Consider the following 54231-nt stretch of genomic DNA (forward strand, 5'->3'; position numbering starts at 1 on the left):
GGCCGAGGTCGGTGCCGCGGTGGCCGCGATGGCCGCCGCCGCCGAGCGGGAGTGACCGCCGCGTAGAGGACAAGCGTCGGATCAGCATGGCCGAATTCATCGTTCCGCCGCCGGTCTACGTCTTGGGGCAGGAGCTCATCCCGTCACCTCCAAACCTTGATATCGAACGCATGTTCGAGTAAGGTGGGGGTATGGATCTCGACGAGATGCTCACCGCGCCCTCGGACGTGGTCGCGTGGCAGCTCGCCGACACCGAACTCCTGCGGCTGATTCCCGAACTATCGCTGCGGATGCGGCAGCTCGAGGCGCTGCGGGTGCGGCTGATGCACCAGGTCGATCAACGGTGCGTGGCCGAACAGGTCGGGGCCTCCTCGCCAGGCAACTGGCTCGCCGGGGCGGCCACCATGACGCCCGGCCAGGCGAATCGGATCGTCCGGCTCGGGCGGGAGCTGGCCAAGCGCCAGGAGGTGGCCGCCGCGTTCGACGCCGGCGACACCGATTACGACCAGATCCGCGTGATCGTCGAACTCCTCGCCAAGGTGCCCGACGGCGAATCTCCGGCCGACCCGAAGGCTGCCGCAGCTGAGGATGGGAGAGCCGAGGACTGCACCGGCGTCGCCTCAACTGTGGGCGATGGTGACCCCGACTCTGACGCGGCTGGCGACGGCGCTGGCCACGATGAGCGCGCCGGTGATCAGCCCGGCGTCGACTCGATCATCTTCGGTCCTCACGACACCCGTACCCAAGCCTGCGCCCGCTACCTGCTCTACGCCGCCCGCACCGAAGACTCCACGACCCTCGCCCGCCGCGCCAAGGCACTCGAACTGATCCTCAACGGCGACAAGAAGAACCCCGACTCCGAAAACCCCGAACTCAACGAATTCCACGCCTCACCCGGACTCGGCGGCCGCGTCCGTCTCAAAGGACACCTCGATGCCGCCTCCGGCGAAGCGCTCCTCACCGCCTTGTCTGCGCTGTCCAAGCCACGCCCCGGGGCCGACAACCGCGACGGACAAACCGGCAGAGACCAACGCACCCCCGCCCAGCGCCGCGCCGACGCCCTCACCCACATCGTCGGCTCATACCTGAACTCCGGACAGGCACCCACCGAAGGCGGCGAACGACCCCACATCAACGTCTTCGTCGACGCCGACGACCTCGCCGCCACCACCGACAACCACCACCAACACAACCGGGGCCGACGGCGTGGACCCGCTTGGATGCCGTGGCTCGGACCCATCACCCTCGACCTCGCCGCCCAAATCGCCTGCGACGCCGACATCACCCCCATCACCATGGACACCGACGGCAACCCCCTCGACGTCGGACGCACCACCCGCCTGATCCCCCGCAAACTCCGCCGCGCCCTGAACTCTCGTGACTGCGGCTGCGCCTTCCCCGGCTGCGGACGACCCGCCGCCTGGACCGAAGGCCACCACATTCAGCACTGGTCCAACGGCGGGCCAACCAACCTGTCAAACCTGGTACTGCTCTGCCGCTTCCACCACACCACCATCCACCGCGGCGACTGGACAGTCCACATCAGCAAAGACGACGGCCACCCCTGGTTCACCCCACCCACCTGGATCGACCCAAGGCGACAACCCATGCCGGCACACAACCGGCGCAACCAACTCCCCTTCGCCGCCTGAAGCGAAACCCACCGGGCACCGCCCGACACCACCCAGAAATGGGAGGCGTCGGAGCGGTGCCCGCCGCTCGTTCGGGGGTGTACCTATGTTCTCGTCAAGCTCCCGGGCTCTGGTCCGGTGAGCGACGGTCAGGGGCGCCTGCGGGCGCGCAGGACCGCGTCGTGGATGGTGACCTCCCTGCCGTCGGGATCCGTCGCCGTGCGCGCCCTGGCCTCGGCCGCCACGATGTCCCACTCGTCGGGGTCGAGCGCGCCCGCGAGCTCCTCCGCGGTGAAGAACAGCTCCGGCACCGGTGGTCGCGGCACGGTGGTCTGCAGGTCGGACGGATGATGCCCGACGATGAGCAGGTTCCCGCCCGGCGCGACGGCCGCCGCCAGCCGGGCGTACAGGACACCGCGCTGCGGCTCCGGCAGGTGCATGAAGTGCGCGGTGACGAGGTCGAAGCGACCCTCGACCGGCTCGGCGGTCAGGTCGGCGTGCACCCAGTTCAGCCGGCGCACCACGTCCGCGCCGAGGGCCTCGGCGCGCGCGGCCGCCCGCTGCAGCGCCGTGGTCGAGAAGTCCACCGCTGTCACCCGCCAGCCGCGTTCGGCCAGCCAATGCGCGTCGGCTCCTTCGCCCGCGCCGACGTCGAGCGCGGTACCCGGCGTCAGTTCGGCGGCCTCGGTCACGAGGTGGGGGTTCGGGCTACCGCTCCAGACCCCTGACCTCGAGCGGTAGCGCTCCTCCCATGCCCGTTCGTCGTCCACGCTGATCGGGCCACCTGGCGCCGGATCCTCCGACTGCCGGTGGGCGGTCACCGCGAGCCGGGTGTCCTCCGCGATGAGATCGGCGTTGATGGCCGCGCCCGCGTTCAGCCCCGCGGCGGCCGCCACGATCACCTGGGCCTTGAGGTCGGAGACGTTGCCCGCCGCCCACACCCCTTGGACCGCGGTGGCGCCCATCGGGTCGGCGGCGATGTAGCTGCCGATCACGTGCCCGGCCATCTCCTGCTCGGTGGGTTCGAGGCCGAGCTCACGCAGGAACCCGGCGCGGGCCTCGAAGCGCGGGGCGACCACGATCGCGTCACGCGGCACGCGCTCGCCGGTGCCCAAGCGGACCCCTGTGAACCGGTCGTCGTCGACCTCGAGGCCTGCGACCTCGCCGCGGACGACCACGATGCCGCGGGCGTCGAACTGCTCGAGCTCCTCGGGACTCGGCTCGGCCGCGGTGTGCAGGAACACGGTGATGTCCGCGCTCCACTGCCGCCACATCAGCGCCTGGTGCGCGGCCATCGGGCCGGTCGCCAGGATCCCGATCGCCCGGTCGCGGACCTCCCAGCCGTGGCAGTACGGGCAGTGCAGCACCTCGCGACCCCAGCGCTCGGCGACGCCCGGCACGTCCGGCAGTTCGTCCACCAGGCCCGTGGCCACCAGCAGCCTGCGGGCCGACACGGCAACGCCGTCGGCGAGTTCCACGCGGAAGCCCTCGCCGCCGGTGGCCCTGGCCGAGGTCACGGTGCCGCTCACGAACTCGGCGCCGTATCCCCGTGCCTCGGCCCGGCCAGCCGTCAGCAGCTCGGCGGGCGGGGTGCCCTCGCGGGTCAGGTAGTTGTGCGCGTGCGCCGCGGGGGCGTTGCGCGGCTCGCCCGCATCGATCACCAGAACCGAGCGCCGGGCGCGGGTCAGCGCCACCGCCCCGCTGAGTCCGGCCGCACCGCCGCCGACGATCACCACGTCGTACTTCTGCTCCACCGTCGTCTCCTCCGTTCGTTCGCCTCGTCGTTGCACTGTCCGTGCCGCGGATTGATTCGCGCAAGCTGTGTTGCGAAAGTGGCAAAATGGGCGCATGTCCGACGACCCACACGCGCTCGACGACGTCCTCGGCGCGGTAGGGCCGCGACTGCGGGCGATCCGCAGGCAGCGCGGCGCGACGCTGGCACAGCTCGCCGAGAGCACCGGGATCTCGGTGAGCACCCTCTCGCGACTCGAATCCGGGCAGCGCAGGCCGACTCTGGAACTGCTGCTCCCGCTGGCCCGCGCACACCAGTTGCCCCTCGACGAGCTCGTCGACGCGCCCGCGACCGGCGACCCGCGGATCCACCCCCGCCCGATCAGCCGCAACGGCGTCACCATCATCCCGCTGACCCGCAGGCCGGGCGGGATCCAGGCCTTCAAGCACGTCTTCCCGCCCGGCACTCCGTCGGTGGAGCCCCGGCTGTTGACGCACGAGGGCTACGAGTGGCTCTACGTCCTGTCCGGTCGGGTGCGGATGGTGCTCGGCGAGCACGACGTGATCCTGATGCCGGGCGAGGTGGCGGAGTTCGACACCCGCGTCCCGCACTGGTTCGGCAACCCCGGCCCCGAGCCCGCGGAGATCCTGAGCCTGTTCGGGCCGCAGGGCGAGCGGGCGCACGTGCGCACCCGGCGATGACCCTGCCGCGGCGCTAGGCTCGTCCGCTGTGACCCCCACGGCGAAGACGCGAACCACGATCCTGATCACCGGCGCCAGTTCCGGGCTCGGCGCGGAGATGGCGCGTCAGTTCGCCGCCAAGGGGCGCGATCTCGCGCTGTGTGCCCGCCGCATCGATCGGCTCGAGGACCTGCGCGGGGAACTGCTCGCCGCGCACCCGTCGATCAGGGTCGCGGTTCGGACCCTCGACGTCAACGATCACCGCGCGGTGTCCCGCGTGTTCGGCGAGCTCGACGACGAACTGGGCGGGCTCGACCGGATCGTCGTCAACGCTGGGCTCGGTAAGGGTGCGCCGATCGGCACAGGAAAGCCCGAGGCGAATCTGGAGACCGCGCAGACCAACTTCGTCGGTGCGCTCGCGCAGGCGGAGGCCGCGATGGAGTTGTTCCGCGCTCGTGGCGCGGGCCATCTGGTGCTGGTGTCCTCGATGAGCGCGGTGCGCGGACTACCGAAGGCGCAGACCGCCTACTCGGCGAGCAAGGCGGCGGTGTCCGCGATCGGGGAGGGGCTCGCCGCGGAACTCTCGCGCAGTCCGATCTGCGTCACCACCATCCTGCCCGGCTACATCCGGACCCCGATCAACGAAAAGGTGGCCAAGACGCCGCTGATGGCCGACACCGTCGCAGGGGTGCGGTCGATGGTGAAGGCGATCGAACGGGAGCCGAGGAGGGCCGTCGTGCCCGGCTGGCCGTGGCGACCGATCGATCTTGCGCTCCGTCTGCTGCCGACCGGGCTGACGGGGCGCTTCCTCTAGCCGTGCGGCCTGTCGGCTACTGCAGATAACCCTCGACCTGGCCTGCGGGGCTGACCGGTACCTCGTCCGGCGGCAGGCCCGCGTCGATGCGGGCCCGGCGCTGGCGCAACAGGTCCCAGCACTGGTCGAGGGTCTCCTCGATGGCGGCCAGCTGTGTCTGTTCCTGCTCGGGATCGAGGTCGCCCGCCTCGGTCTTCGCGCGCAGTTGGTGCTCGGCGTCGACGAGTCGGCGGATGCTCGCGAGGATGTCCTGTTCGCTCATCAGTGAACTCCACTCCTAGGGGACTGCGGGTTCCGCGATCCACCATAGGCCGGTTCGGGTTCCGGCGTTCGGCGTCCGAAGGCCAGCAGCGCCGCGAATGTCACCAACCAGGCGCTCCACAACAGGTACCCGGCGAAGTTCGCCAGTGCGGCTCCCGGCAGGTCCAGCGGCGCGAACATGCCTGCGGCGATCAGGGTGGCGGCGCCGAATCCCAATGCGGTGAACCAGGTTCCGGCCAGTGACCGGTGAAGTGCCGTCGCGACCATGGCGGTCCACGCCGCGGTGAGTGCGTAGCCGATGGTCTCGCCAACGACGACGCCGAGCACGGTGTTCACAGTCGTGAACACGTGCGTGGCGCCGGCATCCGTTTCCGCCCGCGCGGCGAGGAAGGGCACCAACAGCGGCCAGCGGGCGAGCCCGGTCAGTTGGACCGCCGAGGCGGCGATCCCGACCGGGATGCTTGCGCGGAGCAGCGCCGAGTCGCCGAGCCGTCCCACCCGCAGCGCGATCGGCGTCAGGAGCGCGGCTCCCGCGCAGAGCAGGGCGAACCACGCGACGATCTCGGCTTGGTCGGCCCTGAATTCGGCCAGGGTCTGCCCCGCAGGCCGGGTGAGGACGTCGGGATAGTCGAAGGCCGCACCCAGCCCGGCGAACGCGACGTTGAGAACCAGGGCTCCGGCGACGAGGAGGCCTGCGGTCAGGTGGCGGCTGTGGCGATCGGATGTGCGCATCATCGACTCACTCCCTCTGGCTGGACACCGTACAGTTAGCTGTACGGGGTACAGTCAACGCCGTGTCGGAGCGGGAGTCAACGGGTCGGCGGGAGCGCCCGGCCAGGCGCGCGTTCACCCGGGAGCAGGTGGTGGACACGGCGCTGGAGATCCTGGACGAGGGCGGCGGCGATGCGCTGTCGATCCGGTCGGTCGCCGGCAGGCTCGGGGTGAATCCGAACGCCGTCTACACCTACGTCGCGAGCCGCGCGGACCTCGAGCGCGAGGTCGCCGAGCGGGTGCTCGGTCAGGCCGATGCGAGCCTGCTCGCGGGGCCGACCGCGGACTGGCGGAACCGGATCGTGGCCTTCGGCACCGCGCTGCGCCTGCGGCTGCTCGAGCATCCTGCGGTGGCGCGGCTGCTGATGACCGCACCGATGAACGGCCCGGCCGCCCTCGAGGTGGGGGAGCGGCTGCTCGAGGCCCTCGCCGACGGCGGTCTCGACCCCGAGGAGGCGGCCCGCGCCACCTACCTGGTGATCGTGCACGTCGTCGGGTCGGTCGCGCTGGAGGTGGCCGAGACGGACGGCCGACCGCCGCTCGCGGCGGAGGCGGACCGGGTCGCGCAGCGCCGCACCGGTTTCGACGCAGTCGATGCCGAGCGGTGGCCGCGGACCGCGGCCACCGCCGGGGTGATGGCGGACTGGATCTCCGCCGAGCAGTTCGAGTGGGGGCTACGTCGACTGCTGGGGTGAGTTGGCCAGTGCCTGGCGGCGCAGGCGGAGCCGCCCGAGGACGGACGTCTCGGTTCCCCGGCCTGCCGCACCGGCGATGAGCGCGAGCTCGGCCTGGTCGGTGATCTTCTCGCGGATGCGGCCCCGCTCGGCGCCCCTGCTGCGTTCGGCTTCGTCGATCAGTTTCCATCCCGCGCGGTCGATCACCGCCGACTGTCGCTCCCGCACCAGTCGGTTCAGCGCGGTCGCGGTCGACCGGGGCTCGCGCAGCCGACCCGAGTTGAAATCGTCGACGAGCCGGGTCACGGTCTCCTGCGCGCAGGACTTGTTCGTGCCGATGAACCCGCTCGGCCCGCGCTTGATCCAGCCGGTGGCGTACGCGCCCGTGAGCACGGAGCCGCCCGGTCCGTCGAGCACCCGCCCGCCGGCATTGGGGATCACCCCGGCCGAATGATCGAACGGCACCCCCGCGATCGGCACCCCTCGGTACCCGATCGAGGTGAGGACGAGGCCTGCCTCCAGTCGTTCCGTCTCGCCGGTCGACTCGACCCGCACCCCGCCGTCCTCCCCGACGGTCAGCACGTTGCGGGCGAGCTCGACGCCGGTGACCCGGTCGTCGCCGCTGATCGCGGTGGGGGACAACAGGTAACGCAGCGAGATCCGGCGCCGCTCCCGGCCCGGCTCGCCCTCGCGTCCGGTGGACCGGAGCAGCGTCAGCTTCTGATCCACCGCGTGCGAGAGTTCGCCGTCACGGGCGAGGCGCTCGCTCGTGGGGTCGAGCACCATCTCGTCGGGGCGGACCACCACGTCGATGTCGGGGGCGTCGAGAAGGCCGGTGAACTCGGGAACCGTGAAGGCGGACTGGGCGATTCCGCGCCGCGCGACGATCACCACCTCCTCGATCCGGCTGCCGCGCAGCGCCTCGAGGGCGGCGGGGGCGATGTCGGTGGCGGCGAGACGGTCGGGGTCCGCGGTCAGTATCCGCGCGACATCGAGTGCGACATTGCCGTTTCCGATGATGACGGCCCGTCGGTGGGACAGGTCGAAGTGATCGTCGGCGTGGTCGGGATGGCCGTTGTACCAGGCCACCAGGTTCGTCGCGGAGGTCGAGCCGGGGAGGTCCTCGCCGGGGATCCCGAGGCCGCGGTCGGTCGAGGCGCCGACCGCGTAGATCACGGCGTGGTGATGCGCGAGCAGTTCGTCGTGGGTCAGGTGTTCACCGACCTCCACGTTCAGGAAGTACTCGAATCCCGGCTGGGCCGCGATCTTGTCGTACAACCGGGAGACCTGCTTGGTCTTCTGGTGATCGGGCGCGACGCCCGCGCGGACCAGGCCGTGCGGCACAGGGAGCCGGTCGAAGACATTGACCTGGACCCCGGGCTGGGTGAGCAGCTCGTCGGCGGCGTACATCGCGGCCGGGCCGGCCCCGACGATCGCCACCCGCAGCGGACCCCGGTCGCGGCGGACCTCGGGTGCGGGCACGACGGGCGCCAGCACCGGCCGGGGGCGCGGCTCCTTGTAGAAGTCCGCGTTGATCGTCAGGAACGGCTGCTGGGACTCCGAGAGCTTCGAGTGCGGGACGATCGCGTCCACCGGGCACGCGGAGATGCAGGCACCGCAGTCGACGCACGAGGCCGGGTCGATGTGCAGCATCTCCGCCGTCAGGAAGTCGGGCTCGTCCGGCGTCGGGTGGATGCAGTTGACGGGGCAGGCGTACACGCAGGAGGCGTCGCTGCAGCAGGATTGGGTGACGACATGGGGCATTGCGAACAGCTTCCGATCTGGGGGTCTGGTCAGGCGGCGCTGCGGACCGGCTCACTGCGGTAGCGCGAGGTCTTGCCGTCGATCTTCAGGCCCTTCCAGACCAGGCGCGACGCGGGGTTCATCAGCCCACTGTCGGTGGCCAGCATCCGCACGTCCGCGAAGTAGTCACGCAGGGTCTGGCGCGCCTCGGGGGTGTCCCAGAACAGGTCCTTCTTGGCCTGCTTCGGGATGTCGAACTCGCGCCAGAACTGCTTCGGCGGGATGACGATGACGTCGCACAGGATGCGCATGATGATCGGCATCGCCAGCGAGGCGAAGAACCGCCCGACCTTCGACATCTTCGGGACGCGCCGACGCAGGAACTGGTGCGCGAAGGAGATGTGCCTGGCCTCCTCGGCGACGTGAATCGCCATGACGCCCTTCATGATCGGGTGGATGACGCCGTCCTCACGCAGCACGGCCTTCTGGATGTGGTCGATCGGCTCCTCGCCCGCGAGGACGCCCATGAAGAAGATCACCGGCAGCGTCGAGCCCGCCAGCGGGAGGAACGGCGAGACGAAGCGCATCAGCGGCCCCATGCCGGGGGTGTCCTTGCCGATCCGGTTGACCATCTCCTGGAACATCAGGGTGTGGTTGCACTCCTCGATGCTCTCGTGGGTGCAGTACCGGGCCTCGGCGGAGCCGTTCTCCAGCGAGAAGACGTACTGCATCATCCCGCGGATCAGGATGTTCTCGAACTGCAGGCCGACCTTGGCGACGTTGGCCTGCCGCCACATGCCGATCTCGATCTGCTTTTCCAGTGGCAGCGCCTGGTACCACGGATGGCTGCCGAGGGGGTCGCTCTCCTTCTGGAGGACCCACCTGGGGTCGTTCGGGATCACCGCGAACTCGGGCGAATCCCAGTCGATGTCCTCGAAGGGATCGAAGTGCTTGTGCACCGAGGCTTCCGACAGCATCGTCAGGGACTCGTCGTACCGGGCCTGATCGGATCGATCGGTCGCTGTCGTCAGTGTCATGGCTACTCCCGCTGTCGCTGTCGTTGCTGAGGCGATCGCGCACGGCATCGTCTCTTCGGTGCGGCGTTCCGGCCGCGGTGTCTCGATGTTCAGGTAACTGTAACCGTGAGTCGCATGCAAATCCAGGCCTTCGGGCAATTGGATCGCGGCGGCAGGAAAATTCGCTCAGTCCCAGCTCAGAAACCTGGCGCATACTGGTTTCAGCAGACCCGCCGCGTTGGCGGCCGATCCGTGGAGCACGATCATGGTTCCGAGCATTCAATGGCACACCTGGGGTAGCGAGGTGGAGGTCCGGGTGACCGAAGGGGCGGCGCTCCACGCTGCGGCGGACATCGCAGAGGCCTCCCTGGCCGACGTCCGTGCCGTCTGCGACCTGACCCGCGGCGATGCCGAGATCCATGCCGTCAACCTCTCCCAGGGCATGCCGGTCAAGATCAGCCGTCGACTCACCGCGCTGATCCGGGCAGCGTTGTGGGCCGCCCGGATGACCGGCGGCGCCGTCGACCCGCTCGCCCGTGACACGGCGGACCCGCGGCGGGTGCCTCCGATCCACCCCGAATGCACATTCGAGGACGTCCGGCTCGACGGCGACACGGTTTTCGCCCCGTTCGGGGTCTACTTCGACATCACGGACACCGCGAAGGCGGGCGTCGCGGACCGGGCCGCCCAGGCCGCCGCGGGCACGCTCGAATGCGGCGTCCTGGTCCGGATCGGCGACACCATCTCGACCGCGGGGCACTGCCCGATCGGGGGGTGGCAGGTGGAGATCGGGGCAGGCGCGCCGATCGAGGTGCTCACCGGGAAGTCGATGGCCTCAGCACGCCCCGCGGTGCTGGCGGAGTGGGACGCCGACGGCGGATTGGACGGCGTCACGGTGATCACCGAGGACAGTCTCTGGGCCTATGCGGCGGCGGCCGCGGCAGTGAGCCGGGGAGTGGCCGCGCTGCGCTGGCTCGACGAGAACGAGCTCGCCGCCCGCGTCGCGTACCGACGGGGCGCGGTGCGCATCACCGACGCGTGGACCCACCTGCTGCCCCACGGTCACGTCGCCTAGGGCGAGCCGGGCGGACCTCAGACCGCGCGGCCGCGCCTGCTGCGGTACCACCGCACCAGGGTGTCGGTGGACGAATCGGCTTGCTCCGCAGGGGCTTCGGGGTTGGTGAGGATCGGGCCGAGCTCGAGGGCCTGGGTCTTGCCCAGCTCGACGCCCCACTGGTCGAAGGAATCGATGCCGAACACGACGCCCTCGACGAAGACCTGGTGCTCGTACAGCGCGATCAGCTGGCCGAGTGCCGAGGGGGTGATCCGGGGCGCGAGGATGGTGGTCGACGGCCGGTTGCCGGGCATCACCTTGTGCGGCACCAGTTCCGGTGCGGTGCCCTCGGCCGCGATCTCCTCCGCGGTCTTGCCGAACGCAAGGACCTTGGTCTGGGCGAACAGATTGCTCATCAGGATGTCGTGCATGCTGCCGGTGCCGTCGAGCGTCGGCAGATCGTCTGTCGGCTCGGCGAATCCGATGAAGTCGGCAGGGGAGAGCCGGGTGCCCTGGTGCAGCAACTGGTAGAAAGCGTGCTGGCCGTTGGTGCCCGGCTCGCCCCAGAAGATCTCGCCGGTCGGGGTGGTCACCGGGGATCCGTCGGCGCGCACCGACTTGCCGTTCGACTCCATGGTGAGCTGCTGCAGGTAGGCCGCGAACCGGCCGAGGTCGTTGGAGTAGGGCAGCACCGCACGCGAATCGGAGTCGAAGAAGCTCGAGTACCAGAGGCCGATGAGGCCGAGCAGCACCGGCGCGTTGTTCTCGAGCGGGGCGGTCGCGAAATGCCGGTCGATGGTGTGGAAGCCCTCGAGGAACTCGCCGAACCCCTCCTTGCCGATCACACACATCAGCGACAGCCCGATGGCCGAGTCCACGGAATAGCGTCCGCCGACCCAGTCCCAGAAGCCGAACATGTTGTCGGTGTCGATACCGAAATCGGACACCCGCTCGGCGTGGGTGGACACGGCGACGAAGTGCTTGGCGACGGCGTCCTCGCCGAGGGCCGCGGTGACCCAACGCCTGGCCGCCGTTGCGTTGGTGAGGGTCTCGAGGGTGGAGAAGGTCTTCGAGGCGACGATGAACAGCGTGGTCGCCGGGTCGAGACCGGCCAGCTTGCTCACCAGGTCGGAGGGATCGATGTTGGAGACGAACCGCGCCGCGATGCCTGCATCCGCGTAGTGCCGCAGCGCCCGGTACGCCATCACCGGACCCAGATCGGAACCGCCGATGCCGATGTTGACCACGGTGGTGATGCGCTCACCGGTGGCCCCGCGCCAGTCGCCCGAGCGCAGCCGATCGGTGAAGCGCCCCATCTGGTCGAGCACCTCGTGGACATCGGCGACCACGTCCTGGCCATCGACCACCAGGGTCGCGTCGGCGGGCAGTCGCAGCGCCGTGTGCAGGACGGCGCGGTCCTCGGAGGTATTGATGTGATCGCCCCGGAACATCGCGTCCCTGCGCTCCTCGACCCCGGCCGCGCGGGCCAGTTCGATCAGCAACCGCAGGGTCTCGCGTTCGACCCGGTGCTTGCTGTAGTCGATGTAGAGATCGCCTGCCGTCACCGTGAGCTCGCTGCCGCGCTTGGGGTCCTCGGCGAAGATCTCGCGCAGGTGTCGTGTCCCGACCTCGTCGTGGTGCGCGCGAAGCTCCTGCCAGGCGGCCGTGGCGGTGATGTCGAGACTCATACGTCGAGACTAGTGGGGGAGAACCGGCGGCGCTCAGCGCTTCCCGGTGCGGGCACTCCTTGATCGATCGTGTCCGGCCGGTTCGCCGAGTGTGCACCCACGGGCGGGCCCACTCGGCCGACCCGACGGAACCTGCACGCTCGACGGGGCCTTCCAATACGCGCGCGGGCGGGCAGTATGGAGCCATGGACGAGCGAACTCTGATCGAGTCGGTTCCCACGAAGCTCTGGATCGGCGGCAAACAGGTGGACGCGGCAGGCGGCGCGACGTTCACGGTGGTCAACCCCGCGACCGGCGAGCCCCTCGCCGAGGTCGCGGACGCAGGCCCCGCCGACGGCCTGCTCGCGCTCGACGTGGCGGCGGCCGCCCAGCGCGAGTGGGCGGCCACCCCGGCGCGCAAGCGCGGCGAGATCCTGCGGGCGGTGTTCGAGGCGATCACCGCCCGCGCCGATGACTTCGCCCTGCTGATGACGCTGGAGATGGGCAAGGTGCTGGCCGAGAGCAAGGGCGAGGTGGCCTACGGCGCCGAGTTCTTCCGCTGGTTCAGCGAGGAGGCGGTGCGGATCGCGGGCCGCTACACCCATGCCCCGGCGGGCACCGGCCGGATCCTGGTCGGCAAGGCCCCGGTCGGGCCGTGCCTGGCGATCACCCCGTGGAATTTTCCGCTGGCGATGGGGACCCGCAAGATCGGGCCCGCCCTCGCCGCGGGCTGCACGATGATCGTCAAACCCGCCGCCGAGACGCCGCTGACCATGCTGTTGCTCGGACAGCTCATCGCCGACGCCGGGCTGCCCGACGGCGTCCTGTCGGTGCTGCCGACCTCGAACGCTGGCGCGCTGACCGAGCCGCTGATCGACGATCCGCGGCTGCGCAAGCTCACCTTCACCGGGTCAACCGGAGTCGGGCGCAAGCTGATCGAGCAGTCCGCGAAGGGGCTGCTGCGCACCTCGATGGAGCTCGGTGGGAACGCGCCCTTCGTCGTGTTCGACGACGCGGATCTGGACGCAGCGGTGGACGGGGCGATGCTGGCCAAGCTGCGCAACGGTGGCGAGGCCTGCACCGCGGCGAACCGATTCCACGTGCAGAACTCGGTACGCGAGGAGTTCAGTGCCAGGCTGACCGAGCGGATGCGGTCGATGACCCTCGGTCCCGGCACCGATCCGGATTCGAAGCTCGGACCCCTGATCAACCCCGCCCAGCTCGACACCGTCAGCGAGCTGGTGCGGGACGCGGTCGCGGTGGGGGCGCAGGTGCGACTCGGCGGCCAGGCGCCGGGCGGGCCGGGCTACTTCTACCCGGCGACGGTGCTGGCGGACGTGCCCGTCGAGGCCCGCATCCTGCGCGAGGAGGTGTTCGGTCCGGTCGCCGCGATCGCCGGGTTCGACACCGAGGAGGAGGGCATCGCCGCCGCCAACGACACCGAGTACGGGCTGGCCGCCTACATCTACACGCAGAGCCTGGATCGGGCGCTGCGGGTGGCGGAGGCGCTCGAGACCGGGATGGTCGGCGTCAACAGGGGCGTGATCTCCGACGCCGCCGCGCCGTTCGGGGGCGTCAAGTCCTCCGGGTTCGGACGCGAGGGCGGCAGCGAGGGCATCGAGGAGTACCTGGAGACCAAGTACATCGCGCTCCAGTAGCGGTTGGCTCCGGTCCTACTGGCCGAGCCGGCCGCGGCCGAGGCGCAGCAGCAGCATCGCCAGGGTGTGGCCCTCCTGGCCGAGGTCGCTGAAGCGCTCGAGAACCTTCATCTCGCGGCTGTGCACGAGGCGGGGGCCGCCGGAGGCCATCCGGGTGCGGCCGATGATCTGCGAGACCTCGCTGCGGCGCTTGATCGCGGCGAGGATCTCGGCGTCCAGTCGGTCGATCTCCAGTCGGAGCTCCTCGATCTCGGCCTCGCTGGTGGGGAGGTCGGGGTCGGTGGCATCCGATGGAACTGAGCCGCCCATGTGTATTTCTCCTCGTGTCAGATCAGGAATCACAGTTTGCCACGGGTGCGAGGGGCTGACCATCGGCGGGGGCGGGGGCCGGTCCGGGGGCGCCGCTGTCGGTGCGCGGCGGTAGCGTTGACAGACGATGAACACTTTCTCAGCAGCAGCTCAGGCACGCTTTGTGCAGGCAGCGCCCCGTACCCCTTCGGCGGCCCTCCTCGAGGGACTCAACCCGCAGCAGCGCGAGGCAGTGGTGCACGCCGGTTCGCCGCTGCTGATCGTGGCGGGGGCGGGCTCGGGGAAGACCGCCGTGCTGACCCGTCGCATCGCGTATCTGCTCGCCGAGCGGGACGTGGCGCCCGGACAGGTCCTGGCGATCACGTTCACCAACAAGGCCGCCGCGGAGATGCGCGAGCGCGTGGCGCACCTCGTCGGTCCCCGGGCCAACAACATGTGGGTCTCGACCTTCCACTCGAGCTGCGTGCGGATCCTGCGGATGCAGGCCGCGCTGTTGCCGGGGTTGAACTCGAACTTCACCATCTACGACGCGGACGATTCGCGCCGGCTGCTGACGATGATCTCGAAGGACCTCGAGATCGATGCGAAGCGGTACTCCGCGCGACTGCTGGCCACGCACATCTCGAACCTCAAGAACGAGCTGATCGACCCGGAGCGGGCCGCGGCCGACGCCGACAAGGATCCGAACGAGCTGGTCCGGTTGGTCGCGAAGGTGTACGGCCACTACCAGGCTCGACTGCGCGCGGCCAACGCGATGGACTTCGACGACCTGATCGGCGAGACCGTCGCGCTGCTGCAGAACTTCCCGCAGGTGGCCGAGTACTACCGGCGTCGGTTCCGGCACGTGCTGGTCGACGAGTACCAGGACACCAACCATGCGCAGTACGTGCTGGTGCGCGAGCTGGTCGGAGGGGTCGCGGACACCGGGGCCCAGGTCCCGCCCGCCGAGCTGTGCGTGGTCGGCGACGCGGACCAGTCGATCTATGCGTTCCGCGGCGCCACGATCCGCAACATCGAGGAGTTCGAGCGCGACTACCCCGACGCCAGGACCATCCTGCTCGAACAGAACTACCGATCCACCCAGAACATCCTGTCGGCCGCGAACGCGGTGATCTCCCGCAACACCGGCAGGCGCGAGAAGCGGCTGTGGACCGACTCCGGCGAGGGCGAGCTGATCACCGGCTACGTCGCCGACAACGAGCACGACGAGGCCTACTTCGTCGCCTCCGAGATCGACAAGCTGGTGGACGCGGGCGACGCGAAGTTCGGTGAGGTCGCGGTGTTCTACCGCACCAACAACTCGTCCCGGGCGCTGGAGGAGATCTTCATCCGCCTCGGCCTGCCGTACAAGGTGGTCGGCGGCGTCCGGTTCTACGAGCGCAAGGAGGTTCGCGACGTGGTCGCGTACCTGCGGGTGCTGCAGAACCCCGACGACACGGTCAGCCTGCGCCGGATCCTCAACACCCCGCGCCGCGGCATCGGCGACCGTGCCGAGGCCTGCGTGGCCGTGCACTCGGAGCAGCGCGGCGTCGGCTTCGCGCAGGCGCTGCGGGACGCGGCGGACGGTGTGGTGCCGCTGCTGAACACCCGCTCGCAGAAGGCGATCTCGGCGTTCCTCGAGATGATGGACGACATCCGGGAGACGATGCAGCCCGACGACACCGGGCTGATCGACATCGGCGAGGTGGTCGAGGCCGTTCTCGACCGGACCCGTTACCGGGCGGAGCTCGAGGCGAGCAGCGATCCGCAGGACGGCGCGCGACTGGACAACCTCAACGAGTTGGTCAGCGTTGCGCAGGAATTCAGCTCCGATGCACGCAATGCCGCCGGTGTGGAGACGGAGATCGACGAGAGCCTCGAGGGTGCGCTCGCTGCCGCGTCCGACGGCGAGCTCGACCCCACCGAGGGCGAGCCGGACCCGGGCTCGCTCGCCGCGTTCCTCGAGCGGGTGTCACTGGTGGCCGATTCCGACCAGTTGCCAGACAACGGCGACGGCGTGGTGACCCTGATGACCCTGCACACCGCGAAGGGCCTCGAATTCCCGGTGGTCTTCGTGACCGGCTGGGAGGACGGCCAGTTCCCGCACATGCGCGCGCTCGGCGACCCGGCAGAGCTGTCCGAGGAACGCAGGCTGGCCTACGTCGGCATCACAAGGGCCCGGCATCGTCTGTACCTCACCCGCGCGATCATGCGCTCGGCGTGGGGTCAGCCGATCACCAACCCGGAATCACGGTTCCTGCAGGAGATCCCGTCCGACCTGCTGCACTGGCGGCGGGAGGATCCGGGTACCGGCGCCGGTGGCGCGATCGGTGGCGGGCGACCCCGCGGAGGTCAGGGCTATGGCGGAGGCGGCTTCGGCGGTGGTCAGGGTTACGGCGGGTCGGGCAACGCCACACCGAGCTTTGGTGCTGCCCGGGCTCGCAACAACCACCTGGTGCTCGCCGTCGGCGATCGCGTCAGCCACGACAAGTACGGTCTCGGGACGGTGTTGGAGACCAAGGGCAGCGGGCCGACGGCGACGGTCACCGTCGACTTCGGCTCCGCGGGCAAGGTGCGCCTGATGCTCATCGGCGGCGTCCCCATGGTCAAGCTCTAGCCCGAGCGGCGTGACGTCCTCGCTACGAGGAACTCCCGAGCGGCGACGGGACGGCGTCGAACTGCAGTGTGGTCGTGGCCGGGTCGCCGCCGGGCGCGTCGAACGTGAAGACCGCGACGTACCGTCCGGGTTCGTTGACACGGGTGGCCACCGTTGCCCCGCCGAGGGTCAGGGGGACGGTGAGGGTCCGGTCGTCGCCGTCCGGTTCGGTGATGTGGACCAGCACCGGGGTGGTCGAATCCGCGCCTGCCGGGACGGGGCTGACGGCCATGGCGAGCGTCACCAGGTTGTCCGAGTACACGGTTCCGATCGGTGGCATGGCGGTGATCTGATAGGTGGCGGCCGAAGCGCCGGGCGCCAGTGCGAGCGAGACTGCGCCGGTGAGAGCGGCGATGACGACGGACCCTCGGGAGTAGTTCACGCGAACCCCTTGCTACGTAGACGTCAACGGAGTCTGGCGCACCAAAGGCTAATGCAGACAGCGCCGTTCCGCCGGACGAATGCCGGGGTGGGGGTCGTTCCTAGTCGCGCTCGACGCCGAGGCTGATGCCGCGGGTCGCGAGCCAGGGCAGCGGATCGATCTTGTTCTCGCCGCCGAGGTGCACCTCGAAGTGCAGGTGCGGGCCGGTGGAGAAGCCGCGGTTGCCCATCCGTGCGATCTGATCGCCGGCCATGACCTTCTGGCCGACCGAGACGTTGGACGAGTCGATGTGGCCGTAGACGGTGACGGTGCCGTCGGCGTGCCGCAGCCGCACCCACATGCCGAAGCCCTGCGCGGGACCGGAGTCGATGACCTCGCCGTCGGCGACCGCGTAGATCGGGGTGCCGATGGCGTTCGCGATGTCGACGCCCGCGTGCAGCGTGCCCCACCTGGCGCCGTAGCCGGAGGTGTAGGAGCCGACGGCGGGCAGTACGAAGAGGGGGCGACGGGCGGCGGCCTCGCGGGCGGCACGCTCCTCGCTGAACCGCTGGCCCTTGGCGAGCAGGTTCGAGAACTGGCTGAGGTCCGTCGGTGCCGCGATGTTGAGGACCTGCGGAGCCTGGGAGCCCGCATTCGCGGCCGTGTCGGCGGCGAACTGGGCGGCCTGCGGCTCGGCGGTGGCGGCGCTGCCCGTGGAGCTGTCGTCCGAGGCCAGATTGAGCTCGGCGGTGTCGGCGCTGCTGGGGCCGCTCAGGCCGGCCTGGCCCGCGGCGACGACGGCGCCTGCGGCGACCGCGATGACTGCGGCGCGGCCCTTGAGGGCGGTGGGGGGAGTGGGGATCCGGTGCGCTCCACCGCGGCGAGCGGGAGCTGCGAGATCCGATTCGTAAGAGGTGTCGAGCTGGTCGAGCGAGGCGGAGCGGTAGTTCGTGGAGCGCGGTGTTCCGAGATTCGCGGATCCGATGTAACGATCCGACACGCGATGCGAATAAGTCTGCGTGGTCTCGTTGTCGCCTGCGTATTCGAAGCTCGATCTGCTGGGTTCGACCGGGGCCTGGTAGCGAGGCTCTACTACGGGGTGACCTGCGGAAATCGAGTAAACCGTCGTCGAGGCCTCTTCGGCCTGCTGCTGCGGTGCGAAGCGGCTTGATTGGAAGGGTGCGCGATGCCTGGACACTTGCCGCCTTCCTGTTCGTGATCTGTCTGTGACTTTGACCCAAGCGACGGTAACGAAACGGTTGCGAGCGCCGCAACTCCTAGCGCTATCTGGTTGGGATATGTGAGATGCATCACAGAGTGATTACGGCCGGGCCTGGGAATACGCCGGAAGGCGGCTGTGACGAGGCGAGCTGGATTCTTGTGAAGTTCGGTCGAGACCGACGCCGATGACCCACTAGCGTCTGTCCGCGTGGCGCCCTCACCGGATCTCAGAACCAGTTCTCGGGCCAAGCCCGAACGCATCGACGCCCAGGACGGGTTCGGCTCGGCCGAGCCGTCCCGCGGCCCGGGGCCGGTCGCGATCGCGGCGGTCGTGCTCGCCCTGCTCGGTGTCGCCGCGACGGCGGTCGCCCCCGTGCTCGGCGTCATCCGCCAGGAGACCGGGCCCGCCGTCGCCGCTGCCGCCGTCACCGCACTCGTCTGCGCGACACTGGCGCCTGCATTGGCCGTGCTGGCACTGGTGGGCCGCAGGCCTGCCGTCGCGGGGACGGTGTTGGCAGGCGCAGGCGGTGTCTCGGTCGGGCTGGTGGTGCTCGACCTCCAACTCCTCGACGACCCGATCAACGCGAACCGGCTCGAGCTGTTCCGTCCGCTGACCGCCGCGTCCCTCAGTGCGGGCCCCGGCGCCTACGTGATCCTGGCGGGGCACGTCCTCGCGGTCCTGGCGGGGTTGCTCGGACTCGTCGCGGCGGCGAGGGCCTCGAACGCCGACGGCTACGGCCACTCCGACTACCCGGATCACGACGGGGCGGGTGTCGGCCGCCGGATCGGCGCCGGACTCTCGATTCTCGCGGTGGGGGCCGCCGTGGTCCTCGCCGCGGCACTCTTCGCGCCGCCGCTGAGATCGACCGACCCGGTGCTCCTGGTGCCTGCCGTCATCGAGTCCGCGGCCCCGATGTCGTTGGGTGCCGGGCTGGTCGGGGTGGCGGTGCTGATCGTGGTCGCCGCGGCACTGGCCGCGATCTCGCCGCTTGGTGCGGCCGGCGCCATCGTCGGGGCCGCGGTGGCGGCGCTCGGTGCGGTCGGCGTGCGGCTGGTCGCGGGCCTGCTGGCGGGCGACGGCGTCTCGGTGGGTCCCGGATCGGTGGTGGCGATCGCGGCGTGCGCGGTGCTCATCGCGGTCGGCTGTGTGATCCCGGCCGCCGCGGCCGCAAGGGCGCGCCGCGGGCTGGCGCAACTCCTGGCGCAGTCCGCCGCCGCGGCCACGGCGGCGCCCGCGAGTGCGGGCACCTCCAAGTCCGCCGCCCGCGCGAGGGCGGCCGCGGCCGAGCGGGCTCGGGTCGGGCGCTGGCACGTCGCCACCGCCGTGGTCGGGATCGGGGCCGGGTTGCTCGGCGCGGTGGGGGCGCTCCTGCCCGTGTTGTCGGTTCCGGACGGGGTGCCGGAGCCGCGGATCCTGGCGACCAGGGTGGTGCTGCTGGCGGGGGTGGTGCTGGTGGTCGCCTGCGTCTGGCTGCTGCTCTCGGAGTTCGCAGGCCTGGTGCGCCCCGCGGTCGGGGTGCTGTGGGCCGCTCACGTGATGGCGGTCGCCGCGGCGCTGCAGGCGCTGGTGGTCGCGGGCGACCTGCCGGGGGTCGGGCCAGGCCCAGGCGCGGCGCTGCTCGCCCTGTCCGCGGTCGCGGCGGCCGCGACCGGACTCCTCGCGCTCTGCGCGGGGTCGGCCGAGCGCGACGGCATCGACACCTCGGTCGACGTGCCCGTCCAGCCGCCGGTGCTGATCGTCGGCTCGGTCGCGGCGCTCGCGTCGGTGGCCGCTCTCGGTTTGCCGCTGTATCGCGGTCGCGACTTCGGCCCGGACTCGTTCGCGCAGTGGCCGTGGGGCTGGGATCTGTGGGGTCGTGCACTCCTCGCGGTGGTGATCGTCGCTGCCGTGCTCGTCGCCACGCGGTCCAGGGCGGCGCGGGGCGCGTCCCTGATGATCGGCGCGGTGTCCGGAATGTCCGTATACCTGATGGGGTGGCCACTGACACGCGCTCGCGTTGCGGAGCCCGCGATGGGGGCGGGGGCGGTCTGCGGGCTCGTTGCGGTTGTGTTGCTCGCGGTCACCGCTTTCATGGTGGTTCGGCGAAATTGCCGGTGAGCTGACGCTCACGCCCCCTTGTGCCGTGAGATATGCCACATAGCATCAATGCGGTCGATAGACGATTGATTCAACTAGATAAAGTCCGGGACGGACCCGCTCTTACCCCTCGAGCGGGCGTCAACACTGACGAGACGGTGAGCAGATGGATCTCTTCGAATACCAGGCGAAGGAACTCTTCGCCAAGCACGGCGTGCCCACGTCGGCAGGACGTGTTACCGACACTGTCGCCGGCGCACGTGAGATTGCCGAGGAAATCGGCAAGCCCGTGATGATCAAGGCGCAGGTCAAGGTCGGAGGCCGCGGCAAGGCCGGCGGCGTGAAGTACTCCGCCGACGTCGACGCGGCCGTCGCGAACGCCGAGTCCATCCTCGGGCTCGACATCAAGGGCCATGTCGTCAAGAAGCTGCTGGTCGCAGAGGCGAGTGACATCGCCGAGGAGTACTACATCTCCTTCCTGCTGGACCGCACGAACCGCACCTACCTGGCCATGTGCTCGGTCGAGGGTGGCGTCGAGATCGAGGTCACCGCCGAGGAGAACCCCGACGCCCTCGCGAAGATCCCGGTGGACGCCGTCAAGGGTGTCGACCTCGCGTTCGCGCGCAGCATCGCCGAGGCGGGCAAGCTCCCGGCCGAGGTGCTCGACGCCGCGGCCGTGACCATCCAGAAGCTCTGGGAGGTCTTCATCAAGGAGGACGCGCTCCTCGTCGAGGTCAACCCCCTCGTCCGCACCCCCGATGACCAGATCCTGGCCCTCGACGGCAAGGTCACCCTGGACGAGAACGCCGGCTTCCGTCAGCCCGGCCACGAGGCCTTCGAGGACCGGGACGCCACCGATCCCCTCGAGCTCAAGGCCAAGGAGAACGACCTCAACTACGTCAAGCTCGACGGCTCCGTCGGCATCATCGGCAACGGCGCGGGTCTGGTCATGTCCACCCTCGACGTGGTCGCGTACGCGGGCGAGAAGCACGGCAACGTCAAGCCGGCCAACTTCCTCGACATCGGTGGCGGCGCCTCGGCAGCCGTCATGGCCGCCGGCCTCGACGTCATCCTGAACGACGCCCAGGTCAAGAGCGTTTTCGTCAACGTCTTTGGCGGCATCACCGCCTGTGACGCGGTCGCCAACGGCATCGTCGGCGCCCTGCAGACCCTTGGCGACGAGGCCAACAAGCCGCTCGTCGTGCGCCTGGACGGCAACAACGTCGAAGAGGGTCGTCGCATCCTCGCCGAGGCCAACCACCCGCTGGTGACCGTCGTCGCCACCATGGACGAGGCCGCCGACAAGGCCGCCGAACTCGCCTTCGCAGCGAAGTAAAGGGACTAGAACAATGGCAATCTTCCTGACCAAGGACTCCAAGGTCATCGTCCAGGGCATCACCGGCGGCGAGGGCACCAAGCACACCGCCCTGATGCTGAAGGCGGGCACCCAGGTCGTCGGCGGCGTCAACGCCCGCAAGGCAGGCACCACCGTCTCGCACACCGCCGCCGACGGTTCCGCCGTCGAGCTGCCGGTCTTCGCGACCGTCGCCGAGGCCATGGAGAAGACCGGCGCGGACGTCTCCATCGCGTTCGTCCCCCCGGCCTTCTCCAAGGACGCCATCGTCGAGGCCATCGATGCGGAGATCCCGCTCCTCGTGGTCATCACCGAGGGCATCCCGGTGCAGGACTCCGCGTTCGCGTGGGCCTACAACGTCGAGAAGGGCAAGAAGACCCGGATCATCGGCCCCAACTGCCCCGGCATCATCACCCCGGGCGAGGCGCTGGTCGGCATCACCCCGGCCAACATCTCCGGCAAGGGCCCGGTCGGCCTGGTGTCCAAGTCCGGCACCCTGACCTACCAGATGATGTTCGAGCTCCGTGAGTACGGCTTCTCGACCGCCATCGGCATCGGCGGCGACCCGGTCATCGGCACCACCCACATCGACGCCATCGAGGCGTTCGAGAAGGACCCCGAGACCAAGATCATCGTGATGATCGGCGAGATCGGCGGCGACGCCGAGGAGCGTGCGGCCGACTACATCAAGGCCAACGTCACCAAGCCGGTCGTCGGCTACGTCGCGGGCTTCACCGCTCCCGAGGGCAAGACCATGGGCCACGCCGGCGCCATCGTCTCCGGCTCCTCGGGCACCGCGCAGGCCAAGAAGGACGCCCTCGAGGCGGCAGGCGTCAAGGTCGGCAAGACGCCGTCCGAGACCGCCGCTCTCGCGCGCGAGATCCTGCAGAGCCTGGTCGTCGAGGCCTGAGTGAACTGAGCGGCCAAGCGCCGCTCCGGTCTCACCGAACGAGGGGCACCTGCCCGCGCACACCGCGCGGGAAGGTGCCCCTCGTTCTTTTCGTCCGACGGGCGGGCGCCGCGGGCTCAGGGTTCACACAGAGAAATGCGCTAGCGTTCATTGAGGAATTGACCAGTCGCACAATGCAGACCCTCCCTAGGAGATGTCATGACTTTCACGCCTGCAGGGTCCGGATACGGTCCAGGCGAGCCGCCGTCCGGGGGACTCGGGTCGAAGGGCCTGCTCTACCTGCTCACCCTCGGCGTCCTGGGGCTCGCCGTCATCAACTTCCTGCTCGGGTTCGCCCCCTTCGCGAAGGTGACCACCTTCGGCGACGAGACCCTGACGCAGAGTTCCTTCGAGGCCGGCTACCCGATCCTGGCGCTGGCCTTCCTGCTCTTCGGTGGGTTGCTGGCGGGTCTGTCGCTGCTGCCCGAGCAGCCGTACAAGGGCGCGGCCGCTGCCGCGTCGGTGGTGGGATTCCTCATCGCGTTGTTCTTCATGTTCAGCCTGTCCGAGGGCGTCTCGCTGGCCGTCGGCGGCGTCACAGGCCTGATCCTGGCGTTCGTCCAGGCCGTGGTCGCGGTGGCGGTGCTGCTGTTCTCGCTCGGCATGCTCAAGGTGCCGGCCCCGAAGCCGGCCGGCTACGCGCCCCAGGGCTACCCGCAGGGCTACGGCCAGCCGCCGCAGGGGTACGGCCAGCCGCAGGCCCCCGGCCAGCCGTACGGCCAGGCGCCCCAGGGCTACGGCCAGCCGCAGGCACCGGGTCAGGCGCAGGGCCAGCCGCAGTCGCAGCCCGGCTACGGACAGCCGCAGCCCGGTTATGGCCAGCCGCAGCCCGGTTACGGACAGCCGCAGCCCGGTGGCTACGGCCAGCAGGGCTACGCGCCGCCCACGAACCCGTACGCCCCGCCCGCGCCGCCGCAGCAGGGCTACGGCCAGGCGCCGCAGGGCTACGGACAGCCGCAGTCCGGCCCGCAGGATGCCGCGCCGCAGTCGCCCGAGACCCCGGCGCCCGCCGCGGACGACGGCACCGCCGCGCCCACCCAGGCCTTCGGATCGGCCCCGAAGCGGGACGCGGACTAGCGACACCCGCGCCCGACGCCCCCCGGTGAGCCGGGGGGCGTCGTCGTTTCCTGACCTGTCGGCGCGCCTGGCAGACCGCCCCGAACACAGATGTCACCCTCGAGGAGATGAGTTCCTTGCGCAGCAGCGACACCCTCCGCCGTCCGAGCAGACGGCGGACACCGGCGGCACCGAGGCCGACGCCGAACCCCGAGCAGGTTCGCACCCTGCTCGCGGTGGCGTTGCGGCCGGCTCTCGTCGCGCTGGCGCTGATCGCGGCCTGCATCCTCGTGACGCTGGTCGCGGCGAACAGTGATCTCACCGGCACCAGCGGCGCCGTCGCGGCGAGCTGGCTGGCCGTGCACCAGGTGCAGCTCACCATCGGCGGCGCCTCGCTCGGCGTGCTGCCGTTGGTCCCGACGATCCTGATGATCTGGTCGGTCGCGCGCGGCTGCGCGCACGCCGTCACCGAGCAGACCCCGCGACACGAACAGTTCTGGGTGCTCGGCGCCGCGCTCGCCGGTCCGTTGCTGGTCACCGCGCTGGCGTTGGCCGTGATCAAGGACGCGTCGTCGGTGATCGCACTGGCCCCGCCCAATGCGCTGGCGGCCTTCGCCTGGGTGCTGGGCGTGCACCTGATCGGTGCGGTCATCGGGATGGGCAGCAAGCTGTGGCGCCCGATCTGTGCCCGGCTCGGAATCCCGGAGTGGGTGCGCGCGTCCGCGAGGCCCGCGCTGAGGGCCGGGTTGGCCCTGCTGGCGTCCGGAGCGGCCCTGACCGCGGTGGCGCTGATCTCGTCGTGGGTCGAGGTGGGCGAGCTGCTCGAGGCCGGTGACGGCTTCGGCGGCGCACTCGGCCTCACCCTGCTCTCGATCCTGTACCTGCCGAACCTCGCCGTCGGGAGCGCGGCGATGCTCGTCGGGTCGACCGCACACCTCGGCGACGCATCGCTGAGCGTGTTCACCGTCGTCGGCGGGCCGCTGCCTGCGCTGCCCCTGCTCGGGGCGGTGCCCGCGGGGCCGAGCGGTGGCGGCTGGCCCGCCCTGTTGCTGATCCCCGCGGTCCTCGGCGTGCAGCTCGGACGGGACTGCGCGCACCGCGCGGGCGGCCCGGCGGTGGCGGTGCGCAAGGTGCTGGTCGCGGCCGCCGCGGCGGCCCTGGCGCTCGGCCTGCTCGGTTTCGCCGCAGGCGGCGAGCTCGGTTCCTTCGGGATGGTCGGGGTGGACCTCGCGACGTTCACCGGGCTGTCCTTCGCCTGGCTCGCGGTGTTCGGGTCGCTGACCGCGCTGGTCGTGGCCAGGCGCGGCGGCGGTGGCCGGGAGCAGGAGCCGCCGAAGCCAGCCGATCAGCCCGACCCGCCGCGGACCTACACGCTGGCCGCCCGAATGCTCGATCGCCCGATGCAAGAACCGGTGAAGGAGCTGCCGGGCGCCTCGTACATCGAGGGCGAGGTGGTGGTCGAGGCGGAGGTGGTCGACTCCGGCGGCGACCCGGTCGCGCCTGCGAGCGACGAGGGAGTCGAGTCCACCGACGCGGTGGATGCCGAGATCGACGAGGCGGTGGTGGACGCCGAGGTGGCGGACGTCACGTCCGATCCGGCCGAAGCGGACCTGCCCGACGGCACCCGGACCAGCAGCGACTAGGATTCTTCCCGGCCGGGGCACTCTCCGGCCGCCGGCCCGCACACAGGAGCAGAGCGCTGACTGCCTCGCGTGAGTACTTCCGCCCCGGCTCGACCGAGCCGGTCCGAGTCGTGGTCCTCGCTTCCGGTACCGGGAGCCTGCTGCAGTCGCTGATCGCGGCCGCCGTCGACGACTACCCCGCCCGCATCGTCGCGGTCGGGGTGGACCGCGACTGCGCCGCCGCCGAGCACGCCGAGGCCGCAGGCATCCCCGCCTTCCGGGTGGGACTGCGCGACCACGCCGACCGGGCCGCATGGGACCGGGCGCTGACCAAGGCGACGGACGCGCACCAGCCGGACCTCATCGTCTCGGCCGGGTTCATGAAGATCCTCGGCCCCGAGTTCCTCGACCGCTTCGGCGGCCGCATCATCAATACCCATCCCGCCCTGCTGCCCTCGTTCCCCGGCGCGCACGCGGTGCCCGATGCCCTGGCCTACGGCGTGAAGATCACCGGTTCGACCGTGCACCTGGTCGACGCTGGGGTCGACACCGGACCGATCCTGGCCCAGGAGCCCGTGCCCGTGCTCGAGTCCGACGACGAGTCGAGCCTGCACGAGCGGATCAAAACGGTGGAACGGCGACTGCTGGCGGAGGTTCTCGCCGCCGTCGCCACCCGAGGTGTTATTTCCGATGGACGAAAGGCCGTGATCCCGAAGTGACCGAACGTAAGGCTGTGCGCCGCGCATTGGTGAGTGTCTACGACAAGACGGGCCTCGTGGAACTGGCCACCGGGCTGCACCAGGCCGGGGTCGAGCTGGTGTCCACCGGCTCCACGGCCTCGAAGATCGCCGATGCGGGCATCCCCGTCACCAAGGTCGAGGACCTGACCGGTTTCCCGGAGACCCTCGACGGTCGCGTCAAGACCCTGCACCCGCGCGTGCACGCCGGCATCCTCGCCGACACCCGTAAGGACGAGCACCTCGATCAGCTCGTCGAGCTGGGCGTCGAGGCGTTCCAGCTGGTGGTCGTGAACCTGTACCCCTTCACCGCCACAGTCGCCTCCGGCGCCACCCCGGACGAGTGCGTCGAGCAGATCGACATCGGCGGTCCGTCGATGGTGCGCGCCGCCGCCAAGAACCACCCGTCGGTCGCGGTCGTCGTCGACCCGGGCAAGTACGAGGACGTGCTCGCCGCGATCTCCGCGGGCGGGTTCACCCTGGCCGAGCGCACCGCCCTTGCCGCGCAGGCGTTCCAGCACACCGCGTCCTATGACGTCGCGGTGGCGAGCTGGATGACCTCCGTGATGGTCGAGTCCGACTCCCAGTTCCCCGAGTGGGCAGGCGCGAGCTGGAACCGCACCGCGGTGCTGCGCTACGGCGAGAACCCGCACCAGGCCGCGGCGCTGTACGAGGACCCGGCGGCCCCCGCGGGACTCGCGCAGGCGAAGCAGTTGCACGGCAAGGAGATGTCGTACAACAACTACACCGACGGTGACGCCGCCTGGCGCGCCGCCTTCGACCACGCCGAGCCGGCGGTCGCGATCATCAAGCACGCCAACCCCTGTGGCATCGCCGTCGGCGCCGACATCGCCGAGGCACACCGCAAGGCGCACGCATGCGATCCGGTCAGCGCGTTCGGTGGCGTCATCGCCGCGAACCGCGAGGTGACCGTCGAGATGGCCGAGCAGGTCGCCGAGATCTTCACCGAGGTCGTCATCGCGCCGTCCTACGCCCCCGGTGCCGTCGAGGTGCTGGCCCGCAAGAAGAACGTGCGGGTGCTCGAGGCCGCCGTCCCGAACGCGACCGGAGTGGAGCTGCGCCCGATCTCCGGCGGCGCGCTGCTGCAGGAGCGGGACGTGCTCGACGCCGAGGGCGACGACTCGGCCAACTGGACCCTCGTCACCGGTGACGCGGCCGACGCCGCGACCCTGAAGGATCTCGAATTCGCTTGGCGCGCATGCCGCGCCGTGAAGTCGAACGCGATTCTGCTCGCCCACGACGGCGCCTCGGTCGGCGTCGGAATGGGTCAGGTCAACCGCGTTGACTCGGCGCACCTTGCCGTGCAGCGCGCGGGGGACCGGGTCGCCGGTTCGGTTGGCGCCTCCGACGCGTTCTTCCCCTTCCCAGACGGCTTCCAGGTGCTCGCGAATGCGGGCGTCAAGGCGGTCGTGCAGCCCGGTGGTTCGGTTCGCGACAACGAGGTGATCGAGGCCGCTCGCGAGGCGGGCGTCACGATGTACCTGACCGGGGCGCGCCACTTCGCGCACTGAGTTCTTCTCGCGCACCGAGGTTCTGACGAAAGGTGCACACTCGCGGGTTCCCGCCGAGTGTGCACCTTTCGTCGTTCCCACCCGGGCGATGCCCCGGTGAGTGCACACTCGACGCCGTCGTCAGGCGGCCGAACCGGAGATCACGATCCGGGCCGCTCCGCGGTCGAGCAGCTCACGGGCCAGGTCGGTCGCGGCCGCGCGCTGAGCGGCGTCGGTGTGGGACAGATCGAGGGTGACCGCGTGGCCGGTGAGGTCGGCGGGCAGGGAGGTCAGAGGCGGTGCCGTGGACAGTTGGCTGATACGAAGCTTCATGTGGAGTTCCTTGCTGTTGCAATGCTTGGGGTAGTAAAAGAAACGGCACCCGGGCGTGTGCCCTGGGTGCCGAGAACGGATCCGCTACGTCAGGATTGTTCTCGGGATACGCGCTTGGCCGACATGTGGCAATGCCACGCGGGTACGGCGCTGAGGTGCGCGTAGTGCGTCATTGTGGCCGTCCCTTCGGTCTAGGCGTCGTTGGTTAGGCGAGAACGCTACAGCACTCCGACGGCGAGCGCATCTCCAATATTCGCGCGGTGGTCGCCGAGAGTGCACCTACCGATGCAGCGGCCGAGGTGGGGCGACGGAAACTGCACACTCGACGGACTGTCAGACCGGGGCGCCGGCCGCCCGCAGCGCGGCGCGGGCGCGGGCCGCGACCGAGTGGGGACGCAGTCGCAGCTGGGCGGAACCGACGCGCACCACCCGCCACCCGAGATTCGTCAGCAGTTCGAGTCGCTCGAGGTCCCACGCGCGCTGGCTCTCGTCGGTCCAGTGCTGGTCGCCGTCGTACTCCACGAGCACCTTCCAGCGTTCCCAACCCATGTCCGATCGCGCGACGACGCGGCCGCGCGAGTCCCGGATGATGATCTGCGTCGCCGGGCGCGGCAACCCGCCGTCGATCAGCAGCAGCCGTGTCCGCGTCTCCTGCGGCGACTCCGCGCCGCCGTTCACGAGTTCGAGGACCTGCCGTAGCTGGACGATTCCCCTTGCCCCGCAGTGGTTCTCGGCTAGCACACCGATCTCTCCTGGCTTCGTGTCGGTGGCATTGCAGAGCGCGTCGAGCACCTCGACCGCGCGGTCGAACCGCAGCCGACGGCCGAGGTCGTAGCCGGTGCGGGCCGGGGTCGATGCGATCCACCCACCCGCGACGCAGATCTCGTCCGGGGCCAACGCGTCGCCGTGGATCAGGATTCCCCGCGTGCCGCGCCTGCTGCCCGTTCGGAACAGCTCCGCGCGAGCGCCCGGGTCGATCCACTTGGCGCCGTGCACGGCGGCGGCGGACATCCCGGCGAGGATCCCGTCCTCGCCCGCCCAGAGGGCCGCGGCCCGTGCGCGGAGAATCGCGTCGAGACCGATTCCCCTGGCGATGTACACATCTCGGTGGATCTGGTGGTGGTCCAGGCGCAGCTGCCGGTCGGTCAGGGCGCCGGCCGCGACCGCCGTACTGCCCAGGAACGGTTCGTCGAATTCCCCCATGCGTCGACACTGACCGACGGGTCGCCGCGGCGATGTGGCCTTCGGTCATCTGTGGACACCCGATCCGGTTGTCCACAGATCGGCCGAAAGTGCAGTTGTCGGGGAATCGCTCGGGTAGGCGCGACGGTAGCTGCACACTCGGCGACAGCGCGTGCTCGAGACGAGCGCTGCCGGGGACGGCTAGGGCATGATCGCGGGATGCAGGCAACTATTCACCCGGAGTTGGTGGGTCCGCTGTCGTTGGACACCGATTCCGGATTCGCTGACGAGGTCACCATCCGAACGCCGAACGGCACTGCGCCTGTTTGGTTGAGCATCTTCGAGGGGGTGTCTCGGAACGGCAAGCTTCTGGGTGAGACGGGTGGACTGATCGATGCGTTCCCCGAGCTGGTGGGCAAGGCGAGGAAGCTCCTCGTGGAAGATCTCGGCACGGGGGTCCAGGTCGCCCAGTTCGTGGAGTTCCATACGGACGAGCTCGACCTTCCGGATGTTCGAAAAGCGCATGAGGAGTACCGAAATCGACGCGCCACTGCGGAGGGACTGGTGGCGCTGTTGCAGCCGAAGGCATTCGTCGTGAACGTGGGCGAGGGTGGTGGCCTGGAGAGCTGGATCGACTTCACGCTGTCGCCGGGTCTTTCCGACCAACTGCTGGTCGTTCGCTTCGACTCGGACCGGCACGCGACGAGCATTTCGTGGGAAAGCTGACGAGATCGAACTCGCGTCGAACCAGTTGATCAGGTCAGGGGATGCGCACTAGAGCCCGGCGAGCCAGCTCCGGAACCCGACGGCGAACTCCGCTGAGTAGGGCAGGTCCTCGATGTAGTCGGCGCCGGTCGAGTCCCGCTCGCCGATCTCCTTGAGCACGTGGTTGGCTGTTGTCATCCGCACCGACGACAGCGCAGCGGCGGACAGCGCGACGTCCAGCGCGTCCACGTCGGCGTTCGCGACCTGGGTGTCCCGTGCCGAGCAGCTGGTCAGCACCGGCAGTCCCGCGGGCAGCGCGCCCGCCAGCACGCGCGGGTCGAGCGCATCCTCCTCGGCGAGTGCCTTGGCGTTGACCGGCACGAACCCGGCCATCCGCAGCGGCTCCGGCAGGTCGTCGGGGAGGGTGCCGTCGGCGCGCAACGACTCGACGGCCTCGGTCAGCGCGGTGCGCAGCTCGTCGGCCAGCTCGAGGGGGAGCGCCCCGGCGCCGAGGGCGCCGTCCACCTGCGCGTTGATCTGCCGGGTCAGCAGGTCCAGCAGCCGGACCGCGAGCGGCTCGAGCAGGCCGAGTCCGACGAGGGACGGGGCGTCGTCGGCGACCGCCAGCGCGAGCCCGACCAGGGCGCCCTCGCTGTGCCCGATCACCAGCAGCCGGTCGGCATCGACACCCGGTTGCGCCGCAAGGTAATCCAGCCCATCCGCGGCCGCGTCGACGAAGGTGGAGAAGCCGAGCCCCGCGACGTCCTCGACCTCGTACGGCCCGAGTCCGGTCTCCCCGCTGCCGAGCTTGTCGTAGCGCAGGCTCGCGAAGCCTGCGTCCGCCAGCGTGTCGGCGAGGAAGCGGAGGGTGCCGATGGACCCGGGCATCAGGGCGCTGTCCCCGTTGCGGTCGGTCGGCCCGCTGCCTGCGAGGAGCAGGGCCGCGGGCACCGGGCCCATCGCGCCGTCGGGGATCCGCAGGCTGCCGTGCAGGGTGACGTCGCCGCTGGCAAAGGTGATCTCGGTGTCGGCCATGGCCCACTGTCTACCAGAGCGTGGGGCAGGGGGAACGAGCCCGTCGGCGCCGCCTCGCGGGCTACCATCGCGCTCATCGCGCACCGTGACTGCGGCGGCGGGATGGTCTCGTGGAGAAGGGCGGCGGGCGGGTGCGCGACGGGGACAACGCCTCACACATCCTGACCGCGGTGGCGCGACCGCTCTCGGGGCGGCTGCCCGCGATAGCCGCGGGGCTGGCCGAGCAGATCCTTGCCGAGGACGGTGCCTACGCGGCCCTGGTCGCCCCCGAGGAGCTGCGGGACACGATCCAGCACAACCTGGGCCAGGCCATGGCCTCGATGCTGGACCGCTCCGAGGATCGTCCCGTCGACCTCTCCGACGCCGCCTGGACGGGCCGGACCCGGGCCGAGCAGGGCCTGCCGCTGTCCTCGCTGCAGGACGCGTACCGGCGCGGCTGCCGGCTGCTCTGGCAGGCCATGATCGAGACGGTGGCCGAGGAGTACCCGGCCTCACTGCCCGACCTCCTGCCGTGCGTCGGCGATCTGTGGGACATCGTCGACCTTCTCGTCGGCGCGGTCGCCGATGCCTATCAGGAGGCGGAATCCGAGCGCCTGGCGCGGGACGGCGAGCGGCGGAACGCCGTGCTCGACGTCCTGCTCGGCGGGCCGGGAGCCGACTTCCCCGTCGCCGGGGGAGCGGGTCTCGTCGCGGAGGCGTCGGCGTTTCTGGGCCTGGCCGAGCGCGGCCGCTACGCCGTGGCCGTGGTGCGGTCGGTCGGGCGGGGTGCCGGTCTGCCGCGGGACAGGGGCTACTCGGCGACCGGGGGATTCCACATCCTGTGGCGGATCCGCGCGGATCACGAGGTGGGGCTGGTCTCGCTCGGGTCGGACGACCTGGCCGAGCCCGCCCGGTTGCTGGAGGAACAGGGCGTGGCCGCCGGGATCAGCCCGGTGGTGGGTTCGCTGGCCGAGCTGGCCAGGGCCCGTTGGCTCGCCGAGATCGCGTTGCAGACCTGTGCGCCCGACATCGACGAGGTGGTGGTCCTCGATCGGCGGCTGCCCGCAGCCCTGGTCGCCGCCCAGCCGGACCTCGCGGAGCGGCTCCGAGCGGTGGTGCTCGGCCCGGTGCTGCGGTTGCCGCCGGTCGAACGCGACCTGCTGCTGGACACCGTCACCGCCTGGCTGGACGCGGGTGGCTCGGCGGCGGGCGCGGCAACGACGTTGTTCTGCCACCGCAACACCGTCCTCAACCGGTTGCGGCGGATCGAGGACCTCACCGCCAGATCCATCACCGACCCGCGCGCAATGATCGAGCTGGCGCTGGCCGTCGAGGCCGCCCGCCGGTAGCCCGATCTGGGCAGCCGAGCCAGTGCGGGGGCCGCCCGATTGTGCTCGGGCACAAGGCCGGCGCGGAGATCGGATTTCCGCCAACGGGCGGCGAGGGCGCGGCATAGCTTTCACGCCAGTACTCCCCGTCGCCGGCCAGGAGACATGCTGTGCCGGTGCGCAACCCGCCCTCGGGCGACTATCGAAAGGGAAGAGGTTCGCGCATGCGCACTCGCACTTCCATGGTCAGGACCTGGCTGGCCGCCGCCGTCACGGCAGCGGTCACCGCGGTGACACTGACGGCCGTCGCCGCCCCCGCGCAGGCCGAGGGCATCCCGAGCGTCGGGCGGAACTGGTCCGCGCCGGGTCCCTACGCGCCGGAGGTCAGCATCGGTGCGGTGCACACGCTGTACTACCCGCAGAACATGGGCGCGCGCGGGGAGAAGCACCCCGTGGTCATCTGGGGCAACGGCACCGGGGTGCTCCCCGGCGCGTACACCCTGCTGCTGCGGCACTACGCCAGCCACGGCTTCATCGTGGTCGCCGCCAACACGCCCGCGAGCAACTTCGCGATCACCATGCGCAGCGGCATCGACCTCATCGAGAACCTCAACGCCGACCCCGCCAGCGTCTTCCACGGCAAGGTGGACCTGGACCGGATCGGATCCGCTGGTCACTCCCAGGGCGGATCGGGCGCGATCAACGCGGCCGTCGACCCCCGGGTTGACACCGTCGTCGCGATCCAGCCCGGACCGCTCAACGACGTCGATCTGATCGACGAGCCGGTGCTGTTCCTCGCCGGGCAGTTCGACGCGATCGTGTGGCCGTTCCTGGTGAAGGGCATGTACAACGACGCCGACCACGTCCCGGCGGAGTACGCGGAACTGCGCGGCGCCACCCATTTCGGCACCGGCATCTCGGGCGGGGACATGCGGGCGCCGTCGACGGCCTGGCTCCGGTACTGGCTGATGGACGATGCGAACGCCCGCGCCGAGTTCTTCGGTCCGAACTGTGGATTCTGCTCGGACAGCGGGCAGTTCTCCGACTTCCGCCGCAACGGTCTTGCCAAGCAGATTCCCTGACAGCGGGGGCCCGGGCGCTGCGGTGCGCCCTTACGCGTGCCGCAGCGCCCGTACCCGGCGCACACCCTTCCACGCGAACCACAGCAGGACGGCCAGCAGCACCGGGATCAGCAGGGGGAGAACGAATGCGACCAGCACCATGACGAACGAGAGGACGTCCTCGACCACCGAGATCACCGGATTCGCCAGCCCGGCGGTACCCGCCGTGCTCGCCGCCCTGGTCCCGGTCTGGGCGGCGCTGAACGCCAGCGCCGTCGGCGCACCGACGATGATGCCTGCGATCACCGCGCCGGTGGGGCCGAGATCGGTGAACACGGCGCCCGCGGCGATCGCCGCCGCGATCGGCCGGGTGAAGGTGCCGAACACGCCGAGAGCGTTGTCCACCAGCGGGATCAGGTCTGCGACCAGTTCGACCGCGGTCGCGACGGCCAGCGCGACCAGCGCACCTGTCGAGCCGACCCACGCGAACGACTCACCGAGCGAGATGCCGAACAGCTCGAAGTGCGCGGCCGCGCTGAGCATCAACAGCGGCAGGAAGGTGCGCAGGCCGGTGGCGGCGGCCAGTCCGAGTCCGAGCAGGGCGGGCAGCAGCCAGGTCTCCATGGGCAGAGTCTAGGAGTCTTCGGTGGCGTGCCAGCCGGATTCCGAGCCGTACCCGTCACGGGCTGGGGGTGGCCTCCGTCGGGGTCGGGGGCAGCGGTGCGACCCGGGGATCGCCCGCGTCCGCGAAGTAGTCGCCCTTGATGGTCGCGTCCACCCCCTCCGGGGCCTTGACCGCCCGCAAGACCAGCGTGAGCACCGCGGCGACGATGATGTTGACCACGAACGCCGTCAACGCGATGTATCCCATCTGCGCGATACCGGGGATCGAGGCGAGCGATCCGGCGAAGTGCGCCGCGGTGGCGGACGAGACGTTGTAGGCCGCGATCGTGCCGTACACCATGCCGACCGCCCAACCCGCGAGCAGCGCCCACCGATGAAACCAGCGGGTGTAGAGCCCGAACACGATGGCGGGGAACGTCTGCAGGATCCAGATGCCGCCGAGCAGCTGGAAGTTGATGGCGTTCTGCTTGTCGAGGGTCAGCACGAAGATCAGTGCGACGAACTTGACGAACAACGAGGTCAGCTTGCTGACCTTGGCCTCCTGCGCAGGCGTCGCGCCGGGCTTGAACCATTCGCGGTACACGTTGCGGGTGAACAGGTTCGCGGCCGCGATGGACATGATCGCGGCGGGCACCAGCGCGCCGATCGCGATCGCCGAGAACGCGACCCCGGCGAACCAGGCGGGGAAGGCGTCCTCGAACAGCTGCGGGACCACCAGCTGCGCATTGGGTCTGCCGTCCAGGCCGATCGGCTTGGTACCCGCGGCGATCGCCACCCAGCCGAGCAGGGCGAGCAGGCCGAGCAGGAACGTGTATGCGGGCAGGATCGCGGCATTGCGCCGAATGGTGTTGCGGGACTTCGACGACAGGGTGGCCGTGATCGAGTGCGGGTACATGAACAGTGCCAGCGCCGAGCCAAGCGCCAATGTCGCGTAGGCCCAGTACTGCTGGCTGTTCGGGATGAATGTCCCGGTCGGCTTGCCGGTGGCGGGATTCGGGGTGGTCATCTTCGCCTCGGCGGCGTCGAAGATGTGGCCCCAGCCGCCGTAGCGGGACGGCAGGTAGATCACCGCCACGATGATGACCAGGTAGATCAGCGTGTCCTTGACGAACGCGATGATCGCGGGCGCCCGCAGGCCCGACGAGTATGTGTAGGCCGCCAGCACCGCGAACGCGATGAGCAGCGGCAGGTCCTTGGCGATCACGTTGTCTGCGCCGCCGATGCCGATGACCTCGAGCACCGCCTGGATGCCCACCAGCTGCAGCGCGATGTACGGCATGGTCGCGAGGATGCCGGTCAGCGCCATCGCCAGCGAGAGCCAGCGGGAGCCGTACCGGCCGCCGACGAAGTCCGCGGTGGTGATGTACCCGTGCCGGTGGCTCACCGACCACAGTCGCGACATGAAGACGAAGATGATCGGGTACACCACGATCGCGTACGGGATCGCGAAGAAGCCGCTCACCGAGCCGAGCGCGAACATCGCCGCGGGCACCGCAATGAAGGTGTACGCGGTGTAGATGTCGCCGCCGATCAGGAACCACGTCACCCAGGTGCCGAAGCTGCGGCCGCCGAGCCCCCACTCGTCGAGTGTCTGCAGGTTCGACGCCCGGCGCCAGCGTGAGGCCAGGAATCCCATCACCGTGACGAGCGCGAACAGGGCGATCAGGACGGCAAGAGCGACGCCGTTGACGCCGGTGTCGCTCGCGGCAGGCGTGGTCGCGGCGTTCACCGGTCGGACCCGTCGCCCTCGACCTCGGGCGCGGGGCCCTCGGTCATCGGCCGGTGCGGGCGGGCCCTCAACACGATCCTGTAGGCCGACCAGGTGGCGCCTGCGCAGAGGAACACCCAGAGGAACTGATACCAGAAGAAGAACGGCACGCCGCCCAGCTCGGGGCCACTGCGCGCGTAGCTCGAGACCCACAGGATGGCGACGATGGGTAGCAGCAGCAGGACCACGGCGAGGGCCAGCAGGCGCTTGTTCGCAGGTGGGGTGGTGTCGTGATCGTGCTCCGCAGTCATGATGGGTACTCCGCATCTCGACGCGGCGGACTGCCGAGTGCAACCCGCACCCGCGGAAAACTACCCCTCGGTGTGCCGCGGTGTCCGCGATCCGAGGTCTCGAATCGGCCACGCGGTCCGCGGCGCGGTAGATGCCGATTTGGCCACACGCGTGCCGAATTCGCCGAACGCTCGTAGCGTGAAGTGGTGACTGCCATGGCTCCCGATGGTTATCCGCGCACGGTCGGCGAACTGCGCGCGTCCGGACACGTGCTGCGACCGGTCCGGGACGAGATGCGAGAGAACCTGCTCGCGGCGCTGCGCGACGGCCGCGAGCCGTGGCCGGGGATCGTCGGTTTCGGCGACACGGTGCTGCCGCAGCTCGAGCGGGCCCTGATCGCAGGCCACGACGTCGTGCTGCTCGGCGAGCGTGGTCAGGGCAAGACCCGGCTGCTGCGCACCCTGCCGCTGTTGCTCGACGAGTGGACCCCGGTGATCGAGGGTTCGGAGCTGGGCGAGCACCCGTACGAGCCGATCACGCCCGCCTCGATCCGCCGCGCCGCCGCCCTCGGGGACGAGCTGCCGGTGGCCTGGCGGCACCGCGACGAGCGCTACTCGGAGAAGCTCGCGACCCCGGACACCTCGGTGGCGGACCTGGTCGGTGACGTGGATCCGGTGAAGGTTGCCGAGGGCCGCAGCCTTGGCGATCCCGAGACCATCCACTTCGGGTTGGTCCCGCGCGCGCACCGCGGCATCGTCGGCATCAACGAGCTGCCCGACCTGGCCGAACGGATCCAGGTCTCGCTGCTGAACGTGATGGAGGAGCGCGACATCCAGGTGCGGGGATACACGCTGCGGCTGCCGCTGGACGTGGTCCTGGTGGCCAGCGCGAACCCGGAGGACTACACGAACCGCGGCCGCATCATCACCCCGCTCAAGGACCGCTTCGGCGCCGAGATCCGCACCCACTACCCGGCCGCCCTCGAGGACGAGATCGCGGTCATCGAGCAGGAGGCGCACCTGCGCGCCGAGGTACCCGATCACCTCCTGGAGATCCTGGCCAGGTTCACCCGGCTGCTGCGCGAGTCCGCGTCGGTGGACCAGCGTTCCGGGGTGTCCGCCCGGTTCGCGGTGGCAGGGGCCGAGACCGTCAGCGCGGCCGCCGTGCACCGCGGGGCGGTGCTCGGTGAGTCCGATCCGGTGGCGCGGCCGGTCGATCTGGGCACGGTGATCGAGGTGCTGCGCGGCAAGGTGGAGTTCGAGTCCGGCGAGGAGGGGCGCGAGTTGGACGTGCTCGAGCACCTGCTGCGCCGGGCGACCGCGGACACGGTGCGCGAGCGGCTCGGCGGCGTGGACCTGGCGCCCCTGGTGGCGGCGGTCGAGGCGGGTGGACCCGTGGTCACCGGCGACCGCGTGACCGCGAAGGACCTGCTCGGCGAGCTGCCCGAGATCGACGTGCTGGACGAGGTGGCCGCGCGCTTCGGCGCCGAGAGCACGGGGGCGAGGGCGTCCGCGGTGGAGCTGGCGTTGGAGGGGCTGTACCTGGCCAGGCGCATCGCGAAGTTCCCCGACGACGACGGACAGCTGGTCTACAGCGGATGACCGAGCCTCCGCGGTCAGGTTCCCGGCGTCCCCGGTCCGGGGGCCGGGGTGATCCGCACCGGGCGCGGTACGGGCCGTACCAGGGTGGACCGGACCCGCTGCTCCCGCCGGTCGACCTCCGGGAGGCGCTGGAGGCGATCGGCAACGACGTGCTCGAGGGCGCCTCGCCCCGACGGGCGCTGCGGGAGCTGATGCGCCGCGGCACCGCGGACACCCGCGGGCTCGACGATCTCGCCGCGCGGGCGAATCGGCGCAGGCGAGAACTGCTGGAGCGCAATCATCTCGGTGGCACTCTCGACGAGGTCCGGGAGTTGCTGGAGCGGGCGCTGCTCGCCGAGCGCAAGGAGCTGGCGCGCGCGTTGGACGACGACGCCCGGTTCTCCGAGTTGCAGCTCGACGAGCTGCCCTCGTCGACGGCCCAGGCAGTCCGGGACCTGTCGGAGTACCGCTGGCGCGACGCGTCGGCCCGCGCGGATTACGAGAAGATCCGCGAGCTGCTCGGCCGGGAGTTGCTCGATCAGCGGTTCGCGGGGATGAAGGAGGCCCTCGCCGGCGCGACCGACGAGGACCGCGACCGCATCGACGCGATGCTCCGCGACCTGAACGACCTGCTGGACAAGCACTCTCGCGGCGAGGACACCCAGGCCGACTTTGACGAGTTCATGGCGGCGCACGGCGACTACTTCCCGGAGAACCCGCGCGACACCGAGGAGCTGCTCGATTCGCTTGCGCGGCGGGCCGCGGCTGCGCAGCGGCTGCGCAACTCGCTGACCACGGAGCAGCGCGCCGAGCTGGACGCGTTGGCGCAGCAGGCGTTCGGCAGCCCCAGCCTGATCGATCAGCTGGACCGGCTGGACACGAACCTGCGGTCGGCGCGTCCAGGCGAGGACTGGGACGGCACCCAGCGCTTTCGCGGCGACGACGGTATGGGCCTCGGGGAGGGGACGGGGGCCTTGGCGGACATCGCCGAGCTGGAGCAGCTCGCCGAGCAGCTCTCGCAACAGTATGCGGGCGCGCAGCTCGACGACATCGACCCGGAGGCCCTGGCCCGACAGCTCGGTGACGGCGCGGCGGCCGACGCACGCACGCTGGCCGAGCTGGAGCGGGCGCTGCAGCGGCAGGGCTTCCTCGCCCGCGGGGCGGACGGCCAGTGGCGGCTCTCCCCGAAGGCCATGCGCCGGCTCGGGCAGTCGGCGTTCCGGGATGTGGCGCAGCGACTCTCGGGTCGGAGCGGCGAGCGCGACACCCAGCGGGCGGGCGCGACGGGTGAGCCGACGGGTGCCAGCAGGGGCTGGGAGTTCGGCGACACCGAGCCGTGGGACGTGACGCGAACGGTGACGAACGCGGTGCTCCGGGCGGCCCAAAAAGGGAATCTGCGGAGCTCGGATCGGATTCAGCTGCAGGTCTCGGACGTCGAGGTCGCCGAGACCGAGCAGCGCGTGCACGCCGCGGTCGCCCTGCTCGTCGACACCTCGTTCTCGATGGTGATGGACGGCAGGTGGGTGCCGATGAAGCGCACCGCCCTGGCGCTGAACCACCTGATCACCACGCGCTTTCGCGGCGACGACCTCCAGCTGATCGCGTTCGGCCGGCTGGCGCAGCAGCTCAGCCCCGCCGAGCTGGCGGGGCTCGACGGCGCATGGGACCAGGGCACCAACCTCCACCACGCGTTGTTGCTCGCGGGCAGGCACCTGCGGCGAAACCCGAACGCGCAACCGGTCGTCCTCATCGTCACCGATGGGGAACCGACGGCGCACCTGGAACCGGACGGGCACGCCTTCTTCGACTATCCGCCGCATCCGAAGACGTTGGGGCTCACCGTCCGTGAGTTCGACAACCTCGCGCGGCTCGGCGCGGCAGTGACGATTTTCCGGCTCGGCGACGATCCGGGACTGGCCAGGGTGGTCGACCGGATGGCGCAGCGGGTCGGCGGCCGGGTCGTGGCCCCTGACCTGGACGGGCTCGGCGCGGCGGTGGTCAGCGACTACATGCGCCTGCGTCGGCGCTAGGGCGGCTGCGCCACAGTTCGCTACCCGCTGATCACCTGTCGGTCGCCGAGGGGCGCGGCGAGCTGCACCTCGAGGGTGGCCTGGACCGCGATCATGACGCAGACCTTGTCCACCGCGTCCGCCCTTGTACCGGTGCGCAACGCGATGGTGACGTTCGAGGCGGACTCGGTGACGGTGGCGTCGGCGCCGTAGCACTCGGGAGCCCCGGCGGTGAAGTGCACGGCCACGCGGTCGCCGGACTCGCCCACGGTGTAGGACCCGAAGGGGGTTGGGTGCGCATCGACGATGGTCGGGTCGGCGGTGAACACCATGCCGGGCTCGGCGTCGGGGTCGTTCACCGGCGGTGGCGCCGGGCTCGTCGCATCGACGATCGGTGCCTGCGTGGTCACCACGGGCGAGCTCCCTGCGGTTTCCTGGTCCGAGGAGTCGCCGCTGGAGCAACCGGCCAGGGCCAGGCTGAGCAGGGCCGCGACGACGAGGGTGCGCATGCCTCACCGTAACGCGCGCGACGCGGTGGGTGGCCGTGCCCGCGAGTCTCGGCGGGTCAGGCCAGGGCCCAGGCGACGAGCGCGATGGCGGGGATCGAGGCCAGGGTGGTGACCAGGGCGGTGTCGCGGGCGAGCACCGTGCCGCGCTGGTAGCGGCTGGCGTACACGAACACGTTCTGTGCGGTCGGCAGCGCGGAGACGACCACGACGGCGAACAGGTCGTGGCCGTCGAGGCCGAGCAGGAAGCGGGCCATCAGGTAGGCCAACACCGGCTGGACCAGGATCTTGAGCACCGAGGCGAGCGCGATCTCGCGGCGGGGACTGACGCCGCGCTGCAGCACGCGGACCCCGTACAGCGACAACCCGAAGGCCAGCAGCGCTCCCGGCACGGAGGCGCCGCCGATGATCCGGAACGGCTGGATCAGTGATTCCGGCAGCGTCCACCCGGCGATGGCGACCACGAGTCCGGCGATCCCGGCGACCACGATGGGGTTGAGGAACGGGGTGATGAGGGTGTCGCGGATCGAGGTGCCCTTGCGGGTGGTCGCCAGGTCGAGCGCGGTCAGTGCGATCGGGGAGTACACCACGATCTGGAACAGCAGCAGCGGTGCCACGAACGACGCGTCGCCGAGCACGAACACCGAGATCGGGATGCCCAGGTTGGCGGAATTCACGTAGGAGGCGGCCAGCGCGCCGATCGTGGATTCGGGCAGGGGCCTGCGCAGCCAGCCCAGCGCGATCGCCAGGTACACGCCGCCGACAGCGAAGGCCGTGGCCGCGGCCACGGCGAGGGTGGGGGAGAAGACCGTCGCCAGGTCGGCGGTGGCAAGGGTGTCGAAGAGCAGCGCGGGGGTGGCGACGAAGAACACCAACCGCCCGAGCACGAATTCGCCGTGCTCGCCGAGCACCCGTGTCCGGCCGAGGATGTAGCCGATGGCGATGACGACGAAGATGACCGTGAAGCCCGCGAACACACCCGACACTAGCTATGTCCCCTTCGGGGAAAATGCTGCACTACCTGGTCTTTCTATAGGGCGGTGGACGTTGTCCGCGCATCGGCAACGGCGGGCTCCTCGGCGCCGGTCCCGACGTGGTCCCGACTCGAAACCGCATCGATGGCGGACCGTGTGCGTTCATTCTCCCCTGGCCACATGTGAGCGTAGATCTCGAGGGTCGTCGTGGCAGACACATGCCCGAGTCGTGCCTGCACGGTCTTCACGCTCGCGCCCGAGTAGGTGAGGGTAGACGCGTGGACACCGACTCGGCGCGCGCCGGAGTAGGGGCGGCAGCGCTGGGGTGGCTGCGGCTCGCTTCAGCCGATATGAGAAGGCCTCGCCGCCCGAGGGAGCGGCGAGGCCTTCGCCGCTGGTTGGGACCGGAACGGCGAGGCAGAACGATAGGCGGCCTTGGTCGGGGCGCGCCACGATACTCAGCGAACTCTCAGGAAACACCTTGCGGCGCTGGCTAGTACGGGTGAAGCCAGAGCCTGCTTTGATGTCGAGCCGCGATCACCTGAGCAGTTTTGCCTTGAGGCCGGCGATATCCTGGCTCGTCAGACCGAGTCCTTGGCTCACGTAGTTGTCGAAGCTGCCGAACTTCTCGTCCGCTGTGGCGAAGGCGGAATCGAGCCAGGCCTGCTCCACGGGGCTGGGCCCGCTGCTGCTCCCGAGGCTGCCCGTCCCGCCTCCGCTGGTGCCGAGGTAATCGTTGCTGAGCATGAAGTCTGCGTTCACGGTTTCGCGCGGCACACCGAGGATCGTGAGAAGCACCGCTGATAGCCAGCCGGTTCGGTCCTTGCCGCTTTTGCAGTGGTAGAGGACCGTGTCGGGGGAATTCTCGATGTCCAGCAGGACTGCCCGGAACGCGGCGGAGGCATCGGAATTGCTTGGCATCACCTTGTAGAACTGACGCAGGTCCCTCATCGCGATCGCAGTGGCCAGGTTTCCGCCGGTCACGTCGCGGTTGTGCACGGTGGCGCCGGCGGGGATCCGATCCCTTTCGAGCACCCTTTCATAGTCGGTTCGCAGATCTTCCACTGTCTTGACGTTCAATTCCACGAGCTTGGCCAGGTCATCGGTGGTGAGTGCGTTGAGCCCGCTGCTGCGCAGCACCAGCCCGGATCGAACGGTCTTCCCGTCGGTGGTGGTGTAGCCACCGAGGTCGCGGGCGTTCGGAGCACCCGTCAGGTGCAGCGAGTGGTCGATCGCGGCAGGCGCGACAACGGGTACCGGTGCGGCCGCGGCGATCGACGGGATCGGAGCGAGCAGGAGGCCGGCGGTCAGGGCGAGGGTCGCCGCCGAGCTGGCCCGGATGAGGGTTCGGTGGGACACGGAAGGTCCTCCTCTTTCAGTCGTGGTGACGGGTGGCTGCTCGGGCGGGAGAACCGAGAGGAGGGTAGCGGCGAGTCTGACCGGGTGCTGAATTTTTTATGAATTTCTTGTAGGTGATTGGCGCGAGTCCGTTCCGGCTGTCCACGCTTTCGAGGCCGCCGGAGTGCATCACGGGGCGTCGTCGGCCTCGCCTATGAAACGAGCCCTGCCGAATGTTGCGCATCCGGCAGGGCTCGTGTGCCACACACAGGGGGATGGGAGTGGCACATTCTGGAAATCGAGGATTCAGGGTGTCGCGTTACCGCCGTGTGCCGGGCCGCGGTCGCAATGGGCCGTTGGCCGATGAGAATGGCGATTCTATTGGCGCCGATCAGGGTATGAGCGTGGGCCTCGCCGCTCTCTCCATCGGCGAGGCCCACGTGCCGCCCGATCTCGGGTCAGGACGGCAGACGGTGACGGTAGGTGGCTGGCGGTCGGGCTCGCCACGATACTCAGCAAGCTCTCAGGAAACGTCTTGCGGGTTGAATGGGTCCCCATCGCCGACTGCATGGGTGGGGACCCGCTCGCATTTCACGCCTCAGTCTTCCTTGGGCGGACACGCACGCCTGGTCCTCCTCTCTCCGCTTGCTGATCGGGCGCATCATGGATCCACCCCGTCGAGAGGAGTGACTTCATGCGAGGGTCTCGTGTCCTGCGCCGAGGAGCCGTGGCTCTCGTGCTCCTGGCAGGCCTGGCCGGCTGTTCCTCGGGCGGCGGTGGGACCGCGGTGCCCGAGCCGTCAGCGGTTCAGTCGTCGTCGCCGGTGACGACGACGGAGGCGACGCCGTCCACGGCCGACGGTCCGCGGGCCGCCGGGCCGTACGTCGCGACCACCAGCCGGTCGACCGGCGACACCGGGCGCGTCCGCTACGACGTCACGCTCCCGCGGATCGAGGGCGGGAACCCCGCTGTGATCGCCGAGTTCAACGAATCCGTCGCGGCGGCGTTGCAGGACCAGATCGACGGCCCGGGCGATGAACGGTTCACGTTGGAGGGCCGGGAAGCGTTCGCCCGGATCGGGGGCCGGGTGGTCAGCGGCCTGCTGGTGACCTCCTGGAATGCCAACCCTCCTGGGGCGCACCCCACCCCGCTGGTCGCCACGGTGGTCGTGGGCGTCGACGATGCTCAGCCGATCACGCTGGCGGCGTTGTTCCCCGATCTGCAGGCCGGGCTGAACCGGCTCTCCGAGGAGTCCGCGCGGTTGCTGCCTGCCACCGCGGCAGGTGAGGAGTTCGAGCGCGAGGGGATCGCCCCCACCGAGCTCAACTTCGCGAACTGGCTGCCGACGCCCGCCGGGATGGAGATCCACTTCTCGGACTATCAGGTGGGCCCGCACGCGATCGGGCTGGTGGTGATCACGGTGCCGTGGGACCGGCTGGCCGATGTCGTCGCGCCGGAGCTGCTCGACGTGGTCCGCAGCTGACCGGCGCGCAGCGCCGAGTGTGCCGTTGTCGGGGCAAATGCCGAGAGGGAGCGTGGGTAGCTGCACACTCGGCGGTGTGCCCGGGAACGCAGAAGGCCGCGCAGTCCTTGCGGACTGCGCGGCCTCGGCTTCTGCGCTGACTACCGGCTGGTGCTGGTGAACGGCAGCAGGGCCATCTCGCGGGCGTTCTTCACCGCGACGGCAACCTGACGCTGCTGCTGCGGGGTCAGGCCCGTGACGCGACGGCTGCGGATCTTGCCGCGGTCGGAGATGAACGTGCGAAGCAGGTTCACGTCCTTGTAGTCGACGTGCGTGATCTTCGCCGCGAAGAGCGGGTTCTTCTTGGGCTTGCGGCCCGCGTCAGCGCCGCGCGGCTTCTTGGACGGGGCTCTCTTGACTGCCATTGCTTCCCTTACGGCTCGAATTACCAGCTGGACTTGCGGACGCCTGGCAGTTCCCCACGATGGGCCATCTCGCGCACACGCACACGAGACAGGCCGAATTTCCGTAGGTGACCTCGCGGACGTCCGTCCGCAGCGTCACGATTTCGCAATCGTACCGGACTCGCATCGCGCGGCAGACGCTGCAGGGCGGTGCGGGCGCTCGCACGCTCCTCGTCGCTGCTCGACGGTCGCCGGATGATCTCCTTCAGTTCCGCCCGACGCTCGGCGAACCGGGCGACCACGAGCTTGCGTTGCTCGTTCTTGGCGATCTTGGACTTCTTGGCCATGCCTAGCGCTCTTCCCTGAAATCGACGTGCCTGCGGACCACCGGGTCGTACTTGCGGAGCACCATCCGGTCCGGGTCGTTGCGGCGGTTCTTGCGGGTGACGTAGGTGTACCCGGTGCCCGCGGTGGACTTGAGCTTCACGATCGGACGGATCTCGTTGCGTGCCATCAGACCTTCTCTCCCCGTGCACGGATCCGGGCCACGACGGCCTCGATGCCGTCCCGGTCGATGGTCTTGATGCCCTTCGCGGAGACGGTCAGCGTGATGCGTCGGCCCTCGCCGGCCAGGTAGTAGGTCTTCTTCTGGATGTTCGGGTCCCAGCGGCGGTTGGTCCGCGTGTGGGAGTGGGACACGGACTTACCGAACCCCGGTTTGCGTCCGGTCACCTGGCAGTGCGCCGACATGGTGTTCCTCCTGAGTCCTCTCACGTAGAGATGACAATCATTTTCGACAACAGCGTGAGTTCACTGTAGCGTTGCCTTCGGCTAATGACAATCGTTATCGAAAGAGGTGTTGAGGTGAGTGATCGGCGGACGCCGCTCGTTCTGGTGTCGGGGTGGTCGGACGCCGTCGACGCCACCGCGCGGGCCCTGCTTGGCGACGGGACCGTGCTGGTGCACCACGACCTCGGGCACCTGGGGGAGGGCATCCTGCGCCGCACCGTCACGGGGGCCGACGGTATCGCCAGGACCCACATCCTCGAGCTCGCCCACGGCTGCGTCTCCTGCACGCTCCGCGAGGACCTGCTGCCCCTGCTGCGCCGCCTGCATGCCCGCAGTTCGGTTCGGCGGATCGTGCTGCACCTGGACCGGGCGCTCGAACCCGAGGCGCTGTGCTGGGCGATCGAGCACGTCGCGGTCGCGGGCGTGGTCGGGCAGATCGACGGTCCGGCATCGCGCGACGTGCGGGTCGAGGCCGTCGTCACCTGCATCGACGCCGCGACCTGGCTCGACGACGCGACCGGCGACGACGGGCTGGAGGAGCGGGGACTGACGGCGGGCGGCGACGACGAGCGCACGGTCGCGCAGCTGGTTGTCGGGCAGGTGGACTATGCCGACGCCCTCGTGGTCTCCGGTCGCGCGGCGGACGGCTGGGCGCAGGCGAAGCTGCACGCCGTGCTGGCCCGGCTCGCGCCGTCGGCGCCGATCGACTGGGTGGCCGAGGGCGGCGCGGTCGAGGCCGAGCGGCTGCTCGCGCGGATTCCCGCCGGCGCCAGGCGAGGCGAGGTCGGCGACGCGCACTCGGCCCTGTTGCGTGGGCAACCGCCGCTCGAGGAGGACTGCGGCGTCGCGATCATCGAGTTCACCGCCGACCGTCCCTTCCATCCGGAGCGCCTGCACGAGGCCGTCGACGTGCTGCTCGACGGCGTGGTCACCGCGCGCGGCCGGCTGTGGTTGGCCACCCAGCCCGAGCACGTGTGCTGGCTCGAATCCGCAGGCGGCGGGCTGCGGGTCGCGGCCGCGGGACGCTGGCTCGCGGCCATGACCCCGGGGGAGCAGGAGTCTGTGCCGACCGCGCGCCGTGCCCTCGCCGCGCTGCGCTGGGACGAACGGTTCGGCGACCGCGACACCTCGCTGATCGTGCTCGTGCACGCCGCGGACCCGGACCACATCGACAGGAGCCTGCGGTGGGCCCTGGTCACCGACGAGGAGCTGCGGCACGAGCCCGACTGGGCGGGCTGGCCGGACCCGTTCGGGGAATGGCACGAGGACCCCTGCGAGGACGGGGGCACCGGGGGCGGGCCAGGACAGCAGGCAATCGACTCGCTACCAGGCGAGACCAACAGAGAGGATCGCGCATGAAGAACGGCATCCACCCCGACTACCACCCGGTGGTCTTCCAGGACTCGGCCACGGGGTCGACGTTCCTGACCAGGTCCACCATCGTCAGCGACCGCAGCATCGACTGGGAGGACGGCAACCGCTACCCCCTCGTCGTGGTCGACGTGACCAACGAGTCGCACCCGTTCTGGACCGGGGCAGCCCGGTTGATGGACACCGCGGGCCGCGTCGAGAAGTTCGAGCGCCGATACGGCAAGCGCACCCGCTGACGGCCTCACCGCACAACCAAACAAAACAAAAGGAGCGAACAGGAAATGGCAGTCCCGAAGCGACGCATGTCGCGCTCGAACACCCGCAGCCGCCGGGCCCAGTGGAAGGCCACCGCGCCGGACCTGGTCGAGGTGACCGTCGGCGGGGTGACCCACCGGGTGCCCCGGCGACTGGTCCGCGCGGTGCGGCTCGGGATCTACGAACCCGGCGCCCGCTGACCCGGCGCTCCGCTGACCCGGCGGCCGTCGGCCGGTCCCGCACCGGCTGACGGCTGACCGCCCGCCGCCGTGGCACCCTGGACCGGTGCTGCTCAAGGTGCTGGAGTTGATCGGCGTCGTGGCGTTCGCCGCCTCCGGCGCCCTCGTCGGCGTCAGCAAGCGCCTCGACATCTTCGGGGTCTGTCTGCTCGGGATCTTCACCGCCATCGGCGGCGGTGTCATCCGTGACGTGCTCCTCGGCATCCACCCGCCGACCGCGCTGAACACCTGGCCGACGTTCACCACCGCGTTGGTCACCTCCGTGGTCGTGTTCTTCCTGCACCCGACGGTCTCGAAGCTGCGCCGCGAGATCCTGGTGCTCGACGCGGTCGGCATGGGGCTGTTCGCCAGCAGCGGCGCCGTCATCGCGCTCGCCGCGGGCGCCAGCGGTCAGGCCGCCTGCCTGATCGGGGCGACCACCGCGATCGGCGGCGGCGTGCTGCGCGACATGCTCGTCAACGAGATGCCCCTGCTGCTGCACCGCGACCTGTACGCGGTGCCCGCGCTGCTCGGATCCACGGTCACGGTGGCGTGCCTGGAGTTCGGGCTCACGCCGAACCTCGGGCTCGTGGTGGGCACGGTGTCCGCCTCGACGGTGCGACTGCTCGCGCTGTGGCGGCACTGGAACCTGCCCGGCCCCCGGGTGTCCGAGAGCTGAGGGGTCGCAATTGACCGTCGACGCTCAGACCCCTCTCAGCGTGATCTCAGTTCGTGGGGTCAAACTGTGACCATGCGCATCCTGGTGGTCGACGACGACCGTGCCGTGCGGGAATCCCTCCGCCGATCCCTGACCTTCAACAGCTACACCGTCGACCTCGCCGTCGACGGCGTCGACGCGCTCGAGAAGGTCGCGGCGGCGCGACCCGACGCGCTGGTGCTGGACGTGATGATGCCGCGCCTCGACGGGCTCGAGGTGTGCCGTCGGCTGCGCAGCACAGGTGACGACCTGCCGATCCTCGTTCTGACCGCGCGGGACTCGGTGTCGGAGCGGGTCGCGGGTCTCGACGCGGGGGCAGACGACTACCTGCCCAAGCCGTTTGCGCTCGAGGAGTTGCTCGCTCGGCTGCGCGCACTGCTGCGCCGCGCCACGCCCGACGCGGGGGCCGAATCGGAGGCGATGACCTTCGAGGACCTCACCCTCGACCCGGTCACCCGCGAGGTCACAAGGGCGGGCCGCTCGATCAGCCTCACCCGCACCGAGTTCTCACTGCTCGAGATGCTGATGGCGAATCCGCGGCGGGTGCTCACCCGCAGCCGCATCCTCGAGGAGGTATGGGGCTACGACTTCCCGACCTCGGGCAACGCACTGGAGGTGTATGTGGGCTACCTGCGGCGAAAGACCGAGGCGGAGGGGGAATCCCGCCTCCTCCACACCGTGCGCGGTGTCGGCTACGTGCTCCGGGAGACGCCTCCGTGATGGTTGCCCCCTTCGGCAGGAACGGCACGGCCACGAACGGCGTAGGCGCCAACGGTGAGCAGGCACCGATGCCCGAGATGCGGCCACCGATGCCGCTGACACGGTCGGTGTCGCTGCGCTGGCGCGTCACCCTGCTCGCGGCCTCGGTGGTGGCAATCGCGGTGGCGGTCATGGCCATCGCCGCGTACGCGGTGGTCTCCCGCGCGCTCTACGCCGAGGTCGATTCGCAGCTGCATACCCGTTCGGCCACCCTCATCGACAACAACCTCGACGCGATGGACTTCCGGTACATCTCGCTGGCCACCTTCTACTCCGACGACATCAGCGTCGCGCTGATCTTCCCGGACCAGAACGTGTACATGCCGCCCGGTTCCAACGCGCCGATCGGGAACGCCGAGATGTCGGTGGCCAAGGGCGAGCACGACAGCTCGCTGCGCACCGTCGACGGCCAGCGCGTGCTCACCCAGAGGACGAATCTCGGCAGCACCCTGGTGATCGCGCAGCGCCTGGCCACGACGGGAGAGGTGCTCGATCGGCTCGCGTGGGTGCTGTTCACCGTCGGCGGGTGTGGAGTCGGACTCGCCGCCCTAGCAGGAATGGCAGTGGGACGAACCGGATTACGGCCGATCGCCCGTCTCACCGCGGCCGCCGAGCGGGTCGCCAAGACCGACGATCTCACGCCGATCCCGGTCACCGGCAACGACGAGTTGGCCCGGCTGACCGTGTCGTTCAACACGATGCTTCGGGCGCTCGCCGAGTCGCGGGACCGGCAGAGCCGGCTGGTCGCGGACGCGGGCCACGAACTGCGCACGCCCCTGACCTCGCTCCGCACCAACATGGAATTGCTCATCGCCTCGGGGCGCCCTGGGGCACCGCAGATCCCGGACGAGGACATGGCGGAGCTGCGCGCGGATGTGGTCGCACAGATCGAGGAGCTCTCCACCCTGGTGGGCGACCTCGTCGATCTCGCCAGGGAGGATGCGCCCGAGACCGTGCACGAGAGGATCGATCTCAGCGACACCGTGGAACGCTCGCTCGAACGGGTCCGCAGGCGGCGCAACGAAGTCGACTTCGAGGCACGCACGATCCCGTGGTTCGTCTACGGCGACGGTGCCGGCCTCGCGAGGGCAGTGCTGAACGTGCTCGACAACGCGGCAAAGTGGAGTCCGCCCGGCCAGGCGGTCCAGGTCCGGATGCAGCAGCTCGACAGCGGTCGCCTCGCGTTGACCGTCGCCGACGCAGGCCCCGGTATCCCGGAGGAGGACCGCCAGCTGGTGTTCGAGCGGTTCCACCGGTCGACCGCCGCCCGTTCGATGCCCGGATCCGGGCTGGGGCTGGCCATCGTCCGGCAGGTCGTGGTCAAGCACGGTGGCACGGTCGAAGCGGGCCGGTCCGAGCTCGGCGGCGCGCTCATCACGATCGTGCTGCCCGGAGAGGCCGAGTTCGTGCCTGGCGGACAGGCGCACGGAAGGGTCTCGGCAAACTGACAGCCTGATCTCAGCACCCTCTCAGACCGCTCGTGCAGAGTCGTGAGTAACGAGATCGAACACAGTGCGCCGAGGGCGTGCAGGGGAGAAACGGATACCAATCGCGATGACCGACGACCACAGCAGTCAGCCGAATCAGCCGCAGCCGGGCCATGAGCAGGCGCCGTCGCAGCCCAGCCACCAGTCGACCCCTCCGACCGTCGGAATGCCGCAGGCAGGCCACGAGCAGGCGTCGGCCGAACCGACCGCGGCGTACCCGCAGTACCAGCAGCCCTACCAGCAGCAGGGGTACTCGCAGGCACCGTACGGTGCGTACCGGCCGACCGAGCAGTACCCGACCGCGGGGGCGGGCGCCGCCGCCCCGACCGCGGACGCGGCCGCCGCATTCGGTGCGACCACGACCACCAAGCCCCGGCCCTCCCGCGTCGCCCTCGCCACCGGTGCGATCGCGCTGGCCCTGGTCAGCGGCGGCATCGGCGGGATCGCGGGCGCCTGGGCCGCCGGGGACGGCTCCGGGCCGGTCACGAACTCGCTGAACGCCCCGCAGGCCAACGCCAAGCCGGCGGCGAACGCGCCGGCGGGCTCCGTGCAGGCGGTGGCGCAGAAGGTGCTGCCGAGCGTGGTTCAGATCCAGGTCGCGGGTAGGCAGGCCGAGGGCGAGGGTTCGGGCGTCATCCTGTCCTCGGACGGGCTGATCCTGACCAACAATCACGTCGCGGCGGGCGCGGGCCCGGACGGCAAGATCATGGTCGCGTTCTCCGACGGTTCCACCGCCTCGGCCAAGCTGGTCGGCGCGGACCCGATGTCGGACCTCGCGGTGATCAAGGTCGACGGCAAGAACAACCTGACCCCGATCGAGCTGGGCAACTCCGCCGACCTCCAGGTCGGTCAGGGCGTCGTGGCGATTGGGTCGCCGCTCGGTCTGGCAGGCACCGTCACCAGCGGCATCATCTCCTCGCTGAACCGGCCGGTGTCCACCAGCGGCGAAGCCGCGAACCAGAGCACGGTCATCGACGCCATCCAGACCGACGCGGCGATCAATCCCGGCAACTCCGGTGGGGCGCTCGTCGACATGGAGGGCAGGCTGATCGGTATCAACACGGCGATCGCCACCCTCGGCGGCGCCCAGGCGGGTGGCCAGCAGGGCGGCTCGATCGGCCTCGGATTCGCGATCCCGGTCGACCAGGCCCGGCGCATCGCCGACGAGCTGAGCAAGACCGGAAAGGCCTCGCAGGCCATCATCGGAGTCACGGTTCCCTCCAAGGATGATTCGCACGGGGCAGGCGTCAAGGACGTGTCGCCCGGTGGTCCCGCCGAGAAGGCCGGAATCCCAGGGGGCGCGGTGATCACCCGGGTCGACGATCGCGTCATCGACAGCGGTGACGCCCTGATCGCGGCGATCCGCTCGCACGCGCCGGGGGACAAGGTGAACATCACCTACACCGACGCCAAGGGACTCGGCGAAAAGACCGTCGAGGTCACCCTCGGCACCGCGCCGACGCAGGGCGGTCGCTGATGTACCCGACGAACGGCCGTGCCGACGGGCACGGCCGTTCGTCCGTCGCGGTCCGTCGGATTCACGGGCGGTCGGGGCCGGCCGTGGTGGCGGGCACTACCGTAGGAGTCATGGACATCGAAGCCACACTTGCCGGGCGGGCCCTCGTCGTGATCGTCGACGACCGCGCAGCCCACGGTGCAGAGGTCGACGCGATCGGACCGCTGGTCACGGAACTGCTCGGAGAGGCGGGCTTCCTCGTCGACGCGACCGTCGCGGTGTCTGCCGACGAGGTGGAGATCCGCAACGCACTCAACACCGCGGTGATCGGTGGTGTGGACCTGGTCATCTCCGTTGGCGGAACCGGGGTCTCGCCTCGCGACGTCACTCCTGACGCCACCGCGGCGGTGCTCGACCGCGAGATCCCGGGGATCAGCGAGGCGTTGCGTTCGTCGGGCCTGGCGGCGGGCGCGCTCGACGCCGGGCTGTCCAGGGGACTCGTCGGGGTCTCCGGCAGTACCCTAGTGGTGAACCTGGCATCGTCCCGAGCGGCCATCCGCGACGGGATGGCCACACTCAGCCCGCTCGCCGGTCACGTGATCGGGGAGCTCTCCGGGATAGAGGACTAGTCATCGCCGACCAGGCCGAGAACGCACCCAGCCGGGACCCGATCGATCGGGCCCGGCTGGCGCGCATTTTCGGCGATGTACTGCCCGAGACCACCAGGGACGAACGTTCCGACGGATCGGCCGACGAGTCCTCGTCGGCCGACGATTGGCTGCGGCGACAGGTTCCCCCGCACCACGGCTGATCCCGTTTTGTCCGATTGTCAAAATCGGCCGAGGAAGCCGCGACATTGATGGCGATGAAACGTCGGGTGAACACCTTCCCCAGCGGAATTGTCAACCCTTCGGCGCACATCTCGCCGAATGGCGAAACGAAACCTTGACGAAGTGGTGCGGCTCACCCGGTTTCCCGGCCCTTCAAACGTTGCCATGCTGGTCAGGCGTGGTTAATCTCCTCCGCGAGTCAGTACAGGAACAGGGTCGGCGGAGCTCAGAAATGCGCGTCTGCCGGGAGCTTTTCCCTCGAATTCGGGGGAAATATCTCCGGCGAATCTCAGCCCCGCATTGATCACCTCGAGTTCACCTCGCGGTCACCATTGTTGGCAATACTTCGCCGGGCCGTATGGACCACTCATCAGCCTCGGCGGTCGAGGTTGAGAAGTAGCAGAACCTTTGAGGGGAACGAATGAGCGAGAACCGCAAGTCCGGCCTGCGCCGTGGCGCCCGCATCGCAGGCGCCGGCGCCGCTGCGGCGGTGGCGATCGGCCTGATGTCGACCGGTGCGGCGCATGCCGACACCCTCGTGCCGCTGCCCGACGGGCAGAAGGCCGGACCGGGAGCGGTCGTCTCCCGCACCGGCGAGAGTGCCCTGATCTCCCCGTCGCTGGCCGCCAATGGCGCCGGCCGCACCGCGTGGGTCTCGGGCACGGTCACCGCCGACGTCAAGGGCATCACCAAGGAAGGTGAGGTGGGGCCGTTCAACGGTGCCACCAATGACAAGGGCACCAACAACTCCTCGACGCACGGCGTCTCGCGGATCAGCACCGGCTACATCGTCGGCTGCCAGGTCGACATCACCGGCCTCGGCGGCTCCATCGGAGCGGGCCTCGACCTCTCGGGCCCCTCGATCTCCGGTTCGCTGACCGTCCCGGTCTCCGCCGGACAGGTCAAGTTCGTGAACGTCGCGGGCAAGGACATCAAGAAGAACGGCAAGTACTCCGTCCAGTACCAGGACACCCAGCTGGAAATCCAGAACTGCGGCGGGTTCGCCCAGGCACGTTCCTACACGGTGGTCGAGATCGTCGGCGACAACTACTCCAAGACCACCCTGTACGGCCAGCCCTTCAGCATCGGCTGACCTGATCTCCTTCGCCCACACACTTTCTCGCACTCGCGAACCCAGACCCTTAGAGGGGAACAATGAACGCCAGTAAGAACGGCCTGCGCCGCGGGCTGCAGACCGCCGCCGTCGGTGCCACCGCCGCGATCGCCCTCGGCTTCTTCTCCGTAGGTGCGGCGAACGCCGACACCCTCGTGCCGCTGCCTGACGGCTCGATCACCGAGACCCTCGTCGACGGCACCGTCGTCAAGATCACCCGCACCGGCGAGTCCGCCAACATCTCCCCGTCCTTGGGCTCGACCCCGCTGCACCGCAACGTGTGGGTCTCCGGCTCCACCAAGGTCGAGCTGTCCGGCGCCAACGCCGACGGTGGCAAGATCGAGCCCGGCTACGTGGTGGCCTGCCAGCTGACCCTCGGCGGCAAGGGTGGCGCCGACACCGGAATGTCCTCCAACTGGGAGGGCGAGGGCGTCAAGCAGACCGCCAAGAGCGCGGGCAACCTGTCCATCGCCCCCGGCCAGGCCAAGAACGTCAAGCTCCTCGACCTGGAGAAGGCCGACGACTTCGGCGGCGAGTCGCACTCGGGCGCCAACAGCTTCAAGGGCAAGGGCGGCAGCGTCACCTGGGCCGACTCGACCATCGGCGTCGAGGGCTGCGCCGGCTACGCGCAGGCCCGCTCCTACGTGAAGGTCACCGCCAACACCAAGAACGTCAGCAGCACCATCACCCTGTGGGGACAGCCGTTCAGCCTCGGCTGATTCTCGGGGCCAACGAACCACCGGTGAGATGAATCACAAAACAGTCAAGGCCCAATCACGAACGGGATGAGACCCAATCACGATCGTGTGATCGGCCGGCAGAAGCCGGGGACGAAACGGACATTTCCGTCGTCCCCGGCTTTTTGCTGTTGCCTGGGTCACCCACGCAGTTAATGATGTGTAAAAGTGAGGTTTCGGATCTATTCACGGGGTGTTCAACCCTTTAGCTTTGCGGGGCAACCGTGCTCACCGCCTGGTCAGGCGTGAGGTGAGCGCAAGACCTGTGAGGGGATTCAATGAGCGAGATCCGTAAGCGTGGCGCCCACCGCACCCGCGTGATGAGCATGAGCGCTGGTGTCGGTGCTGCCGTGGTGGCGATCGGCCTGATGTCGACCGGTGCGGCGCATGCCGACACGTTTGTGCCGCTGCCGGATGGGCAGAAGGCGGGGCCGGGTGCGGTTGT

At 69.9% G+C, this 54231-nt stretch carries 52 protein-coding genes and 2 pseudogenes; 31 read left to right on the forward strand and 23 right to left on the reverse strand.

Annotation, left to right across the window (positions count from 1 at the left end):
* The first annotated feature begins 191 nt into the window (after positions 1–191).
* Positions 192–1652, forward strand: coding sequence for a DUF222 domain-containing protein (locus ACWFRB_RS16340; protein ID WP_452642185.1), 1461 nt, complete (start codon positions 192–194; stop codon positions 1650–1652).
* Between the two features lie 128 nt (positions 1653–1780).
* Here the strand turns inward: ACWFRB_RS16340 and ACWFRB_RS16345 are convergent, their stop codons facing one another.
* Positions 1781–2452, reverse strand: a complete 672-nt coding sequence (locus ACWFRB_RS16345; RefSeq protein WP_452642222.1) for a class I SAM-dependent methyltransferase — start codon at positions 2450–2452, stop codon at positions 1781–1783.
* Positions 2450–3385 (reverse strand): annotated as a pseudogene (locus ACWFRB_RS16350) (NAD(P)/FAD-dependent oxidoreductase); the annotation flags it as partial. The pseudogene ACWFRB_RS16350 and the gene ACWFRB_RS16345, both read right to left, overlap by 3 nt.
* A gap of 94 nt (positions 3386–3479) precedes the next feature.
* Between ACWFRB_RS16350 and ACWFRB_RS16355 the strand changes: the two are divergent.
* A complete protein-coding gene (locus tag ACWFRB_RS16355) occupies positions 3480–4064 on the forward strand; it encodes a helix-turn-helix domain-containing protein (protein ID WP_452642186.1) in 585 nt (194 codons plus the stop codon).
* A gap of 28 nt (positions 4065–4092) precedes the next feature.
* A complete protein-coding gene (locus ACWFRB_RS16360; protein WP_452642187.1) occupies positions 4093–4857 on the forward strand; it encodes an SDR family oxidoreductase in 765 nt (254 codons plus the stop codon).
* Positions 4858–4873: 16 nt separating this feature from the next.
* On the opposite strand, the gene ACWFRB_RS16365 is transcribed toward ACWFRB_RS16360, so the two are convergent.
* Entirely contained in the window at positions 4874–5119 is a 246-nt protein-coding gene (locus ACWFRB_RS16365; RefSeq protein WP_452642188.1) for a DUF2630 family protein, read from the reverse strand.
* The gene (locus ACWFRB_RS16370) at positions 5119–5853 is read right to left on the reverse strand and encodes a DUF4386 family protein (RefSeq protein ID WP_452642189.1); all 735 of its coding nucleotides are present in this window, start codon (positions 5851–5853) and stop codon (positions 5119–5121) included. Before ACWFRB_RS16370 ends, ACWFRB_RS16365 begins: the two co-directional genes overlap by 1 nt.
* 59 nt (positions 5854–5912) lie before the next feature.
* Between ACWFRB_RS16370 and ACWFRB_RS16375 the strand changes: the two genes are divergently transcribed.
* A complete protein-coding gene (locus ACWFRB_RS16375; RefSeq protein WP_452642190.1) occupies positions 5913–6584 on the forward strand; it encodes a TetR/AcrR family transcriptional regulator in 672 nt (223 codons plus the stop codon).
* Here ACWFRB_RS16375 and ACWFRB_RS16380 read toward each other — a convergent pair.
* Together ACWFRB_RS16380 and ACWFRB_RS16385 are read right to left on the reverse strand one after the other, a co-directional pair.
* Positions 6564–8327: an FAD-dependent oxidoreductase gene (locus tag ACWFRB_RS16380; RefSeq protein ID WP_452642191.1), complete on the reverse strand. Its 1764-nt coding sequence runs from the start codon at positions 8325–8327 to the stop codon at positions 6564–6566. The two genes, ACWFRB_RS16375 and ACWFRB_RS16380, sit on opposite strands and share 21 nt — an antisense overlap.
* A gap of 29 nt (positions 8328–8356) precedes the next feature.
* Positions 8357–9343, reverse strand: coding sequence for an AurF N-oxygenase family protein (locus tag ACWFRB_RS16385; protein ID WP_452642192.1), 987 nt, complete (start codon positions 9341–9343; stop codon positions 8357–8359).
* A gap of 244 nt (positions 9344–9587) precedes the next feature.
* Here ACWFRB_RS16385 and ACWFRB_RS16390 point away from each other — a divergent pair, with 244 nt between their 5' ends.
* Complete coding sequence (locus ACWFRB_RS16390) at positions 9588–10397, forward strand: FAD:protein FMN transferase (RefSeq protein WP_452642193.1); 810 nt, start codon at positions 9588–9590, stop codon at positions 10395–10397.
* 17 nt (positions 10398–10414) lie between these two features.
* On the opposite strand, the gene pgi is transcribed toward ACWFRB_RS16390, so the two are convergent.
* The gene (gene pgi / locus ACWFRB_RS16395; protein WP_452642194.1) at positions 10415–12064 is read right to left on the reverse strand and encodes a glucose-6-phosphate isomerase; all 1650 of its coding nucleotides are present in this window, start codon (positions 12062–12064) and stop codon (positions 10415–10417) included.
* Positions 12065–12249: 185 nt separating this feature from the next.
* Here pgi and ACWFRB_RS16400 point away from each other — a divergent pair, with 185 nt between their 5' ends.
* On the forward strand, positions 12250–13701 hold the full coding sequence (locus ACWFRB_RS16400; RefSeq protein ID WP_452642195.1) for an NAD-dependent succinate-semialdehyde dehydrogenase: 1452 nt from the start codon (positions 12250–12252) through the stop codon (positions 13699–13701).
* A 15-nt stretch (positions 13702–13716) separates the two neighbouring features.
* On the opposite strand, the gene ACWFRB_RS16405 is transcribed toward ACWFRB_RS16400, so the two are convergent.
* The gene (locus ACWFRB_RS16405; RefSeq protein WP_077042663.1) at positions 13717–14010 is read right to left on the reverse strand and encodes a chorismate mutase; all 294 of its coding nucleotides are present in this window, start codon (positions 14008–14010) and stop codon (positions 13717–13719) included.
* A gap of 127 nt (positions 14011–14137) precedes the next feature.
* On the opposite strand from ACWFRB_RS16405, the gene pcrA reads away from it, so the two are divergent.
* Positions 14138–16606, forward strand: a complete 2469-nt coding sequence (gene pcrA, locus ACWFRB_RS16410) for a DNA helicase PcrA (RefSeq protein WP_452642196.1) — start codon at positions 14138–14140, stop codon at positions 16604–16606.
* 22 nt (positions 16607–16628) lie between these two features.
* On the opposite strand, the gene ACWFRB_RS16415 is transcribed toward pcrA, so the two are convergent.
* Positions 16629–17027 carry a hypothetical protein gene (locus ACWFRB_RS16415; protein ID WP_452642197.1) on the reverse strand — a complete coding sequence of 133 codons (399 nt, stop codon included), beginning with the start codon at positions 17025–17027 and terminating at the stop codon, positions 16629–16631.
* Between the two features lie 100 nt (positions 17028–17127).
* Positions 17128–18006 (reverse strand): M23 family metallopeptidase, encoded by an 879-nt coding sequence (locus tag ACWFRB_RS16420; protein WP_452642198.1) that lies wholly within the window; start codon positions 18004–18006, stop codon positions 17128–17130.
* Positions 18007–18435: 429 nt separating this feature from the next.
* On the opposite strand from ACWFRB_RS16420, the gene ACWFRB_RS16425 reads away from it, so the two are divergent.
* From ACWFRB_RS16425 to purH, 7 genes are all read left to right on the forward strand, one after another.
* The gene (locus ACWFRB_RS16425; protein ID WP_452642199.1) at positions 18436–20325 is read left to right on the forward strand and encodes a hypothetical protein; all 1890 of its coding nucleotides are present in this window, start codon (positions 18436–18438) and stop codon (positions 20323–20325) included.
* Positions 20326–20470: 145 nt separating this feature from the next.
* A complete protein-coding gene (sucC, locus tag ACWFRB_RS16430; RefSeq protein WP_027500848.1) occupies positions 20471–21640 on the forward strand; it encodes an ADP-forming succinate--CoA ligase subunit beta in 1170 nt (389 codons plus the stop codon).
* Between the two features lie 13 nt (positions 21641–21653).
* Positions 21654–22568, forward strand: coding sequence for a succinate--CoA ligase subunit alpha (sucD, locus tag ACWFRB_RS16435; RefSeq protein ID WP_452642200.1), 915 nt, complete (start codon positions 21654–21656; stop codon positions 22566–22568).
* A gap of 198 nt (positions 22569–22766) precedes the next feature.
* Positions 22767–23684: a DUF5336 domain-containing protein gene (locus ACWFRB_RS16440; RefSeq protein WP_452642201.1), complete on the forward strand. Its 918-nt coding sequence runs from the start codon at positions 22767–22769 to the stop codon at positions 23682–23684.
* 107 nt (positions 23685–23791) lie between these two features.
* Positions 23792–25306, forward strand: a complete 1515-nt coding sequence (locus tag ACWFRB_RS16445; protein WP_452642202.1) for a cell division protein PerM — start codon at positions 23792–23794, stop codon at positions 25304–25306.
* 56 nt (positions 25307–25362) lie between these two features.
* Entirely contained in the window at positions 25363–26004 is a 642-nt protein-coding gene (gene purN, locus ACWFRB_RS16450; protein ID WP_452642223.1) for a phosphoribosylglycinamide formyltransferase, read from the forward strand.
* Complete coding sequence (gene purH / locus ACWFRB_RS16455) at positions 26001–27554, forward strand: bifunctional phosphoribosylaminoimidazolecarboxamide formyltransferase/IMP cyclohydrolase (protein ID WP_452642203.1); 1554 nt, start codon at positions 26001–26003, stop codon at positions 27552–27554. The genes purN and purH overlap by 4 nt, the downstream gene beginning before the upstream one ends.
* Positions 27555–27674: 120 nt before the next feature.
* Here the strand turns inward: purH and ACWFRB_RS16460 are convergent, their stop codons facing one another.
* On the reverse strand, positions 27675–27866 hold the full coding sequence (locus ACWFRB_RS16460; RefSeq protein ID WP_027500842.1) for a hypothetical protein: 192 nt from the start codon (positions 27864–27866) through the stop codon (positions 27675–27677).
* Positions 27867–28199: 333 nt separating this feature from the next.
* Positions 28200–29069 carry an endonuclease domain-containing protein gene (locus ACWFRB_RS16465; RefSeq protein WP_452642204.1) on the reverse strand — a complete coding sequence of 290 codons (870 nt, stop codon included), beginning with the start codon at positions 29067–29069 and terminating at the stop codon, positions 28200–28202.
* Positions 29070–29309: 240 nt separating this feature from the next.
* Between ACWFRB_RS16465 and ACWFRB_RS16470 the strand changes: the two genes are divergently transcribed.
* On the forward strand, positions 29310–29774 hold the full coding sequence (locus tag ACWFRB_RS16470; protein WP_452642205.1) for a DUF2004 domain-containing protein: 465 nt from the start codon (positions 29310–29312) through the stop codon (positions 29772–29774).
* 48 nt (positions 29775–29822) lie between these two features.
* Here ACWFRB_RS16470 and ACWFRB_RS16475 read toward each other — a convergent pair whose 3' ends face one another.
* Positions 29823–30788: an alpha/beta hydrolase family protein gene (locus tag ACWFRB_RS16475; RefSeq protein ID WP_452642206.1), complete on the reverse strand. Its 966-nt coding sequence runs from the start codon at positions 30786–30788 to the stop codon at positions 29823–29825.
* Positions 30789–30898: 110 nt separating this feature from the next.
* Here ACWFRB_RS16475 and ACWFRB_RS16480 point away from each other — a divergent pair, with 110 nt between their 5' ends.
* Both ACWFRB_RS16480 and ACWFRB_RS16485 read left to right on the forward strand, forming a co-directional pair.
* A complete protein-coding gene (locus ACWFRB_RS16480; RefSeq protein ID WP_452642207.1) occupies positions 30899–32116 on the forward strand; it encodes a PucR family transcriptional regulator in 1218 nt (405 codons plus the stop codon).
* Between the two features lie 203 nt (positions 32117–32319).
* A complete protein-coding gene (locus ACWFRB_RS16485) occupies positions 32320–33177 on the forward strand; it encodes an alpha/beta hydrolase family protein (protein WP_452642208.1) in 858 nt (285 codons plus the stop codon).
* A gap of 30 nt (positions 33178–33207) precedes the next feature.
* On the opposite strand, the gene ACWFRB_RS16490 is transcribed toward ACWFRB_RS16485, so the two are convergent.
* The 3 genes from ACWFRB_RS16490 to ACWFRB_RS16500 are packed head-to-tail and all read right to left on the reverse strand — an operon-like array spanning position 33208 to position 35799.
* Entirely contained in the window at positions 33208–33780 is a 573-nt protein-coding gene (locus ACWFRB_RS16490) for a DUF4126 domain-containing protein (RefSeq protein WP_452642209.1), read from the reverse strand.
* 55 nt (positions 33781–33835) lie between these two features.
* Positions 33836–35509, reverse strand: a complete 1674-nt coding sequence (gene mctP / locus ACWFRB_RS16495) for a monocarboxylate uptake permease MctP (RefSeq protein WP_452642210.1) — start codon at positions 35507–35509, stop codon at positions 33836–33838.
* Positions 35506–35799, reverse strand: coding sequence for a DUF3311 domain-containing protein (locus ACWFRB_RS16500; protein ID WP_452642211.1), 294 nt, complete (start codon positions 35797–35799; stop codon positions 35506–35508). Before ACWFRB_RS16500 ends, mctP begins: the two co-directional genes overlap by 4 nt.
* Positions 35800–35994: 195 nt before the next feature.
* Here ACWFRB_RS16500 and ACWFRB_RS16505 point away from each other — a divergent pair, with 195 nt between their 5' ends.
* Both ACWFRB_RS16505 and ACWFRB_RS16510 read left to right on the forward strand, forming a co-directional pair.
* On the forward strand, positions 35995–37380 hold the full coding sequence (locus ACWFRB_RS16505; RefSeq protein WP_452642224.1) for a sigma 54-interacting transcriptional regulator: 1386 nt from the start codon (positions 35995–35997) through the stop codon (positions 37378–37380).
* Positions 37377–39389: a hypothetical protein gene (locus ACWFRB_RS16510; protein WP_452642212.1), complete on the forward strand. Its 2013-nt coding sequence runs from the start codon at positions 37377–37379 to the stop codon at positions 39387–39389. Before ACWFRB_RS16505 ends, ACWFRB_RS16510 begins: the two co-directional genes overlap by 4 nt.
* Before the next feature lie 20 nt (positions 39390–39409).
* On the opposite strand, the gene ACWFRB_RS16515 is transcribed toward ACWFRB_RS16510, so the two are convergent.
* The 3 genes from ACWFRB_RS16515 to ACWFRB_RS16525 all read right to left on the reverse strand — a co-directional run bounded on the left by ACWFRB_RS16515 (position 39410) and on the right by ACWFRB_RS16525 (position 42207).
* Positions 39410–39877: a hypothetical protein gene (locus ACWFRB_RS16515; protein WP_452642213.1), complete on the reverse strand. Its 468-nt coding sequence runs from the start codon at positions 39875–39877 to the stop codon at positions 39410–39412.
* 56 nt (positions 39878–39933) lie between these two features.
* Positions 39934–40860, reverse strand: coding sequence for an AEC family transporter (locus ACWFRB_RS16520; RefSeq protein ID WP_136911732.1), 927 nt, complete (start codon positions 40858–40860; stop codon positions 39934–39936).
* 525 nt (positions 40861–41385) lie between these two features.
* Positions 41386–42207, reverse strand: coding sequence for a tyrosine-protein phosphatase (locus ACWFRB_RS16525; RefSeq protein ID WP_452642214.1), 822 nt, complete (start codon positions 42205–42207; stop codon positions 41386–41388).
* A 673-nt stretch (positions 42208–42880) separates the two neighbouring features.
* Here ACWFRB_RS16525 and ACWFRB_RS16530 point away from each other — a divergent pair.
* The gene (locus ACWFRB_RS16530; RefSeq protein WP_452642215.1) at positions 42881–43669 is read left to right on the forward strand and encodes an RsiV family protein; all 789 of its coding nucleotides are present in this window, start codon (positions 42881–42883) and stop codon (positions 43667–43669) included.
* Between the two features lie 140 nt (positions 43670–43809).
* On the opposite strand, the gene rpsR is transcribed toward ACWFRB_RS16530, so the two are convergent.
* From rpsR to rpmB, 4 genes are read right to left on the reverse strand one after another with little or no spacing between them, the layout of a single operon-like run.
* Entirely contained in the window at positions 43810–44073 is a 264-nt protein-coding gene (gene rpsR / locus ACWFRB_RS16535; RefSeq protein WP_027500792.1) for a 30S ribosomal protein S18, read from the reverse strand.
* Between the two features lie 20 nt (positions 44074–44093).
* Entirely contained in the window at positions 44094–44399 is a 306-nt protein-coding gene (gene rpsN / locus ACWFRB_RS16540; RefSeq protein WP_077042652.1) for a 30S ribosomal protein S14, read from the reverse strand.
* A 2-nt stretch (positions 44400–44401) separates the two neighbouring features.
* Complete coding sequence (gene rpmG, locus ACWFRB_RS16545; RefSeq protein ID WP_027500790.1) at positions 44402–44566, reverse strand: 50S ribosomal protein L33; 165 nt, start codon at positions 44564–44566, stop codon at positions 44402–44404.
* Positions 44566–44802: a 50S ribosomal protein L28 gene (rpmB, locus tag ACWFRB_RS16550; protein WP_072751748.1), complete on the reverse strand. Its 237-nt coding sequence runs from the start codon at positions 44800–44802 to the stop codon at positions 44566–44568. Before rpmB ends, rpmG begins: the two co-directional genes overlap by 1 nt.
* Positions 44803–44886: 84 nt before the next feature.
* Here rpmB and mrf point away from each other — a divergent pair, with 84 nt between their 5' ends.
* The 11 genes and pseudogenes from mrf to ACWFRB_RS16605 all read left to right on the forward strand — a co-directional run.
* Positions 44887–46200, forward strand: coding sequence for a ribosome hibernation factor-recruiting GTPase MRF (mrf, locus tag ACWFRB_RS16555; RefSeq protein ID WP_452642216.1), 1314 nt, complete (start codon positions 44887–44889; stop codon positions 46198–46200).
* Positions 46197–46448, forward strand: a complete 252-nt coding sequence (locus ACWFRB_RS16560) for a type B 50S ribosomal protein L31 (RefSeq protein ID WP_077042649.1) — start codon at positions 46197–46199, stop codon at positions 46446–46448. Before mrf ends, ACWFRB_RS16560 begins: the two co-directional genes overlap by 4 nt.
* A gap of 45 nt (positions 46449–46493) precedes the next feature.
* The gene (gene rpmF, locus ACWFRB_RS16565; protein WP_136911727.1) at positions 46494–46667 is read left to right on the forward strand and encodes a 50S ribosomal protein L32; all 174 of its coding nucleotides are present in this window, start codon (positions 46494–46496) and stop codon (positions 46665–46667) included.
* 85 nt (positions 46668–46752) lie between these two features.
* Positions 46753–47364: a trimeric intracellular cation channel family protein gene (locus ACWFRB_RS16570; protein WP_452642217.1), complete on the forward strand. Its 612-nt coding sequence runs from the start codon at positions 46753–46755 to the stop codon at positions 47362–47364.
* Between the two features lie 72 nt (positions 47365–47436).
* The gene (locus ACWFRB_RS16575; protein ID WP_452642218.1) at positions 47437–48123 is read left to right on the forward strand and encodes a response regulator transcription factor; all 687 of its coding nucleotides are present in this window, start codon (positions 47437–47439) and stop codon (positions 48121–48123) included.
* On the forward strand, positions 48123–49610 hold the full coding sequence (locus ACWFRB_RS16580) for an ATP-binding protein (protein ID WP_452642225.1): 1488 nt from the start codon (positions 48123–48125) through the stop codon (positions 49608–49610). Before ACWFRB_RS16575 ends, ACWFRB_RS16580 begins: the two co-directional genes overlap by 1 nt.
* A 106-nt stretch (positions 49611–49716) precedes the next feature.
* Entirely contained in the window at positions 49717–51126 is a 1410-nt protein-coding gene (locus ACWFRB_RS16585) for a S1C family serine protease (RefSeq protein ID WP_452642219.1), read from the forward strand.
* Positions 51127–51236: 110 nt separating this feature from the next.
* Positions 51237–51734, forward strand: a complete 498-nt coding sequence (locus ACWFRB_RS16590) for a MogA/MoaB family molybdenum cofactor biosynthesis protein (protein ID WP_037176160.1) — start codon at positions 51237–51239, stop codon at positions 51732–51734.
* A 622-nt stretch (positions 51735–52356) separates the two neighbouring features.
* Complete coding sequence (locus tag ACWFRB_RS16595) at positions 52357–53028, forward strand: MspA family porin (RefSeq protein WP_452642220.1); 672 nt, start codon at positions 52357–52359, stop codon at positions 53026–53028.
* A gap of 62 nt (positions 53029–53090) precedes the next feature.
* Positions 53091–53768, forward strand: coding sequence for an MspA family porin (locus ACWFRB_RS16600; protein ID WP_452642221.1), 678 nt, complete (start codon positions 53091–53093; stop codon positions 53766–53768).
* A 296-nt stretch (positions 53769–54064) separates the two neighbouring features.
* Positions 54065–54231, forward strand: a pseudogene (locus ACWFRB_RS16605) (MspA family porin); the annotation flags it as partial.

It is taken from the genome of Rhodococcus sp. NPDC055112 (genome assembly GCF_053607505.1).

Excerpts from the sequence above, each read along its gene's own strand:
- ACWFRB_RS16590 (WP_037176160.1), top strand. The coding sequence starts at position 51,237 with ATGGACATCGAAGCCACACTTGCCGGGCGGGCCCTCGTCGTGATCGTC.
- ACWFRB_RS16465 (WP_452642204.1), bottom strand. The coding sequence starts at position 29,069 with ATGGGGGAATTCGACGAACCGTTCCTGGGCAGTACGGCGGTCGCGGCC.
- ACWFRB_RS16530 (WP_452642215.1), top strand. The coding sequence starts at position 42,881 with ATGCGAGGGTCTCGTGTCCTGCGCCGAGGAGCCGTGGCTCTCGTGCTC.
- ACWFRB_RS16460 (WP_027500842.1), bottom strand. The coding sequence starts at position 27,866 with ATGAAGCTTCGTATCAGCCAACTGTCCACGGCACCGCCTCTGACCTCC.
- ACWFRB_RS16600 (WP_452642221.1), top strand. The coding sequence starts at position 53,091 with ATGAACGCCAGTAAGAACGGCCTGCGCCGCGGGCTGCAGACCGCCGCC.
- ACWFRB_RS16370 (WP_452642189.1), bottom strand. The coding sequence starts at position 5,853 with ATGATGCGCACATCCGATCGCCACAGCCGCCACCTGACCGCAGGCCTC.
- ACWFRB_RS16580 (WP_452642225.1), top strand. The coding sequence starts at position 48,123 with ATGGTTGCCCCCTTCGGCAGGAACGGCACGGCCACGAACGGCGTAGGC.
- ACWFRB_RS16400 (WP_452642195.1), top strand. The coding sequence starts at position 12,250 with ATGGACGAGCGAACTCTGATCGAGTCGGTTCCCACGAAGCTCTGGATC.
- ACWFRB_RS16385 (WP_452642192.1), bottom strand. The coding sequence starts at position 9,343 with ATGACACTGACGACAGCGACCGATCGATCCGATCAGGCCCGGTACGAC.
- ACWFRB_RS16490 (WP_452642209.1), bottom strand. The coding sequence starts at position 33,780 with ATGGAGACCTGGCTGCTGCCCGCCCTGCTCGGACTCGGACTGGCCGCC.
- rpmF (WP_136911727.1), top strand. The coding sequence starts at position 46,494 with ATGGCAGTCCCGAAGCGACGCATGTCGCGCTCGAACACCCGCAGCCGC.
- rpsR (WP_027500792.1), bottom strand. The coding sequence starts at position 44,073 with ATGGCAGTCAAGAGAGCCCCGTCCAAGAAGCCGCGCGGCGCTGACGCG.
- ACWFRB_RS16510 (WP_452642212.1), top strand. The coding sequence starts at position 37,377 with ATGACCGAGCCTCCGCGGTCAGGTTCCCGGCGTCCCCGGTCCGGGGGC.
- ACWFRB_RS16515 (WP_452642213.1), bottom strand. The coding sequence starts at position 39,877 with ATGCGCACCCTCGTCGTCGCGGCCCTGCTCAGCCTGGCCCTGGCCGGT.
- sucC (WP_027500848.1), top strand. The coding sequence starts at position 20,471 with ATGGATCTCTTCGAATACCAGGCGAAGGAACTCTTCGCCAAGCACGGC.
- rpsN (WP_077042652.1), bottom strand. The coding sequence starts at position 44,399 with ATGGCCAAGAAGTCCAAGATCGCCAAGAACGAGCAACGCAAGCTCGTG.
- ACWFRB_RS16355 (WP_452642186.1), top strand. The coding sequence starts at position 3,480 with ATGTCCGACGACCCACACGCGCTCGACGACGTCCTCGGCGCGGTAGGG.
- ACWFRB_RS16380 (WP_452642191.1), bottom strand. The coding sequence starts at position 8,327 with ATGCCCCATGTCGTCACCCAATCCTGCTGCAGCGACGCCTCCTGCGTG.
- ACWFRB_RS16485 (WP_452642208.1), top strand. The coding sequence starts at position 32,320 with ATGCGCACTCGCACTTCCATGGTCAGGACCTGGCTGGCCGCCGCCGTC.
- ACWFRB_RS16405 (WP_077042663.1), bottom strand. The coding sequence starts at position 14,010 with ATGGGCGGCTCAGTTCCATCGGATGCCACCGACCCCGACCTCCCCACC.
- ACWFRB_RS16595 (WP_452642220.1), top strand. The coding sequence starts at position 52,357 with ATGAGCGAGAACCGCAAGTCCGGCCTGCGCCGTGGCGCCCGCATCGCA.
- ACWFRB_RS16445 (WP_452642202.1), top strand. The coding sequence starts at position 23,792 with ATGAGTTCCTTGCGCAGCAGCGACACCCTCCGCCGTCCGAGCAGACGG.
- ACWFRB_RS16340 (WP_452642185.1), top strand. The coding sequence starts at position 192 with ATGGATCTCGACGAGATGCTCACCGCGCCCTCGGACGTGGTCGCGTGG.
- ACWFRB_RS16500 (WP_452642211.1), bottom strand. The coding sequence starts at position 35,799 with ATGACTGCGGAGCACGATCACGACACCACCCCACCTGCGAACAAGCGC.
- pcrA (WP_452642196.1), top strand. The coding sequence starts at position 14,138 with ATGAACACTTTCTCAGCAGCAGCTCAGGCACGCTTTGTGCAGGCAGCG.
- ACWFRB_RS16390 (WP_452642193.1), top strand. The coding sequence starts at position 9,588 with ATGGTTCCGAGCATTCAATGGCACACCTGGGGTAGCGAGGTGGAGGTC.
- ACWFRB_RS16475 (WP_452642206.1), bottom strand. The coding sequence starts at position 30,788 with ATGGCCGACACCGAGATCACCTTTGCCAGCGGCGACGTCACCCTGCAC.
- ACWFRB_RS16440 (WP_452642201.1), top strand. The coding sequence starts at position 22,767 with ATGACTTTCACGCCTGCAGGGTCCGGATACGGTCCAGGCGAGCCGCCG.
- ACWFRB_RS16585 (WP_452642219.1), top strand. The coding sequence starts at position 49,717 with ATGACCGACGACCACAGCAGTCAGCCGAATCAGCCGCAGCCGGGCCAT.
- pgi (WP_452642194.1), bottom strand. The coding sequence starts at position 12,064 with ATGAGTCTCGACATCACCGCCACGGCCGCCTGGCAGGAGCTTCGCGCG.
- rpmG (WP_027500790.1), bottom strand. The coding sequence starts at position 44,566 with ATGGCACGCAACGAGATCCGTCCGATCGTGAAGCTCAAGTCCACCGCG.
- ACWFRB_RS16575 (WP_452642218.1), top strand. The coding sequence starts at position 47,437 with ATGCGCATCCTGGTGGTCGACGACGACCGTGCCGTGCGGGAATCCCTC.
- sucD (WP_452642200.1), top strand. The coding sequence starts at position 21,654 with ATGGCAATCTTCCTGACCAAGGACTCCAAGGTCATCGTCCAGGGCATC.
- ACWFRB_RS16560 (WP_077042649.1), top strand. The coding sequence starts at position 46,197 with ATGAAGAACGGCATCCACCCCGACTACCACCCGGTGGTCTTCCAGGAC.
- rpmB (WP_072751748.1), bottom strand. The coding sequence starts at position 44,802 with ATGTCGGCGCACTGCCAGGTGACCGGACGCAAACCGGGGTTCGGTAAG.
- ACWFRB_RS16505 (WP_452642224.1), top strand. The coding sequence starts at position 35,995 with ATGGCTCCCGATGGTTATCCGCGCACGGTCGGCGAACTGCGCGCGTCC.
- mrf (WP_452642216.1), top strand. The coding sequence starts at position 44,887 with ATGACAATCGTTATCGAAAGAGGTGTTGAGGTGAGTGATCGGCGGACG.
- ACWFRB_RS16365 (WP_452642188.1), bottom strand. The coding sequence starts at position 5,119 with ATGAGCGAACAGGACATCCTCGCGAGCATCCGCCGACTCGTCGACGCC.